This window comes from Pseudomonas laurylsulfativorans (genome assembly GCF_002906155.1).
Lineage (GTDB): Bacteria > Pseudomonadota > Gammaproteobacteria > Pseudomonadales > Pseudomonadaceae > Aquipseudomonas > Aquipseudomonas laurylsulfativorans.
The window spans coordinates 228,382-284,227 of record NZ_MUJK01000006.1; the positions used below are offsets into that span (position 1 = coordinate 228,382).

Below are 55,846 nucleotides of genomic sequence, written 5' to 3' on the forward strand. Positions count from 1 at the left end.
CATTTTCGCCGGTTACCTGGCGCGCAACATGGGCCTGCCGATCAACCAGTTGATCGTCGCCACCAACCGCAACGACATCCTGCACCGCTTCATGAGCGGCAACCAGTACGTCAAGGAAACCCTGCACGCCACGCTGTCGCCGTCCATGGACATCATGGTGTCGTCGAACTTCGAACGCCTGCTGTTCGACCTGCATGGTCGCAACGGCGCGGCAATCGCCGGGTTGATGGATTCGTTCAAGCAGGGCGGCGGTTTCAGCGTCGAGCAAGAGCGCTGGACAGAAGCCCGTAAATTGTTCGACTCGCTGGCCGTGGATGACGCGCAAACCTGCGAAACCATCGCCGAAGTCTACGAGCAGACTGGCGAAGTGTTGGATCCACACACTGCCATCGGCGTGAAAGCTGCGCGCGAATGCCGTCGTAGCCTGGACATTCCAATGGTGATCCTGGGCACCGCGCACCCGGTCAAATTCCCGGACGCCGTGGAAAAAGCCGGTGTAGGAAAAGCTCTCGAACTACCTGCACATCTTTCTGATTTGTTTGAGCGAGACGAACGTTGCACCGTATTGCCAAATGACCTGAAGGCCGTGCAGGCCTTTGTCAGCCAGCATGGCAATCGCGGCAAGCCGCTGTAACCGGTCAGCGCTGTTACATTTTGAAGCCCGTCTCCTGACGGGCTTTTTCATTTCTGCATGCACACTTGTCGTGTTATCGCCGCGAACGGACAGGCGAATGGATCACCAAGGACATGGGAATGCTGTTTACAAGTGTGTTCAAGTCAGTCGCGCGCTGGCTGTTTTTACTCGGCATTGTGGGCGTCGCCGAATGGGGAGCGGCAAGCCCACCATCGTTTCAGGAGCGTGGGAAGTCAGTCGCACGTCCAGCGGTCGTGCTGGATGACCAGGAGTTGCAGTGGATAGCCAGCCATCCACGGGTCGTGGTCACGGCACTGGAATACCCGTTGTACCAGTTCAAGGATGAGCATGGTCAATGGACAGGCCTGAACAGTGACCTGCTCAAGCGCATCAGTGACATGACGGGGTTGCAGTTCGTTTACCAAGAGTCTTTTTCCACCGATCAGATGCTGGCTCATCTGGAAAGCGGCTCTGCGGATTTGAGTACGACCTTGGCGATGAATGACGAACGCAAGGCATTTCTCGATTTCAGCCATGCGTTCGGCGGTGCAGGATGGGTCTTTGTCGGGCAGGCCGGAGCACCGCCGGTGCAGTCGCTGGAGGATCTGGCGAAGCGGGTACTGGTGCTGCCGACCCGGCATGCACTGGAAGCGATGATCCGTCGCAATTATCCGTCCATTGAGTTGCGTTCGGTCAAGACCTACGCCGAAGCCCGCGCATGGGTGGAAAGCGGCGAAGCCTACGCCACTATCGAAAGCGAAATCGGCGCCCAGCTTATTCCGTCGGGCCGGCTACAGATCGGCGCCGTGGTGCCGGGCAAATGGGATGCGGATTATCTTGTGGTGCGCAAAGGCCAGCCGCAGTTGCTGAGCATCCTCAACAAGGCGCTCGAGGCGCTCCCTGCACATGAACTGCGCAACCTACGCTTGAAGTGGTTCGGTGGCGCTACCACGCCACAGGCGCCTGGCTTCTGGCAGCGGTTTGACTCGTGGATCTGCTGGGGCATGCTTGTGCTCAGCCTGTTCGGCCTGTTGTCGCTGCTCTGGAATCGGCGGTTGGCGGTGGTGGTCAGGCAACGGGTCGAGGCGCAAAGGAGCCTGCGCGATCAACTCGCATTCCAGCATGCCCTGATGGATGCCATGCCTGACCCTATGTTTGTCCGGGACCTGCAAGGGCGTTTGATCATGTGCAACAAAAGTTATGAAGATGCCTTGTCGACACGTTTCGACCGGATGCAGGGGCGACAGTTGATCGAAGTCGATGTCATGCCCAGACAAACCGCGGAATTGCTGCATAGCGAGTTTCTGGCGCAGTTGAGTACGCGCAGGACGCGCTTCTTCGAGCGTCAATTGTTGTTCAAGGAAGGCGTCAGGGATATCTACCAGTGGACGGTGCCGTTTTACACGGCGGATGGCCAGCTACGAGGATTGTTGGGCGGCTGGGCCGACATCGCCCGGCGTACCCGACAGACGTGATGGTTGCGTTTTTTCTCTGTCATGTTCGCCGTGCATGCTCACTTGACTGAGCTGCAGGTTCGCCTGCGGTCAGTATCCAGAACTTTCTTCTCGGGCCAGCGGTCATTTATTGTATACATGCCCCAGGCACGTTGTTTTCAGACTATTGAGTGGTGATCGGGATGGAAAGTATCAGTCTGTTGCTCGGTGAGGCGCTGAGCCCGTATCAGGTTACCTTGACCCCGTCAGGCATTCGTGGCGAATGCCGGGTGACCCTGAAGAATGCTGTCGGCGCGACCGTGGTCGAGCGCGAGTTCAATCAGGCCCAGTTGAATGACAAGCGCCTGCTGACGGATGTGGTCGACGGTTTGCATCGCGACGTGCTGATCGCTGAAGGACGCCTTGAGCCTTGTGTGATCGCGGCATTGCGTAACGCGGCGCAGGACAAGCTTCTGGCCAGCCGCAATTGAACGGTTTTTTGTGGGAACCTTCCCGCGCCCAAGTCAGTCTGACTTTGTAACAGCAGGATCAAGCATTGTGCTCCGGTGCTTGTAGCTTGCTGCTACTGGTCTCCAAGCAGGCCACGTTTAACCCCGGGTCGTCTCCCCACTTCTCGGGGTTTCTTTTTGCCCGGGATTTTTCATGGCTGCGCCAGATTGTCGAAAAACGCCTTGGTGTCTTTCAGGTAATCGCTGCGGCTTTCGGGATCCAGCCAGGCGGCGTAGGCCTCATCGAGGCGTTCGCGGGGAAGGGTGCGCAACACCTGATTGATTTCGACGATGGCCTGCCGGCCCTTTGGCGTATCGGTGCACCCGATGTAACCGGACAGGTATTTGCCCGTGCCATGGATCGGATAGAACTGCAGTTCATCCTCGGCGATGCCTTGCAATGAGGCCTGGTAGCGAATTTCCGGGCGGTAGCCCAACAGCAGGCGCAAGCGTCCCAGGCGCTGCATTTGCAGCAGGCTGCCCAAGGCGTCGTTGCCGTAATGAGGAGTCAGTGCATCGACTGGCGCTTGCTTGAGCAGCCCATCGAGGTATTCACCGTAATTGCGCTCGGCAATAACCCCCAGTCTTTCGCGGCCACTGGCGAGCAGCGCAGCCAGGTCCACTTCGCCATCCTTGATAAAGGGTGCCAGCACTTTCTGGTCAACGCGCCGCACGGCCAGGCCATTGCTCATGGCGCGGAAGACCGGAATGGAAAAAGCGATCCATTCTTCCCGTTCCTTGCTCCAGTTCAGCGCAGCGTCGCAGACGAGGGACGGTTCGTGGAGCATTTGCAGTCCACGCGCGCGATTGACCCTCATCACGCTGTGCTGGTACTGCGGCATGCCGGCTATCAATAGTGGGAGCAGTTGATCGATGACGCCCTGGCCTTTTTTCGGTCCATCGAAGATCGTCAGCGGCGGCAGGTCACGCTTGAGCCAGATCAGGTTTTCCTGGGGTTGCGCCAGGGCTGACGGGATTGGTTCAAGGAACAAGAGTAAAATTGCCAGCATGCACAGCAGCCACCCGCCGCGCGACGGGCAGCGTCGGGGCGGGCGCCTCAGCTTAGATAGCTCCGTCTTTGCGCAACTGTGCGATCTGCGACGCGTCATAGCCAAGTTCCTGGAGTACCTGTGCGTTGTGCTCACCCAGTTGTGGCCCGACCCATTCACATTCACCGGGTGTCTCTGAGAGTTTCGGCACAATGCCTGGCATCTTGAAGTCTTTGCCGTCCGGCAGCTTGGCTTGCAGGAACATTTCCCGCGCCAGGTACTGGGGGTCATTGAACATGTCTTCGGCACTGAAGATCCGGCTGGCCGGCACGTCGGCCTGATTGAGTCGCGCCAGCACTGTGTCCAGCGGCAACGAGTTGACCCAGCGATCGATGACGCCATAAATCTCGTCGCGGCGGGCATCGCGGCCATCGTTGCTGGCAAGCTGGGGGTCATTGGCCAGGTCTTCCCGGTCGATGATCAGCATGAAGCGTTTGAAAATCGCATCGCCATTGGCGCCGATCTGCACGTGTTTGCCGTCGGCACTGGTGTGGATCGAGGACGGGGTGATGCCCGGCATGATGTTACCCGTGCGTTCGCGGATGAAGCCGAACACATCGAACTCCGGGACCATGCTTTCCATCATGGCGAAGATGGCTTCATACAGCGCCACGTCCACCACTTGCCCCTGGCCGCCGTTGACCTCGCGATGACGCAGGGCCATCAACGCGCCGATCACGCCCCAGAGCGCGGCAATCGAGTCGCCGATGGAAATGCCGGTGCGCACCGGTGGCCGGTCCTCGAAACCGGTGATGTAGCGCAGCCCCCCCATGGACTCGCCGACCGCGCCAAAGCCGGGCTGATCTTTCATCGGGCCGGTTTGGCCGAATCCCGACAGCCGCACCATGACCAGTTTCGGGTTCAAGGCGTGCAGGACGTCCCAGCCCAGGCCGAGTTTTTCCAGGACGCCGGGACGAAAGTTCTCGATCAGAATGTCTGCTTCGCTCAGCAGCTGTTTCAGAATCGCCTGGCCTTCGGGGTGCTTGAGATTGAGGGTCAGGGATTTTTTGTTGCGCGCCTGGACGAACCACCACAACGAAGTGCCTTCATACAGTTTGCGCCACTTGCGCAACGGGTCGCCGCCGTCCGGGGACTCGACTTTGATCACATCGGCGCCGAACTCGGCGCAAATGCGTGAGGCAAAAGGGCCGGCAATCAAGGTACCCAATTCGATGACTTTCAGACCGGAAAGCGGTTTGGCGGTGAACGGCATGCGGGATCCTGTAGGACAAGGGTTGAGCGGATACAGCGTTTTAACATAGCCGACTGTCAGGCGCTTGAGGTTGATCACCTTCAATTCGTGGATTGCCCGTCGCATCGGTTAGACTTGCCGCCTTTCCTCGTATCAAGAAGCCCGTTCATGGCCCAGCCGTCCACGACCTACAAGTTTGAACTGAACCTCACCGACCTCGACCGCAGCGTCTATGAGAGCGTGAAGCAGACCATTGCCCGTCATCCTTCGGAAACCGAAGAACGCATGACCGTGCGCCTGCTGGCCTACGCCCTCTGGTACAACGAGCAGCTGTCTTTTGGCCGTGGACTGTCGGAAGTGGATGAGCCGGCGTTGTGGGAAAAAAGTCTGGATGACCGTGTCCTGCACTGGATCGAAGTCGGCCAGCCCGATGCCGAGCGCCTGACCTGGTGTTCGCGCCGTACCGAGCGCACCAGCCTTTTGGCCTACGGCAGCCTACGCGTGTGGGAAGGCAAAGTGGTGCCAGCGGTGAAAAACCTGAAGAACGTCAACATCGCTGCCGTGCCTCAGGAAGTCCTGGAAACCCTGGCCAAAGACATGCCCCGCGTCATCAAGTGGGACGTGATGATCAGCGAAGGGACGATCTTCGTTACCGACGACCGTGGTCAACACGAAGTCCAGTTGCAGTGGCTGGCCGGTGAGCGCGGCTGATTTTTTGCCACTGCACTGCGTCACCCGGTTTTATCCTACGTATTGAAGAGAAGCTCCTGTCACCCCATGCGCATCGAACCTCGCCTGTTGCCCGACACCCTGCCATTCCTCGGTGATATTCCGCCACTGCTGACCCGCCTGTACGCGGCGCGGGGCGTGCAATCCGAAGCAGAGCTGGACAAGAGCCTGGCGCGGTTGATTCCGTTCCAGCAGCTCAAGGGCATTGATGCCGCCGTGGACTTATTGGTGACGGCGCTCGAACAGCGCCAGCGCATTCTGATCGTCGGCGACTTCGATGCCGACGGCGCGACGGCCAGCACCGTGGGCACGCTGGGCCTGCGTTTGCTGGGTGCGGCGCATGTCGATTACCTGGTGCCGAACCGTTTTGATTACGGCTACGGTCTGACACCGGAGATCGTCGCGGTCGCGTTGGAGCGTCAGCCTCATTTGCTGATCACCGTGGACAACGGCATCTCCAGCGTCGAAGGCGTGGCGGCGGCGAAAAAGGCCGGGCTCAAGGTGCTGGTAACCGATCACCACTTGCCCGGCGACGAACTGCCCTTGGCTGATGCCATCGTCAACCCGAACCAGCCGGGTTGCGAATTCCCGAGCAAGGCGCTGGCCGGTGTCGGGGTGATTTTCTATGTGCTCATGGCCCTGCGTGCGCGGTTGCGCGAGCTGGGTTGGTACACCAGCAAGCCGCAGCCGAATATCGGCGAATTGCTCGATTTGGTGGCGCTGGGCAGCGTGGCCGACGTGGTGCCGCTGGATGCCAACAACCGGATCCTGGTGCATCAGGGCCTGGAGCGGATCCGCGCCGGACGTGCCCGGCCGGGGATCAAGGCGATCCTCGAAGTGGCCAAGCGTGACCATGCGCGCATCACTTCCACCGACCTGGGCTTCATTGTCGGCCCGCGCCTCAACGCGGCAGGGCGCCTGGATGACATGAGCCTGGGCATCGAATGCCTGCTGACTGAAGACGCAGGTCTGGCCCGTGAAATGGCTGCTCAACTGGACGGCATGAACCAGGATCGCAAGTCCATCGAACAGGGCATGCAGCGCGAAGCGCTGGCGCAGCTCAAGGATTTGCCGGTGGAGTCGATGCCGTTCGGCTTGTGCCTGTTCGATCCCGAGTGGCACCAGGGGGTCATCGGAATCCTCGCGTCGCGGATGAAAGAGCGCTACTTCCGCCCGACCATCGCCTTTGCCGATGCCGGAGATGGATTGCTCAAGGGCTCGGGGCGTTCGGTCCAGGGCTTTCACATCCGCGACGCCCTGAGCGTGGTGGCGGCGCAGCATCCGAATCTGATCACCAAGTACGGCGGCCACGCGATGGCGGCCGGCCTGACGCTGCCGGAAGCGAATTTCCCCTTGTTCGCCGAAGCCTTTGACACTGAAGTGCGCCGACAGATGCGCGAAGAAGACCTGACTGGCCGCCTGTTGTCGGACGGCACCCTGGCGGTGGAAGAGTTTCATCTGGAGCTGGCCCGTGCCCTGCGGCATGCCGGTCCTTGGGGGCAGCACTTCCCGGAGCCGTTGTTTCATGGGGTGTTCCAGTTGGTCGAGCAGCGGGTTGTGGGCGAACGGCACCTTAAAGTCGTGCTCAAAAGTGAATGTGGTTCGGTGAAGCTCGACGGCATCGCCTTCGGGATCGACCGCGACATCTGGCCGAATCCGACCATCAAGTGGGTGGAACTGGCCTACAAGCTCGACCTCAACGAATTTCGTGGCAACGAAACGGTTCAACTGATGATTGCCCACATCGAACCGCGTTGACCCGACACCTATAGGAGCGAGCCCGCTCGCGATGGACGTGAACGATGGCGCTGGGAACCTGATACCCCGCGGTCTCCTGTCGTCCATCGTCGGAACGCCGCCCGGAGCGAGCTCGCTCCTACAAGGGGGCGACATCCCCCGATGTCGACTAGGCTCTAAGCACTGCTTGATTTTGGCCTTGTGACGTCTTGTCGAATTTTTTGCCCGCGGGGGCGGGTGCTGTACCTTTTTCCTGTCACTCGTCGACTATTCAAACAGAACCTGGAGCCTGCCCACTGATTCGAGAGGTGCCCCATGAGTCTGCTGCTTGAACCCTTTACCCTTCGCCAATTGACCCTGCCCAACCGCATCGCGGTATCGCCGATGTGCCAGTATTCCAGTGCCGATGGCCTGGCCAACGACTGGCACCTGGTCCACCTCGGCAGCCGCGCTGTCGGCGGGGCCGGGCTGGTGTTTACCGAAGCCACGGCGGTCACCGCCGACGGGCGTATCACCGCTCAGGACCTCGGTCTGTGGAATGACGAGCAGATCGAACCCCTGCAACGCATTACCCGCTTCATCAACGCCCAGGGCGCCGTTGCTGGCATTCAGCTGGCTCATGCCGGGCGCAAGGCCAGCACCTATCGGCCCTGGCTCGGCAAGCATGGCAGCGTCAAACCTGACGAGGGCGGCTGGCTGCCGGTCGGGCCTTCACCGATTGCGTTTGATCCACAACATACACAACCCAGGCAGCTGGATGACGCTGAGATCGCCAAGGTGATCCAGGCCTTTGTCGATGCGGCAAAACGCTCACTGACGGCCGGTTTCAAGGTGGTCGAGGTGCACGCTGCCCATGGTTACCTGCTGCATCAGTTCCTTTCGCCGTTGAGCAATCAGCGGCGCGATCAATACGGCGGTTCGTTCGAAAATCGCATTCGACTGGTGTTGCAGGTCACCGAAGCGGTGCGTGCGGTGTGGCCTGAAGAGCTGCCGGTGTTTGTCCGGGTCTCGGCCACCGACTGGGTGGAGGACGGCTGGAACCCGGATGAAACCGTGGAGCTCGCGCGCCGCCTCAAAGCCCTGGGGGTGGACCTGATCGACGTCTCGTCGGGGGGGACGGCGGTGAATGCAGAAATTCCTACAGGGCCGGGTTACCAGACGCGCTTTGCCGAACGTGTGCGCAAGGAGTCGGGCATGGCCACCGGCACGGTGGGCATGATCACCGAGCCGGCCCAGGCCGAGCACATCCTGCGCACCTGTCAGGCGGACATCATCTTCCTGGCCCGTGAGTTGTTGCGTGATCCGTACTGGGCGTTGCATGCAGATGACGATCTGGGCGGGCACAAGTCCGTGTGGCCGGCGCAGTACCAGCGGGCGACTCACCGCGAGCAGCCCATTCACGAATCGGATTTGCGCGACTGAAATCCATCCATACGGAAAAGCCCCTGAATCGCGAGATCCAGGGGCTTTTGTTTATGCCAGTGATCGATCAGGCCGCTTCGATCTTGCTGCGGTTCTGTTCGACCTGGTTCAGGTAGTCCTTGAGCTTTTCCTGCTCGGCCACCGTTGTGAACAAGCCAAGCTTGCTGCGGCGCCAGAGGATGTCGTGGGTGCTGGTTGCCCATTCTTCGCTGCACAGATAGTCGACTTCACGGGTGTAGAGACCGCCGCCGATGTGCTCGCCCAGATCGCTGAGGTCCTGTACGCCTTCAAGCATGCGCCAGGTACGGCTGCCATAGCTGGTAGCCCAGCGGCGAGCGATCTCGCTTGGCACCCAGTCGAACTTGTCACGGATACGCGAGCTCAAGGCTTGCGGGGTGGTCATGTCTTCACCGCCCGGCAGCGTGGCGCTGGCGGTCCAGCTTGGCTGGATGTGCTTGAAGTACGGGGCCAGTTGCGCCAGCGCCGACTCGGCCAGTTTGCGATAAGTGGTGAGCTTGCCGCCGAATACCGAGAGCAACGGCGCTTCTTCGCCACCGCCTGACAGCGCCAGGGTGTAATCGCGGGTCACGGCCGACGGGTTGTCGGATTCGTCGTTGCACAGCGGGCGCACGCCAGAATAGCTGTGCAGGATGTCGTCGCGGCTGATCTGCTTTTTGAAGTGGGCATTGACCACGTTCAGCAGGTAATCGGTTTCACCGTCGGTGATCGCAACGGCTGCCGGATCGCCGGTGTACTCCCGGTCGGTGGTGCCGATCAGGGTGAAACGGTTCAGGTACGGAATGGTGAACACGATGCGCTGATCTTCGTTTTGCAGGATGTGCGCGTGTTCGCCTTCGTACAGTTTTGGCACGATCAGGTGGCTGCCCTGGATCAGGCGAATGCCGTAAGGCGACTCCATCTTCAGGTCATCACGAATGAATTTTGCAACCCATGGTCCGGCCGCGTTCACCAACGCCTTGGCGCGGATCGAAAACAGGCTGCCATCGGCGCGCTCCAGGTGCAGGTGCCACAGGCCCTTGGTACGCCGCGCGCTGACACAGCGGGTCTGGGTGTGAACGTGGGCGCCTTTTTCCCGGGCGGCCATGGCGTTCAACACCACCAGGCGCGCGTCGTCGACCCAGCAATCGGAATATTCGAAGCCTTTGGTGATCTCGCTTTTCAGCGCGCTGTCGGGTCCGAACTTCAGGCTCTTCGAACCTTGCAGTTGCTCGCGCTTGCCCAGGTTGTCATAGAGGAACAGACCGGCGCGAATCATCCATGCCGGGCGCAAGTGCGGGCGGTGTGGTAGTACGAAACGCATTTGCTTGACGATGTGCGGAGCCTTGGCCAGCAGCACTTCACGTTCGGCCAGTGCTTCGCGCACCAGGCGGAATTCGTAATGTTCGAGGTAACGCAGGCCGCCGTGGATCAGCTTGCTGCTGGCCGACGAGGTATGGCTGGCCAGGTCATCCTTTTCGCAAAGGAACACCGAGAGGCCGCGACCGGCGGCATCTGCTGCGATCCCCACGCCATTGATCCCGCCACCGATGACGGCAATATCGTAGACCTCGGCGAGAGGGGGCGTAGGCAAGGTAGAAGTGGGCATCGGCACGGCCTCGGAATTCTTTGATGTTCTGTATTTGAATTCGAACATTAATGTTCATTTGCGAAAATACTAGCCCATAAAGACGCGCACAGCCAGTCAGCCTCGATTGAAAATACTCATCGAAGTGCGGTTAAAGGAAAATTTACGAACATTGAAAGGTAGCAGGCTGCTTTTGTGGCGAGGGGACTTGCCCCCGTTCGACGGCGAAGCCGTCGCAGGTTGGGGCTAGGGATGTGCCTGCCTGAACTCGGCTGAATGGTTTTAGGGCCGCTTCGCAGCCCAACGGGGGCAAGCCCCTCTCCACAGGGGAGCGGTGTGCTTAAACGACCTCCAGCCGAACCTTGTGCTGGTTCAACAGCTGCGCCAGCGCCGGGGAAGGCTGCTGATCGGTGACAAGGCAATCGACCAAGCTGATCGGCCCGAGGCGAATCATGGCGTTGCGCCCGAACTTGCTGGAGTCGGCCGCGAGGATCACTTGTCGGGCATTGGCGATGATCGCCTGGGATACCCGCACTTCCTGATAATCGAAATCCAGCAGGCTGCCGTCTTCATCAATGCCGCTGATGCCGACCAGGGCGAAGTCGACCTTGAACTGGTTGATGAAATCGACACTGGCCTGACCCACCACGCCGCCATCGCGCCGCACGTTGCCGCCGGTCAGCAGCACGTCGAAGTCGTCCTTGGCGCTGAGCATCGAAGCCACATGCAGGTTGTTGGTGATGATTTTCAGGTGACTGTGGTTGAGCAGTGCCCGGGCGATGGACTCGGTGGTCGTGCCGATGTTGATGAACAACGAGGCATGATCGGGGATCTGCGCGGCAATGGCTTCGCCGATACGCTGTTTCTCGTCGCGCATCTGATCGGCGCGCATGGCGTAGGCGGTGTTTTCAACGCTGGAGTCGTAAGCCGCGCCGCCGTGGTAGCGACGCAGCAAATTGGCTTCCGCGAGCTGATTGATGTCGCGGCGGATGGTTTGCGGTGTAACAACGAACAACGTGGCCATTTCCTCGATGCTGACATAGCCGCGTTCGCGAACCAGCTCGAGGATTTGCTGCTGACGGGGAGGCAGATTCATGGGGCGTCCTTTGGGCTGCCGTGCAAAATTTGCCCATGATGCCGCAGGAATCTGCTCCCGACCAGTTACATACAGATACGAGCCCGTATCCCGATTTATTCAGCCTCGTCTTCAACCGCCCAATCGCGGGTGCGGCTGACCGCTTTTTTCCAGCCAGCGTAGAGTTTCTCCTTCGCCGTTTCATCCAGCATTGGCTCGAACTTGCGTTCGATCACGGCCTTGCCACGTAACTCCTCCAGGCTGCCCCAGAAGCCACAGGCCAGACCTGCCAGGTATGCCGCGCCGAGTGCCGTGGTTTCGCGCATTTGCGGGCGCTCGACCTGGGTGCCGAGGATGTCGGCCTGGAACTGCATGAGGAAATTGTTGGCCACTGCACCACCATCCACGCGCAGTGCCTTGAGGCGTTCGCCGGAGTCCTGCTGCATGGCGTCGAGCACGTCGCGGGTCTGGTAGGCAATCGACTCCAGTGCCGCACGAATGATGTGATCCACGCGAACGCCACGGGTCAGGCCGAACAATGCGCCACGGGCGTACGGGTCCCAGTAGGGAGCGCCAAGACCGGTGAAGGCCGGTACCAGGTACACGCCATTGCTGTCCTTGACCTTGTTGGCGAAGTACTCGGTGTCGTGGGCGTCGTTGATGATCTTCAGTTCGTCACGCAGCCACTGCACGGTGGAGCCGCCGTTGAACACTGCGCCTTCCAGCGCGTAAGCGACTTCGCCACGTGGGCCGCAGGCGATGGTGGTCAGCATGCCGTGTTGGGATTTCACGGCTTTGTCGCCGGTGTTCATCAGCAGGAAGCAGCCAGTGCCATAGGTGTTTTTCGCCTGGCCTGGCTCGACGCACATCTGGCCGAACAGGGCTGCTTGCTGGTCACCGGCAATGCCACCGATGGCGATGCCGCTTTTGGTGTGACCGTAGATTTCGGACGACGATTTGACCTCCGGGAGCATCTCACGCGGGATATCGAGGACTTCCAGCATCTTCGCGTCCCACTCCAGTGTGTGGATGTTGAAGAGCATGGTGCGCGAGGCGTTGGTGTAGTCGGTGACATGCACCTTGCCGCCGGTAAACTTCCAGATCAGCCAACTGTCGACGGTGCCGAACAACAGTTCACTGTTGCGCGCGCGCTCACGGCTGCCTTCGACGTTGTCGAGGATCCACTTGAGCTTGGTGCCGGAGAAGTACGGATCGGTGACCAGGCCGGTGGTTTCGCTGATGTATTGCTCGTGGCCATCGCGTTTGAGCTGCTGGCAGATCTCGGTGCTGCGTCGGCACTGCCAGACGATTGCGTTGTAGATCGGGCGGCCAGTGTTCTTGTCCCAGACAACCGTGGTTTCGCGCTGGTTGGTGATGCCGATGGCCGCCACCTGGTCGTGGTGCAGGCCGGCTTGTGCCAGGGCCTCGACCATCACGGCGCTTTGGGTGGCGAAGATCTCCATAGGGTCATGTTCGACCCAGCCGGCTTGCGGGTAATGCTGTGCGAACTCCCGTTGGGCGGTGCAGACCACGTTCGCGTCGCGGTCGAAAATGATCGCGCGGGAGCTGGTCGTACCCTGATCGAGGGCAATGATGTAGTTCTTATTCTGTGTGTCGGTCATGTCGATTGCCTTGGACGAAGTAAGGGAGTGAGGTCTGGCGCGTGATCAGAGGGCAGGGGCACGCGCCAACGGTATCAAGAAGTTCTGGGTTTGCCGTCAATGGCCGGTATTTCATCCTTTGTAGCAGTTACGGCGCCGGGCAGATGGCGGGCAATCAGCCCGCGATAGGCTGCGGCGCCGAGGCAGGCACCGACAATCGGTGCAAAAACAGGGATCAGGAAGTACGGAATGTCGCGTCCGCCAGTGAAGGAAATTTCACCCCAGCCAGCGAAGAAAGTCATCAGTTTAGGGCCGAAGTCCCGCGCAGGGTTCATGGCGAAGCCGGTCAGCGGCCCCATCGAACTGCCGATTACCGCAATCAGCAGGCCGATCAGCAGCGGTGCCAGCGGGCCTTTTGGCAGGCCATTGTTGTCGTCGGTCAGGGACATGATCACGCCCATCAGGATGGCCGTAATGATCACCTCGACCAGAAATGCCTGGGCGGTGGTCAGCACAGGGTTCGGGAAGGTTGAGAACACCGAAGCCAATTCAAGGCTGGCTGGAGTGCCGCGCACCATGTGATGCGATTGTTCGAATTCGAAGAATAGATTGCTGTAGAGCGTGTAAACCAACAATGCGCCACAGAAGGCCCCTGCCACTTGGGCAAGTACGTAGAAAGGCAGTTTACGCTTTTCGAAATCCGCAAAAATGCTCAGGGCAATGCTGACGGCAGGGTTCAGGTGCGCCCCGGAAACCCCGGCGGTGAGGTAGATCGCCATGCTGACGCCGACGCCCCAGATAATGCTGATTTCCCACAAGCCAAAACTGGCACCCGCGACTTTGAGCGCGGCAACGCAACCCGTACCAAAAAAGATCAGCAGCGCCGTACCCAGAAACTCGGCCATGCATTGGCTCGAGAGCGACGGTTGTTGTAAAGCAGTTGTCATTGAAACCTCATTTTTTTTGTTGTCTGGCGCTTTTTTCCATCATGGTCGGAGCGCGGTTTTCGCCGAGGCAGGATCCCCATCCTGGTCGCGGTTTACTGCCGGGTGCTGCGGTAGGACGTTTCGTACAGTTTCAGAAACGAAAAAATATAGACAAGAAACACTGCTGTCAAAGGTCGAAAGTGAACCGTCGGTCATAAAGAAACTATTCGTCGCATGAATGAACAAGTCGTTGGGTAGTGGGATGGGCAGGCAATGGCGTTATGGATGCGCTGCCTTGGAGCCTTTTAACGATCAATGTCCTAGAATCCGGCGCAGTATTTTTCTACTGCCGCCCAGTCTGGAGCTGTCATGACCCCCGCATTGGATTTGTTGAAAAAAGTTCGGGCCGAACATCGCGTACACAGTTACGAACATGACCCGAAGGCCGCGTCCTATGGTCTGGAAGCCGCGGAAAAACTCGGGCTCGACCCGGCGCAGGTGTTCAAGACCTTGCTGGCGGCCAGCGAAAAAGGCGAGTTGCTGGTGGCCGTGGTGCCGGTTGTCGGCAGCCTGGACTTGAAAGGACTGGCCCATGCCGCCGGCGTGAAAAAGGTCGAAATGGCCGATCCGGCGGCGGCGCAGCGCTCCACTGGCTATCTGTTGGGCGGGATCAGTCCGCTGGGGCAGAAAAAGCGTTTGCGTACATTCATTGATAATTCAGCCCAGCCCTTCGCCAGCATTTTTGTCAGTGCGGGTCGACGTGGGCTGGAAGTCGAACTGGCACCGGCCGTGCTGGCCGAACACACCCAGGCAAAGTTTGCCGATATCGGCCGTGCTTGAGGAGCCAGCGCAGCGCTGTATGGTGAAAATCAGCCTGCTCTGTCACTGGTGCCGGTTCGGCCAGCGCGGCATGCTCGGCGGTCTGACAAAGGGAGAAGGTTATGCAGCTTGAGTTTCATCAGGTCGACGCGTTCAGCAATCAGCCATTCAGCGGCAACCCGGCGATGGTCTATCGGCTCGATAGCTGGCTCGCCGATGAATTGATGCAGAAGATTGCCGCCGAGCACAACCTCGCCGAAACGGCGTTTGTCGTGCGCGAAGGGCAGGGCTGGCACATCCGCTGGTTTACGCCGACCACCGAGGTGCCATTGTGCGGGCACGCGACGCTGGCCAGCGCCTATGTGTTGTTTGAGATCTATAAAGAGCCCGTCGAACGTTTGGACTTCACCTGCAAGTCCGGCCCGTTGAGCGTGATGCGGGAGGGCGGGCGCCTGTGGCTGGATTTCCCGGCGATCACGGCGTCACCGGTGAATGTGGTTCTGGACGTCGAGCGTGCACTGGGTGTGAAGGTTGTCGAGGTACTGGGTTCGAATGAGCTGTTCGTAGTACTGGAGTCAGAGCAAGCTGTGCTCGACTGCAAACCGGACATGGCTGCCCTGGGGAAATTGCCGTGGTTGGGCGCCATCGTGACGGCGCGGGGCGAGCAGCACGATTTCGTTTCCCGTTACTTCGCTCCGGCCATCGGCATTGATGAAGACCCGGTGACCGGATCGACCCATTGCCTTCTGATTCCGTACTGGTCAAAGCGTTTGGGCAAGTCGAGCCTGGCGGCCTTCCAGCGTTCGGCGCGGGGTGGGGAGTTGTTCTGCCGGTTGGAAGGTGATCGGGTGAAGATTGGCGGGGATGCGACGCTCGTTGCGCGTGGAACGCTAATGCTGGGTTAACGCAAACCCAGTGTAGGAGCGAGCTTGCTCGCGATGGACGACAACGATAACGCGTGCAACCGGAATGAACGCGTTATCCAGACGTTTTTCGCGAGCAAGCTCGCTCCTCCAGGTTTTGTGTGTATCAGTTGGCGGTGCTGTAGCGCCGGACACCTGATTCAACCGCAGGAATCTGCGCCGCCGTGCTGCCTGACGCCTGGAACAGCACCAGGTGTTCAGCCGCGACACGAATACCCACATCCGCCCCGACCTGACGATCGACATGGCTCGGAAAGATCGACTCCAGCTGTGCGCCTGTCGGCAGTTGCAAGCGATACAGGGTCGACGCCCCCAGGAATGTCTTGCCCGCGATTCGCGCCTTCAATGCGCTGTCCGGCGCGTAGACGATATCGTCCGGGCGCAGCAGCACATCCACGGCGCCACCGACCGGCCAGGTGTAGGCCCGGTTGCCGCGCAACTCACCCAACTCGGTTTGCACCGACTCGGGGCTGCTCAATTGACCGCGAATGAAGTAGCCCTGGCCGATGAAGCTGGCCACAAAGGGTGTCAGCGGTTCGTGATACAGGTTGTAGGGCGTATCCCACTGTTCCAGTCGACCTTCCTTGAACACACCAACGTGGTCGCTGACCGCGAAGGCTTCTTCCTGGTCGTGAGTCACCAGAATCGCGCTGGTGCCACGGGCCTTGAGGATGTCGCGTACTTCGTGGCTGAGCTTGCGGCGCAATTCGCCATCGAGGTTGGAGAACGGTTCGTCGAGCAGCAGCAGTTGCGGTTCCGGCGCCAGGGCGCGGGCCAGGGCGACACGTTGTTGCTGACCACCGGAAAGCTCATGAGGGAAGCGCTTGCCGAGGTTCTTCAGGTTAACCAGCTCCAGCAGTTCTTCGGTAACGCGATCCTTTTGCGGATGCTTGCGAATGCCGAAGGCGATGTTGTCGGCCACGCTCAAATGCGGAAAGAGTGCGTAGTCCTGGAACACCATGCCGATGCGACGTTTCTCCGGGGCGAGGGTGAAACCAGCGCTGGAGATGGTCTCGCCAGCCAGCTGGATTTCGCCTTCGTGTACCGGTTCGAAACCGGCAATCGCCCGCAGGGTGGTGGTCTTGCCGCAGCCCGAAGAGCCCAGCAGGCAACCAATGTCGCCGGCGTTCAAATGCAGGTTCAGGTTCTGCACCACGCGCTGGTCTTGATAGCCGCAGGCGAGGTTGCGCAGGTTAAGCAGTAATGGCTGGCTCATGCGTGGTGATACGCCGGTTCGACGAGGAATTCGAGCAGGGCTTTTTGCGCATGAAGACGGTTTTCGGCTTGATCCCAGGCCACCGAGCGTTTGTCGTCGAGCAGGTCGACGCTGATTTCTTCGCCGCGGTGCGCCGGCAGGCAGTGCATGAACAGCACGTCGTCAGCGGCCAGGTCGAGCAGGGCGCGGTTGACCTGGTAGGGTGCGAACAGCTTCAGGCGCTTGGCGGTTTCCTCTTCCTGGCCCATGGAGGTCCAGACGTCGGTGCTCACCAGGTGTGCACCGCGCACGGCATCTTTCGGGTCGCGAACGATGGTGACCCGATCGCCGGCCTTGGCCACGAATTCAGGATTGGGCTCGTAGCCTTCCGGGCAGGCAACGCGCAGCTGGAAGTCGAACTGGATCGCCGCTTCTATATAGCTGTTGCACATGTTGTTGCCGTCGCCGATCCAGGCCACGGTCTTGCCCTGGATGGCGCCGCGGTGTTCGAGGAACGTCTGCATGTCCGCCAGCAACTGGCACGGATGCAGGTCATCGGACAGGCCATTGATTACCGGAACGCGGGAGTTGGCGGCGAATTCGGTCAGGTTGCTGTGGGCAAAGGTACGGATCATCACCGCGTCGAGCATGCTCGACATGACGATGGCGCAGTCGCCGATCGGCTCGCCGCGACCCAATTGGGTGTCACGTGGCGACAGGAAGATCGCCTGGCCGCCGAGCTGGATCATGCCGGCCTCGAAGGAGATCCGGGTGCGGGTCGAGGATTTCTCGAAAATCATCCCCAGGACGCGGTTTTTCAGAGGCTCGAACAGTACGCCGCGGTTACGCAGGTCCTTGAGCTCAACGCCTCGACGGATCACGCTGACCAGCTCTTCGGGCGTGCAATCCATCAGGGAGAGAAAGTGCCTTGCGCTCATCATTGACTACCTTTTTGCTACAAACCGCAGATGCTCAAAGCCTTGTTTAACGGAACAACGGGCGAGACCTGCGGCGTAAGCCGCACGGGGCGACGAAATAGGGGAAGGCGCGATCTTATAATTAAATGTCGCGTCTTACCAATAGGGCTACAGTTTTTAGGGAGTTTCAGAGGTGCTACGGGTTTGCCGAGGTAGCGCTTTGAAGCTGATTCCTTATAGCAGCGGCTCATTTGTACACTGGCCTCTCGGGGCTTGGCAATCAAACGGGGCGGCAATGGTGCGCTGACAGTCGGTTTCTGACCTGTCATTCCAGTTCTTGAGCGGTCTGTCGCCAGCCTGAAATATTTGCGAATGCAAAGTGCAGGGTTATAAATAAATCTTGAGCGACTCAGGAAGCCCCCCCCCGATGGAATCGAAAGAGCAGCTGTTAATGGAGCTACTGGGCCTTACGGCGCGCTCGCTGACTCACCTCACCGCGTCAATGACGACGATGTCCTTCGAGTTGTTGCGCAGCGAAGACGAAGTCACCCGGGCTGCCGGCCGCCACATGATCGACCGCATGGCCACCATCAGCACCGGGCTCGATGAGCACTGGCGCCTGATCGGCGAGTTGACCGGCGTACACGGCCCCCACGGACCGATTGAAACCCTTCAGGAAATCCAGCTGCAGGCGCCACCCAGGTTGCCTCCGAACTGAACTGCGGCGGCCATCGGCTGGCCTGATAACCCTCGATTCACAAGATGAACGTCGCTGGCGTGGTAGCGGCTCTGGCGCCATAGTTTTGTTTCCGCGGCCAACGTTGCCCGCCCATAACAAGACAGAGACTGGCCATGACCAAGACTCTCCATCACCGTGCTTGCCATTTGTGCGAAGCCATCTGTGGCCTGACCATCGAAACCACCGAAGTCGAAGGCGGTAACGTCCAGATCACGTCGATCAAGGGCGACCCCCAGGACACGTTCAGTCGTGGGCACATCTGCCCAAAGGCGGTGGCGCTGCAAGACATCCAGAACGATCCGGATCGCCTGCATCAGCCGATGCAGCGGGTGGGCAATGCATGGCAGCCCATTGAGTGGGAAGCGGCATTCAATCTGGTCGCCGAACGCCTCGCTGCAATTCAGGAGCATCACGGACAAAATGCCGTGGCGGTCTATCAAGGCAACCCGAGCGTGCACAATTACGGGTTGATGACCCACAGCAATTACTTCCTCGGCCTGCTGAAAACCCGCAACCGTTTTTCCGCGACGTCGGTTGATCAGTTACCCCATCACCTGACCAGTCATTTGATGTACGGCCATGGTTTGTTGCTGCCAATCCCGGACATTGATCACACCGATTTCATGCTGATCCTTGGCGGCAACCCGCTGGCTTCGAACGGCAGCATCATGACCGTGCCGGATGTGGAAAAGCGTTTGAAGGCGATACAGGCCCGCGGCGGCAAAGTGGTGGTGGTCGATCCGCGCCGTAGTGAAACCGCGGCCATTGCCGATCAGCATCTGTTCGTGCGCCCGGGCGGTGATGCAGCGCTGTTGTTCGGACTGCTCAATACCTTGTTCGCAGAAGGTCTGACCCGCGACAGCCATCTGCCGGTAGACGGTCTGGAGGAGGTGCGTGAGGTTGTAGCGCCATTCACCGCTGAGGCCATGAGTCCGTTGTGCGCCGTACCGGCCGAGCAGATCCGCCAATTGGCGCGGGACTTCGCCGTGGCACCGAGTGCAGTCTGTTATGGCCGCATGGGCGTCTCGACCCAGGCCTTCGGTACGTTGTGCCACTGGGTGGTGCAGTTGATCAACCTGGTTACCGGTAACCTTGATCGCGTGGGAGGGGCCTTGTGCACCGAACCGGCGGTGGACCTGGTGGCGACGACATCAGGCGGACACTTCAATCTGTGGCAGAGCCGGGTTTCCGGTCGCCCGGAATACGCTGGAGAGCTGCCAGTCTCGGCGCTGGCCGAAGAGATGCTGACTGAAGGCGAAGGGCAAGTCCGGGCGCTGATTACCGTGGCGGGCAATCCGGTGCTGTCCACGCCCAATGGCCGAAAACTCGAACAGGCGCTGGACGGGCTGGAGTTCATGGTCAGTATCGACCTGTACATCAATGAAACCACGCGTTACGCCGACCTGATCCTGCCGTCCACCTCAGCGCTGGAAAACGACCATTACGACACCACGTTCAACCTGTTCGCGGTGCGCAACGTCACTCGTTTCAATCACGCCATCCTCGCCAAACCCAAGGGCGCGTTGCACGATTGGGAAATCTTCGTCGGGCTGGCCAAGGCATTTGCCGCCAGGACCGGCAAAGAGTTGAAGCCCACCATCGCCCCGGCGCAAATGATCGATCGCGGCCTGCGCATGGGGATGTACGGCGACTCTTCAGAGCACAAGCTGTCGCTGGCGACTTTGTTCGATCATCCCCATGGTGTCGATCTTGGTGCGCTCAAGCCTAACCTGACGCCACGCCTGAAAACTGCCAATCAACGCATCCAGGCCGCGCCGGCCGCGATTCTCGCTGACCTGGCGCGCTTTGCAGCCTTGAAGGCACCCGCCGTCGACGAGTTGTTGATGATTGGCCGTCGGCATGTGCGCAGCAACAACTCATGGATGCATAACTATCATCGATTGGTGAAGGGCAAGCCGCGTCATCAGATGCTGATGCATCCGGACGATCTGGCCATTCGCGGGCTGAGCGACGGGCAGCGCGTACGGGTCAGCTCGCGGGTGGGTGTGATTGAAGTCGAAGTGCTTGGCAGTCTGGACATGATGAAAGGCGTGGTCAGCCTGCCACATGGCTGGGGCCACGCGCGGCCTGGCGTGCAAATGTCGATTGCCAGCAGTCAGCCAGGCTCCAGCGCCAATGATCTGACCGACGAATGCCAGATTGACGAGTTGTCGGGAAATGCCGCGCTCAATGGCGTGCCGGTGACCGTGGCAGCTGCTTGAATCAGTCTGACGGAGAGACCGAGCAGGGCGCTCGGCTTTCCGTTACAATGCGCCACCGTGCCGACCCGTGAGTCGGAAAGTTCAGCCGAGGTGCTCCATGGATATCATCGAAACGATTAAAGAGCAGATTGCCAACAACACCATTCTGCTTTACATGAAAGGCTCGCCGAATGCCCCGCAGTGCGGCTTCTCCGCGAAAGCCGCGCAGGCCGTGATGGCTTGTGGCGAAAAGTTTGCGTACGTGGACATCCTGCAGAACCCGGAAATCCGCGCCAACCTGCCAAAATACGCCAACTGGCCAACCTTCCCGCAACTGTGGGTTGCCGGTGAGCTGGTCGGCGGTAGCGACATCATGACTGAAATGTCTGCTGACGGTTCGCTGCAGAGCCTGATCAAGGATGCCGCCGCCAAGGCCGCTGCTCCAAAGACCGAAGCCTGATTTGCTGTGTGTAGGAGCGAGCTCGCGATGGACTAAAAAACGCCGCGGGCTGTCAGGCTTGCCGCGTAATCGTTAACGACCATCGCGAGCAAGCTCGCTCCTACAGCAGGCATAAAAAAGCCCCGCCTCTTTTAAAGAGGGCGGGGCTTTTTATTGCATCGAGATTAATGGCGTAGAACTTACTCGTCGTCGCCCATTTGCGATTGCAGATAGTTCTCGATACCGATTTTGTCGATCAGGCCCAACTGGGTTTCCAGCCAGTCGATATGTTCTTCTTCGGACTCGAGGATATCTTCAAGCAGATCACGGCTACCGAAGTCGCCAACTGTTTCGCAATGCGCGATGGCTACTTTCAGATCGGCATGGCCGATTTTCTCGATACGCAGGTCGCACTCAAGCATTTCCTTGGTGTGCTCGCCGATGTGCAGCTTGCCCAAGTCCTGGACGTTCGGCAGGCCTTCAAGGAACAGAATGCGCTTGATCAGCTTGTCCGCGTGCTTCATCTCGTCGATGGATTCGTGGTACTCGTGCTTGCCGAGTTTGTTCAGGCCCCAATCTTCATACATGCGCGCATGCAGGAAGTATTGATTGATCGCGACCAGTTCATTGGCAAGGATCTTGTTGAGATGCTGGATGACTGTAACGTCGCCTTTCATGATGGGGTCCTGCCCTGTAATAGCTGTCAATAGAACAGAGTTTGAGCCGCGTATTTGCTAGTGTCAAACCTAAGTTATTGAAACTTAAATGAAAATTAATCGGAATAAGAATGTTTGTGTTCCGCGTCTAGAGCATAACTAGTTGATTTTCAGACATAAAAAAACCGGACATATGTCCGGTTCTTTAAAATTCGAGATTCAAGCGGCTGTAAATTCTGCTGGATATGGAATTGCAGCCTGGGCCGTTTGCAGTTTGGTGAGTGTCTCGCGGACCACTTCCTTGGCGAGGCAGGCACATTTACCGCATTGGCTGGCAACGCCGGTGGCCACACGGACTTCCTTGTAGCTGCAGCAACCTTCATAGATCGCATCGCGGATTTGACCGTCGGTGACGCCAGTGCAGAGGCAAACATACATAAGGAAGGACCGTCGCTGATTGTGACTCAATTGCGATGGATCTTAATGTTAACGAGAATGATTGTCAAAGTGGTTTCAGAGCACTTTTCGTCATAAGCGGGGATGGCTGACGAACGGTCTGCCTGGCAAGTCGGTGATACAAAACCGTCGGGGATTTCATCGTACAGGGAAAAAACAGCTAAGCCAGCTCAAACACGCGGTGTATGATGGCCGGTCTTTTGCGACCGGGGATCGTGTCACAGGGCTGTCGCCTCAGGGTGGCAGGCTGATGCGAACCCTGTTTCTCACGCTATTACACCAGGAGATATCCAATGAGCGTACTCGTAGGCAAACAAGCCCCTGACTTCACCGTACCGGCCGTACTCGGCAATGGCGAGATCGTTGACAGCTTCACCCTGTCTTCGGCGATCAAAGGCAAATACGGCCTGGTGTTCTTCTACCCGCTGGACTTCACCTTCGTTTGCCCGTCCGAGCTGATCGCTCTGGACAACCGCATGTCCGAGTTCAAGGCACGCAACGTTGAAGTAGTCGCAGTGTCGATCGACTCGCACTTCACCCACAACGCCTGGCGCAACACCCCGGTCAACAATGGTGGTATCGGCGAAGTTCGCTACACCATGGCTGCCGACATCAAGCAGGAAATCATGAAAGCCTACGACGTTCAGTCCGCGGACGGCGTGGCTTTCCGTGGCGCGTTCCTGATCGACGACAAAGGTGTTGTCCGTTCGCAGATCATCAACGACCTGCCGCTGGGCCGTAACATGGAAGAGCTGCTGCGTCTGGTCGACGCTCTGCAATTCCACGAAGAGCACGGCGAAGTTTGCCCTGCCAACTGGAAGAAAGGCGACAAAGGCATGAACGCTTCGCCAGAAGGCGTTGCGGCTTACCTGACCGAGCATGCTGCCGCTCTGTAAGGCGCGTTGCAGGTACAAAAAAACCGGCCTTCGAGGCCGGTTTTTTTATGCGCGAAAGTAAATCTGCGACTGAAATCCCTGTAGGAGCGAGCCTGCTCGCGATGGACTCAAGAACACCGCGGTGTGTCAGGCCCCCAACGTTATTGTTGACGACCATCGCGAGCAGGCTCGCTCCCACAAAGAGCAAAGAGTCGACAGCCTTCAATCGTCAAAGTCTTCCCAGCCACCCATCTGTTTCCAGCGATTGACGATGCCGCAGAACAGCTCAGCGGTCTTCTCGGTATCGTAGCGGGCCGAGTGGGCCTCACGACCGTCGAAGTCGATGTCTGCTGCCTGGCAGGCCTTGGCCAGCACGGTTTGACCGTAGGCGAGACCTGCGAGCGTCGCGGTGTCGAAACTGGAGAACGGATGGAACGGATTACGCTTCATGTCCAGGCGCGCAACCGCTGCATTCAGGAAGCCTAGGTCGAAGCTGCTGTTATGGCCGACCAGGATCGCCCGTTTGCAGCCATTGGCCTTGAGGGCCTTGCGCACGCCGCGGAAGATATCGTTCAGGGCAGACTCTTCGCTCACGGCCATGCGCAGCGGGTGATCGAGCTTGATCCCGGTGAACTCCAGAGCGGCCGCTTCGATGTTCGCGCCTTCGAATGGCTCGACACGGAAGAAGTAGGTGTGATCCGGGTAGACAAAACCCTTTTCATCCATGGCGATGGTGGTCGCGGCAATTTCCAGCAAGGCGTCGGTGGCCGAGTTGAAGCCACCGGTTTCTACGTCGACGACAACCGGCAGGTAACCACGAAACCGCGCTGCCATTGGATGACGGGAACCGCCTCCGCCACCTTGACCTTCCAGTTCGTCGTCGAAATGGTCTTCACTCACGCGTGTTCCTCCAGCAGGCGCCAGCGCAGTTTTTCACCGGCGCGCAGCGGGATAACGGTCAGCTCGCCGAAGGGCAGGCTGGTAGGGGCGGTCCATTCTTCGCGGACCAGGGTGATGCGATCGGTGTTGGCCGGCAGACCATAGAAGCGAGGGCCGTTGAGGCTGGCGAAGGCCTCAAGCTTGTCCAGCGCATTGCGCTGTTCGAAGGCTTCGGCATACATCTCGATCGCCGCATAAGCGGTGTAGCAACCGGCGCAGCCGCAGGCCGCTTCCTTGGCGTGCTGGGCGTGGGGCGCCGAGTCGGTACCGAGGAAGAACTTTTCGCTGCCGCTGGTGGCGGCGTCGAGCAGGGCTTCCTGGTGGGTGTTGCGCTTGAGGATCGGCAGGCAATAGAAGTGCGGCCGAATCCCGCCCACCAGCATGTGGTTGCGGTTGTAGAGCAGGTGATGCGCAGTGATGGTCGCGCCAACGTTGGCCGAAGCCGAGTTGACGAACTGCACGGCGTCCGCTGTGGTGATGTGTTCGAAGACCACTTTGAGGGTCGGGAAACGTTCGACCACACGGCGCATGTGCTCATCGATGAAGATTTTTTCGCGGTCGAACACGTCGACATCGCCGCGGGTAACTTCACCGTGGATCAACAACGGCATCCCGACTTCGGCCATGGCCTCGAGTGCAGGGAAGATTTTGTCGATGCTGGTGACGCCAGAGTCCGAGTTGGTGGTCGCGCCGGCCGGGTACAGCTTGGCGGCGTGCACGAATCCGCTGGCCTTGGCCTCGCGAATCTCTTCAGGCTGGGTGCGGTCGGTCAGGTACAGAACCATCAGCGGCTCGAACGCGCTGCCGGCCGGGCGGGCAGCGAGAATCCGCTGGCGATAGCCGTCGGCTTCGGCCGCGTTGCGCACCGGTGGAACCAGGTTGGGCATGATGATGGCGCGGCCAAAGGTGCGCGCGACATCCGCGACGGTATTGGTCAACACGGCACCATCGCGAAGATGAATGTGCCAGTCGTCGGGACGCAGCAGGGTCAGGCGGTCGGACATGAGGGGATTCCAGGCGGGTCAAACTGAGGGGAATGCTACCGGAAAAGACTCTTGCAGGCACTCGCTATCAAGTTTTGCGGGAAGCTTCCGATATCCAACAGGTATGCCGTAAGCATGTGTATGCCGGTCTTTTTGTTGTAGAAGCCAGTGGAGCCCCCCGTGCGCCAGCGTTATTTAGCCTTGCTCAGTGTGTTTGCCAGCCTTCCCGCGATGGCGCTCACTTTCCAGACTCGTCTGGAGAGCATTGAGTGGACGGTCGAAGGCGACAAGTTCGAATGCCGCCTGGCGCAGCCGATTACCGACTTCGGTTCGGGCGAGTTCGTGCGCAAGGCCGGTGAGCAGGCAACGTTTCGTCTGAAGGCCTATAACCCGATGATGGGCGGCGGTTCGGCGACCTTGTTGGCCGCCGCGGCACCGTGGCAACCGGGGCGTGACGATATCAACCTGGGCACGGTGAGAGTCGGCAGCGGCAACGTGTTGTTCAACAGTTCACAGGTTCAGGCAGGGCGTCTGATCAGTGGCTTGATGGACGGTCGCAGCCCGGTGGTTCGCCACTCCTCGGGTGATGGTCGGGTGTCGGAAGTGCGATTGCTGCCGGTCAGGTTCACCAAAGCATTTGCCGACTACCAGGGTTGCGTGGCGAAACTGTTGCCACAGAATTTCGAACAGGTGAAGCAATCCGAAATAGGCTTCCCCGGCGGCGGAATCGAACTCGACAGCGCAGCAAAAGCCAAACTGCAGGTGATGCTGGAGTACATGAAGGCCGATCCGACGGTCAATCACATCGAGCTCGACGGTCACTCCGACAATAGCGGCAACCGCCTGACCAACCGCGACCTGTCGCGGCGCCGGGCCCTGGCTGTGATGGAGTTCTTCAAGGCCAACGGCATCCAGGAGTCACAAATCACCGTGCGTTTCCATGGCGAACGTTATCCGGTGGCGCCTAACACCAACAACGTCAACCGCGCGAAGAACCGTCGGGTGGCGGTACGCCTGGACCGCGGAGCGCCCGCGGAACAAGTCGCCCCGCAGGCGACGAAAGCGGCCACTTCGGCAACTTCCTGACTCGGCGGTCATCGTCGCCCTCTCGACATAATCTGTCGCTTCGTCGTCATAAGCTGTCGCGCCACTGTAAATTATTCTGTATGAGCGGTAGACTTCCCGGCTTTCCGTAGAACCCCGTGGAGTGATGGCATGGCGGACGTAAACAAGGTCGTTCTGGCGTATTCCGGCGGCCTGGACACTTCGGTGATCCTCAAGTGGCTGCAGGATACTTATAACTGTGAAGTGGTGACCTTCACCGCTGACCTGGGTCAGGGCGAAGAGGTCGAACCTGCACGCGCCAAGGCTCAGGCCATGGGCGTCAAAGAGATCTACATCGACGACTTGCGCGAAGAGTTCGTGCGCGATTTCGTTTTCCCGATGTTCCGCGCCAACACCGTTTACGAAGGCGAGTACCTGCTGGGTACCTCCATCGCTCGTCCGTTGATCGCCAAGCGCCTGATCGAAATCGCCAACGAAACCGGCGCTGACGCCATTTCCCATGGTGCCACCGGCAAGGGCAACGACCAGGTTCGTTTCGAACTGGGCGCGTACGCCTTGAAGCCTGGTGTGAAAGTGATCGCTCCGTGGCGCGAATGGGACCTGTTGTCCCGTGAAAAGCTGATGGATTACGCCGATAAGCACGCGATCCCGATCGAGCGCCATGGCAAGAAGAAATCCCCGTACTCCATGGATGCCAACCTGCTGCACATCTCCTATGAAGGCGGCGTGCTGGAAGACACCTGGACCGAGCACGAAGAAGACATGTGGCGCTGGACCGTCTCCCCGGAGAACGCTCCCGACAAACCGCAGTACCTGGAACTGACCTACCGCAACGGCGACATCGTCGCACTGGACGGCGTCGAAATGACTCCGGCCACCGTGCTGGCGACCCTGAACCGTATCGGTGGCGAACATGGTATCGGGCGTCTGGACATCGTCGAGAACCGCTACGTGGGCATGAAGTCCCGTGGCTGCTACGAAACTCCTGGCGGCACCATCATGCTGCGCGCCCACCGTGCGATCGAATCGATCACTCTGGACCGCGAAGTGGCTCACCTCAAAGACGAGCTGATGCCCAAGTACGCCAGCCTGATCTACACCGGTTACTGGTGGAGTCCTGAGCGTCTGATGCTGCAACAGATGATCGATGCGTCCCAGGTCAACGTGAACGGCGTTGTGCGCCTGAAGCTGTACAAGGGCAATGTGATCGTCACTGGCCGCAAGTCCGACGACTCACTGTTCGACGCCAACATCGCTACCTTCGAAGAAGATGGCGGCGCGTACAACCAAGCGGATGCAGCGGGCTTCATCAAGCTCAACGCCTTGCGCATGCGCATTGCGGCGAACAAAGGCCGGAAGCTGTTCTGAGACCTTTGAGGTAGTGATGGATGCCTGATCTCGTCCAGGACGAGGTCAGGCACCTGAAAGCGGGGGGTGATGCCTGTTCCTGCGTTGTCGGTTGCTTTGGTTTGCGCTGACGATTTCCTGTTTTTTCTCCTTCCTGCGGTCTGTCTGTTCTAAGTGATGTTGTTTGCCGGTTGTCCGGCTCGATCAATGACCGTCAACCTGTGCGAGCCCGGATTGTAGGCAATGTAAATGGCAGAGCTGCGCTTCCTGGTCTGCTGTGAATGTTTGAGCGCACTGGCTTTTAGTAAAGTCTCCGAAATGGCACAAGTGACAAATACAATCACGTATGCCGTCTTTTCCCGTGGCCTCTGGATTTTTTCCAGCAGCGCTCCAAATTCGATCTCCTGGCTCATCCAGCGTGTATCAACGATGTACAGGTCTTTGACAAGTTCTGGCAACTGAAGTTGATGCTGAACGAAGACAGTGGTGTGCAGACCAATCTCCGTTGGCGGATCCTGTGCGCCGCACGGCGTCCGAGCTGACGGCTGGTCATTCGTTGACGTTTCCAGAGTGGGTGTCTCAGGCGCCTTCCCGGTACTCTTTTTTTCCGACCGCCCAGCGTCATCCATGACCTTCATGAAGTGTTTTCCCTTTTCAAAGTCGGAAGGCGCATACAGTGATTTGTAGTTGAAGTTCAGTGTCGCGAAAAAAAGTAAAAGTAAATAAAACGGAAAGCTGATCAGAAACCAGACATAAATCTCTCTTTCCTCTTGATCCAGGAAAGGTAGAGAAACAGCGGCCGATGTTTCAGAGAGCGCTGCGAATATCGCGATAATTGTCATTGGATTGTAAATTCGTTTTCTATCATGTTCTGTGCTCATATTGAATTATCTTTTTTGAATGGTTTATGAAGTTGGTCTTGTGGTTTTTTTGTGGTGACTTTTGTTATTTGTCGCTCCTCGGCTTTATGGATTTTGTGGTGTTTTAATGATTGCGCAAAAAATAAAATTTGCTGTAAGAGTAATTGGATGCTTGATGTGTGATATTTCTGGTATGAAAGGTTATCGCGTAAATATCAGTTACGTTTTTATGGAAGGGGTAGATGCTTATGTTTGTCAGAGCACGGTCGCTCAGGTTGGTTTGTGGAAAATTTTGGTCGTAAACCGATAGGATCGATTGCCGGAAACTGCGACAGCATGGCGCTGTTACAGTTTTCAACTCATTCCGTTCGATGGATTTTTGTAGGAGTAATCCGTGTTGCTTGTAGGGGATGTCTCTTGGTGCGGGTGGGTGGAAGGGGCGACATGCCATGGGTGAAACGACTAGGCTATTGTGCGGGCTCTAAAAAATTCGAACAGCGAAAATTGGACTTGCCCATGAATAAAGTGCTGATCGTGGATGATCACCCCGTCATTCGTCTTGCGGTACGTATGCTAATGGAACGTCATGGCTACGAAGTTATTGCAGAAACCGATAATGGTGTGGATGCACTGCAACTAGCTCGTGAACTTACACCGGATATTGTCATTCTGGATATCGGGATTCCGAAGCTGGACGGATTGGAAGTCATCGCGCGTTTGTCTTCGACCTTAATGCCAATGAAAGTGCTGATCCTGACTTCGCAGGCGCCGGGGCATTTTTCCATGCGTTGCATGCAATCCGGTGCGGCCGGTTATGTCTGCAAACAACAAGACTTGACGGAGTTGCTCAGTGCGATAAAGGCCGTGTTGTCAGGCTACAGTTACTTTCCTAATCAAGCCTTGCATACCGTGCGTTGCAGTTTAGGGAACGCTAGTGAGGCCGATATGGTTGATCGGTTGTCGGGGCGGGAAATGATGGTCCTGCAACAGTTGGCCAGAGGAAAGACCAATAAAGAGATTGCCGATGGAATGTTTCTCAGCAATAAAACAGTCAGTACTTACAAGACCCGCCTGTTGCTCAAGCTGAATGCAAGGTCTCTGGTCGATTTGATCGAACTGGCACAACGCAATGGTCTGGTGTGATGAGGTGACTGTGCGACAAAGGGGGGGCTACCGGAGTATGGCACTTAAAAAAAAGCCTCCGCTTCGGGAGGCTTTCAGATGTCATAAGTCAAAATCGTAATCGGCCAATTGCTTTTGCAGTCGGCGCTCCTCCAGCAGATTGTCGATGGTGCGGCGTTTGCTCAGATTAGTTTTCGCTACTTCAACCACCGGTTCTGCGTCATCGGTTTCGGCGGTGGTGAAGTCGTCTTCTACGTCCAATTGCTCTTTGCCAGTACTCATTTAGTTACTCCAGGCTAAGAAGGCCTTTGGCGCTCCTTATATCGACAATCTCCCGGCGGGTAAAAAAGATTTTTTCAATCGACAATTCGATAAACCCAATAGCGCCTCAATCGTCGGAGGTTTTGTGCTTGTATTCGCACAGGTCTTCGATCCGGCAGCTTCCGCATCGCGGCTTGCGGGCCAGGCACACATAACGCCCGTGAAGGATCAGCCAGTGGTGAGAGTCGAGCAGGTACTCCCTGGGCACGAATTTCATCAGCTTTTTCTCGACTTCCACCACATTCTTGCCGGGCGCAATGCCAGTCCGGTTGCTGACTCTGAAAATATGCGTGTCGACGGCCATGGTCAGCTGACGAAATGCGGTATTGAGTACCACATTGGCAGTTTTGCGGCCGACACCGGGCAGCGCTTCCAGCTCTTCACGGGTTTGTGGTACTTCGCCAGCGTGGCGCTCGACCAGCAGGCGGCAGGTTTCGATCACGTTTTTCGCTTTGCTGTTGTACAGGCCGATGGTCTTGATGTAATCCGACAGTCCCTCGATACCCAGGGCATGGATCGCTGCCGGGGTATTGGCGACCGGGAACAGCTTGGCTGTGGCCTTGTTGACGCCGACATCGGTCGATTGCGCCGAGAGAATCACGGCAATCAGCAATTCGAATGGTGAGGAATAGGCCAGTTCAGTCTTTGGCTCCGGGTTGTCCTCGTGCAGTCTGCGGAAAATTTCCAGACGTTTTGCGGCATTCATGGGCAGTGCGTTTCCTCAAAGGCAATCAAAGTGTGGGCGTTGGGCGCCAGGCCCGCCTAGCGGCGATCAGCAGTCCGAGCAGAATGAACCCGCCAGGGACCAATGTGGCCAGGCGCAGACCGCCATCGGCCAACAGCACCCAGCCTTGCCAATCAGTTTGCGTTGCGCCGATCAACCACGATAGATGGTTTCCAAGTGTTCCGTTGCCGATGAGTTCGCGCAGCAGGCCCAGTGCAATCATCAGCGTGGCAAACAGGCCATTGAGTCGCAGACGTTGGCGCCAACCGTTCTGAAAGAACCCGGTGTGCTCCAGTACGACGCATTGCAAGGCGATCAAGGCGCCATAGAACCCTAGATGTTGCTGCCATTGGAGCGACCAGGCTTGTGCCATGAGTTCCGCGCAACTGGTGAGCGTGGCGGCCAACAGGATGCTGGCCAGCAAGCGGGCCGCCGGGACCAGTCGGGATCGCAGGACGCCCATGGCCAGGCTGAACAACTGGGTCACCACCATGAACATCAGGCACAGGCCAAGTGCGGCCGTCAGCGAGTGGGTAGCGCCGATCAGTGGCGTCAGCATTAAGGTATTGCGCAGAGTCGATGAGTTATCCATGGGCAGGTTTTCCGAGCAGTTGTCGCCGGTGTTCATCGAAGTAGCGCAAGGCATCGTGGACAGCATTGATCACCGCTCTTGAGGTGATGGTTGCGCCTGCGATCTGATCGAACTGCCCCTGATCTTTTTTCAGCGCCCAGCCGCTGTCACCGGGTTCTGTTCGAGATTTGCCGGAAAAAATCTGCAGCCATGAATTGGGCCAGTCAGCGATTCGCGCTCCCAGTCCTGGTGTTTCCGACTGTTTGAGGGTTTTGACGCCCAGCAACCTGCCATTGGCATCGACAGCGATCAGCAGGTCGATGGCACTGGCGTAGCCAATGGTTTGAACGCGCAGCAACAGCGCGACAGGTAGATCGGCCCGGGTCGCCAGATACCCACCGAGCACAGTGCTGTTGGTCAGGGCGGTTGTTTCGAGCTTGATGGGGTGTTCGAGTGGTTGATTGTCGTAGCTGCCCGGCGCGATCAGGTCCAGCAGATTGCGGCTGTCGATCAGGCGCTGTTCGGCGGCAATGCGCGGCGCGCTGCCGAGTTGCACGAAGTACGTCACGCCAAGGCCAAGTGCGGCCAAAAGCACCAGAAGCGCGATGCTCGATGTCCGGTTCATGGCACCTCCGGCTGTTGTCTGGCCGCCACGAACCGCTCCAGTGCCGGTACGCACAGGTTCATCGACAACACGGCGAAGGCGATGCCGTCCGGATAGCCACCCCAGGTACGAATGAAGTAAGTCAGGAGACCGACGCCGACGCCGAACAGAAGTTTTGCCCTGGGGCTTCTGGCGCCGGATACCGGTTCAGTGATGATGAAGAACGCCCCCAGCATGGTCGCACCGGTCAGCAGGTGAAACAGCGGCGAGCCATGAGAGTCGGAGCCCGAACCGTTCCAGCACAGAAGGCTGATGATGAACAGGCTGGCCAGCATGCCAACCGGGGCATGCCAACTGATTACCCGTCGCTGCAAGAGAAACATTCCGCCCGCCAGGAACGCCAGGTTCATCCACTCCACCCCGCGACCGCCGTAGTGGCCGAATGCCGGGTTGCTGGCAAACAGTTCATCCATGGTCAGGCTTTTATTGATTCGCAGACTGTCCAGTGCTGTGGCCTGCACCCACGCATCCGGTGCTTGGCCGACACCGAACACTTGCTGCAAACCGCTCAGCAAGTCCATGCCATGGGACGATGGCCAATGGGTCATGGATTGCGGAAAGGTCACCAGTACCAGAGCAAAACCGAGCATCGCCGGGTTGAAGGGATTCGAGCCGACGCCTCCATACAAGTGCTTGCCAAAGATCATCGCAAAAGCGGCAGCGCTGAGGGTCAGCCACCATGGGCAGTAAGGCGGCAGCGCCAGGGCCAGCAACGTGGCACTGACTAAAGCGCTGCCGTCACTCAAGGTTGGCCTCAGCGGTCGCTTGCGCCATTGCACGACGGCGGCTTCGATGGCCAGCGTAGCCGTGGTCGCCAGAACCAGGTTGATCAACACACCCCAGCCGTACAGCCAGAACGCCGCGAGCACTCCCGGCAGCGTGGCCAGCAGCACCAGTTTCATTGCCTGCTGCAGGCGATCATCAACTGCTTCAAGGGCCGGCATAGGCGTTCACCTGGCGTTCGGCCTCGCCGAGTGCGCGCTCCAGGGCTTCGATTTGTTCCGCCGGTGCTTCGTTGGCCTGAGCCTTCTTCAGTTCGGCGCGGCGCATGGCCAGCTGGATCTTGGCCCGTTTCAGATCGGCATCATTTGACGACGCCGTTGCCACTGTCGGCGCAGGGGCTGGCGGGGCGGCGCTTTCCAGTTGCGCCAGGTTTTTTTCGGCGGCTTCGAACTGCTGTTGCAGGACGATCAACTGCGACTGCTGTTCGAAGGTCGGCGGATGTCCGAAGGCCTTCAGCGATTTGTGCAGTTGCGCCCGACTCATCGCCACATCGATCTTGGCCTTTTTCAACGCGGCATCGGCATTGGCGGCTTTCTGTGCGCGGACACGCTCGAGCGCGGACTGCACTGGGTCGGCTGTCGCTTGCGCAGGTTGCGCGGCTCGTTGTCGGGCCTGGCGCTCGGTGATTTTCTGTTGTTCCTCACGCAGCAAGCGGGCATTGCGTTGTTCGAAGCGGCGCCGTGCGTGATCGCGTTTGAGGGCGCGGGCCTGCCGCGTCTGCGGTGTCAGGGCCAAGCCCCCAACAACGGGCAGTACCGTATTCGGCAGCAATGGGCGCATCTCGATGCAGTCCACCGGGCACGGTGCCACGCACAGATCGCAACCGGTGCACTCATCAATAATGACCGTATGCATGAGCTTGGCCGCGCCGACGATGGCATCCACCGGGCAGGCCTGGATGCACTTGGTGCAACCAATGCACTCGGCTTCGCGGATGTAGGCGATCTGCGCAGGTGCCGAGCCGCGAGTGATGTCCAGTTCCAGCACCGGCACCTTCAGCAGTTCGGCCAGGGCGGCGATGGTTTCGTTGCCGCCGGGTGGGCACTTGTTGATCGGCTCACCGCTGGCGATGCCTTCGGCGTACGGCTTGCACCCGGGGTGGCCGCACTTGCCACATTGGGTTTGCGGCAAGAGTGCGTCGATGCGTTGAATCAGACTCATGTTTTGATCAGTCCGCTGAATCCGAGAAAAACCACTGCGATCAGGCCGGCACCGATCAGGTCGATCGGTAGACCGCGAAAGGGCAGTGGCACATCGTTGTCGGCCGTGCGTTCACGCAAATCAGTGAACAGGCTCAACACCAGCCAGAAGCCCACCCCTGCACCCAGGCTCAAGGCCGTGGCCTGAAACAAGCCTTTGTCCTCCTGAGTATTGAGCAAGGCCACGCCGAGTACGCCGGCATTGCCCAGTAACAACGGCCAGAGGCCTTTGAAAGGCATTGTTGAAAAGACCCGTGCCAGCAGATTCAGCAACGGGCCAATCAGCAGTACGCTCAATGGCAAAAACACAAACAGGCGCAGCGCCGTCAATTGCAGCGGCACCAGCAGCCAGTGATAGAGCGCGTAGCCGAGCATGCCCACGACCAGCATCAGGCATGTCGTCGCAATGCCCAAGGCATGGACCTGACGGCGCTGGCCGGCCAACAGAGGATCGACGGCCAACGGCCAGTGCAACACGAGGTTGTTGATCAGGGCGGTGCTGACAAGCATAAGAAGTGCTTCGGTCATGATCGTGCCGGCAGACAGTAGTTTTTGTAGGAGCTAGCTTGCTTGCGATGGACCCAAGTGCGCCGCGTTAAACCTGTGGGCACGCATTATCGTTAACCACCATCGCGAGCAAGCTCGCTCCTACAGGAGATGGTCTGAAAAGCTTAGGCATTATCCGGCAAGGCGGGAGGGTGGGCCAGACATGAAAATCCCACAGCCGCGCCAGGTACGACTGTGGGATCGATTTGCCGCAGACCTTACTTGATGCGCTGACCCGGCTTGGCGCCGCTGTCAGGGCTGAGCAAGTAGATTTCTTCTCCGCCAGGGCCGGCCGCCATCACCATGCCTTCGGAGATACCGAACTTCATTTTCCGTGGCTTGAGGTTGGCGATCATCATGGTCAGGCGACCGTCGAGCTTGGACGGGTCCGGGTAAGCGCTCTTGATCCCGGAGAACACGTTGCGTTGCTCGTCACCGATGTCCAGGGTCAGGCGCAACAGCTTGTCGGCGCCGTCCACGTGTTCTGCCTTGACGATCAGCGCAACACGCAGGTCGACGGCGGCAAAGGTGTCGAACTCGATTTCCGGCGACAGCGGATCCTTGGCCAGTTCGCCATTGCCGGCAGGTGCGGCTTCGCCGGTGTCGGTCTGGCTGGCGGTCAGGTCTTCTTTCGAAGCGTCGGTCATGGCTTGTACCTTGACCGGGTCGATACGGGTCATCAACGGCTTGAACTCGTTCAATTGATGATTGCTGAGCAAGGTCGCGTGGTCGTTCCAGGTGAGCGGCGCGACGTTCAGGAACGCCTCGGCATCGGCGGCCAGCAACGGCAGCACAGGCTTGAGGAAGATCACCAACTGGCGGAAAAGGTTGACGCCAGTGGCGCAGATCGCCTGGACTTCGTCCTGTTTGCCTTCCTGTTTGTTCAATGACCACGGTGCCTTGTCGGCGATCCAGGCGTTGGCGCGGTCGGCCAGGCCCATGATCTCGCGCATGGCGCGGGCAAAGTCGCGGGCTTCATAGGCGTCGGCGATGCTTGGCGCGGCGGCCAGGAAGGCGTCGGTCAGTTCCGGCGCGGCGTTGGTGTCGACCATCACGCCGGCGTTGCCTTTGTTGATGAACCCGGCGCAACGGCTGGCGATGTTGACGACCTTGCCCACCAGGTCGGAGTTGACCTTCTGCACGAAGTCTTCGAGGTTCAGGTCGAGGTCATCGACGCCCCGGCCCAGTTTGGCCGCGTAGTAGTAACGCAGGTATTCCGGCGACAGGTGGTCCAGGTAGGTGCGGGCCTTGATGAAAGTGCCGCGGGACTTGGACATCTTCTGGCCGTTGACGGTCAGGTAACCGTGCACGTTGATCCCGGTGGGCTTGCGGTAGCCCGCGCCTTCGAGCATGGCTGGCCAAAACAGGGCGTGGAAGTTGACGATGTCCTTGCCGATGAAGTGATACAGCTCGGCGGTGGAGTCCTTGCCCCAGAACGCGTCGAAGTCCAGCTCCGGCGTGCGGTTACACAGGTTCTTGAAGCTGGCCATGTAGCCGATCGGCGCATCCAGCCAGACGTAGAAGTACTTGCCCGGCTCGTCGGGAATCTCGAAACCGAAATACGGCGCATCGCGGGAGATGTCCCACTGTTGCAGGCCGGCGTCCAGCCATTCGGCGATCTTGTTCGCTACGGCATCCTGCAGGGTGCCGCTGCGGGTCCAGGTCTGCAGCATGGCCTGGAAGTCCGGCAGCTTGAAGAAGAAGTGCTGGGAATCCTTGAGCACCGGGGTGGCGCCGGAGATTGCCGACTTCGGATCCTTCAGGTCGGTTGGCGCGTAGGTTGCGCCGCATTTTTCGCAGTTGTCGCCGTACTGGTCTTCAGTGCCGCATTTCGGGCAGGTGCCCTTGATGAAGCGGTCGGCCAGGAACATTTTCTTTTCCGGGTCGAAATACTGGGTGATCGAGCGTGTGGCGATGTGCCCGGCGTCACGCAGCTTCAGGTAGATCTGGCTCGACAGCTCACGGTTTTCTTCGGCGTGAGTGGAGTGGAAGTTGTCGAAGTCCACCAGGAAGTCGGCAAAGTCGGCGCTGTGTTCAGCCTGGACGTTGGCGATCAGTTGTTCCGGGGTGATGCCTTCCTTTTCCGCACGCAGCATGATCGCCGAACCGTGGGCGTCGTCGGCGCAGACATAGATGCATTGATTGCCGCGGTGCTTCTGGAAGCGCACCCACATATCGGTCTGGATGTATTCCAGCATATGGCCGAGGTGAATCGAACCATTGGCATAGGGCAGGGCGCTGGTGACGAGGATCTTGCGTGGCTCGGACATGGGGCTCGGCTACTTGATGAAACGGAGGTCGGCCACTATAAAGCGCTGGCGCATATTTTTCACCCTGTGAGCCTGTTTCATTGGATGAGTAACGGGTCGATGCAATCTTTTGAGCATCCCGCCGCGCGCTCGGAACAGGTACGATACCCGTCATCTTTTCCAGTCCTGTTTTCGGAGTTGCCCATGAGCGCCGTCAATCGCGCAGCGGTGGAAGCCGTCCTTCGCCAATACACCGACCCTTACCTGAACCAGGACCCGGTCAGCGCCGGGTGCGTGCGCAATATAGAGATCCAGGGCGACCGCGTCAGCGTTCAGCTCGAGCTGGGTTACGCCGCCGGTCTGTTCAAGAGTGGCTGGGCACAGATGCTGGAAATGGCCATTCAGGGGTTGGATGGCGTGACAAGTGCCCGCGTCGAGATCACCAGCGTTATCGCTGCGCACAAGGCCCAGGCACAGATTCCGGGGCTGGCCAACGTCAAGAACGTGGTAGCCGTGGCCTCCGGCAAGGGCGGCGTGGGTAAATCCACCACGGCGGCCAACCTGGCCCTGGCCCTGGCCCGTGAAGGCGCCAAGGTCGGGATTCTTGATGCGGACATCTACGGCCCGAGCCAGGGCATCATGTTCGGCATCCCCGAGCGCACCCGTCCCGAGGTCAAGGACCAGAAGTGGTTCGTTCCGCTCAAATCCCATGGCGTGGAAGTGATGTCCATGGCTTTCCTGACCGACGACAGCACGCCGATGGTCTGGCGTGGTCCGATGGTCTCCGGTGCCTTGCTGCAACTGGTAACGCAAACCGCATGGGGCGACCTGGATTACCTGGTCATCGACATGCCGCCGGGCACCGGTGACATCCAGCTGACCCTGGCGCAGAAAGTGCCAGTGGCCGGTGCAGTCATCGTTACCACCCCGCAAGACCTGGCATTGCTGGACGCGCGCAAGGGCGTGGAAATGTTCCGCAAGGTCAACATTCCGGTGCTGGGCGTGGTGGAAAACATGGCCGTGCACATCTGCTCGAACTGCGGCCATGCCGAGCATCTGTTCGGTGAGGGTGGTGGCGTGAAGTTGGCCAACCAATATGGCGTCGAGTTGCTGGCCTCGTTGCCGCTGTCGATGGTCATCCGCGAGCAGGCCGATGGTGGCAAGCCAACGGTGATCGCCGAGCCTGACAGCCCGATCGCCCTGGTTTACCAGGAACTGGCGCGCCACGTCGGTGCGCGGATCGTATTGCAGGAAGCGTTGACGCCGGCGATGCCGAATATCAGCGTCAGCGACGATTGATTTCGAATAGTTGACACTGCCCCCTGTGGGAGCGAGCTTGCTCGCGATGACGGAATAACATTCAACAGATATGTTGAATGAACCACCGCTATCGCGAGCAAGCTCGCTCCTACAGTTGTTTTGTGGGGGGCTTTAGATCCGCAACCCGCCATCCATCTCCAGAATCCGGCCGGTGTAATAGTCGTTCTCGAAGATGTACGCCGCCGAATGGGCGATCTCTTCCGGCTTGCCCATGCGCTTGAGCGGAATGCCGCTGGTCATTTTCTCCAGCGCTTCAGGTTTCATGCCCAGGGTCATTTCGGTTTCGATGAAGCCCGGCGCAATGCCGGCCACGCGAATGCCATAGCGCGCCAGTTCCTTGGCCCAGGTCACGGTCGCCGCCGCGACACCGGCCTTGGCCGCCGAGTAGTTGGTCTGACCGACGTTGCCGGCGCGGGAAATCGACGAGATATTGATGATAGCGCCGCTGTTGTCCAGCTCGACCATTTTCGCCGCGACTTCGCGGGTGCACAGGAACACGCCGGTCAGATTGACGTCGATCACGGCCTGCCACTGGGCCAGACTCATCTTGGTCATTTCGCCATCCTTGACCTTGAGCAACAGGCCATCGCGCAGGATCCCGGCGTTGTTGATCAAACCGTGGATCGCGCCGAAATCTTCGGCGACCTGGGCCACCATGTGGGTCACTTGCTCTTCATTGGCGACATTGCACAGGTAGGCGCGGGCTTCGACACCCTTGGCCTTGCAGGCCGCGACGGCGTCGTCGAGTTTTTCCTGATTGAGGTCGACCAGTGCGAGCTTCGCGCCCTTGCTGGCGAAATACTCGGCCATGGAGCGACCTAAACCCTGGCAACCGCCAGTGATAATGATTACTTTGTCAGTGAGTTGCATTCGCATGCCCCCGGTAGCAGGTCTGAGTGGTTTCCTTGTAGAGAGCCTCTCGATCTGCGCCTGACATGGCCCGGCTGCACATGAGATCTGCCCCGATGGCGTGCTGGGACTTTCACCAGCAGCTCGTCCGTTTTTTTGACGGATTCTATTTAAGGAGTCATAAATTGAGCGTTGAAGCGGCTAAGCATGCACGAGAATTGCTTCTCAAGGAATACCGTGGGGTGCTCTCGACGCACTCCAAATCGATGCCCGGTTTTCCGTTCGGCTCCGTGGTTCCGTACTGTCTGGACGAGCTGGGCCGACCGCTGATCCTGATCAGCCGCATCGCTCAGCACACGCATAATCTGCAAAAAGACCCGAAGTGCTCGCTCTTTGTCGGCGAGCGTGGCGCCGAAGATGTCCAGGCCGTTGGTCGACTGACATACCTGGCTGAAGCGCATCAGATAGAAGACGAAGCCGCCATCGAGGCCGCCTCCGAGCGTTACTACCGCTACTTCCCGGAGTCGCAGGGTTATCACCAGGCTCATGATTTCGATTTCTGGGTGCTCAAGCCTGTACGCCATCGCTATATCGGCGGTTTTGGCGCGATTCACTGGGTCAACGACCTGACCCTGGCCAACCCGTTCGCCGGCAAGGCCGAGGTGAGTATGGTCGAGCACATGAACGCCGATCATGCCAAAGCCATTGCCCACTACGTGGACCTGGCGGGCCTGCCGAAAACTTCGCCGGCGCAGATGGTCGGTATCGACACCGAAGGCATGCACCTGCGTATCGGTCAAAGCCTGTACTGGTTGCCGTTTCAAGCGCCTTGTAATACCCCGACACAAGTCCGCGAAGCCTTGGTTTCTCTGGCTCACGCCGAACATTGGCCGAAAAATGAAGTGGCCGACGCTTGAATTCACGAAACGGCGACGTCATCTAAGGTGAACTGGCAAGGCATTCTTGCGTTGAGGAACCATTTGATGCGCCCTTTTTTGTTGCTCTTTCTGCTGTTCCCGGTGTTGGAGCTGTTCGTATTCGTCAAGGTGGCAGGGTCTATCGGGTTTTTCCCGGCCTTGCTGCTGATCATTCTCGGCTCGATGTTCGGCGTGTTTGTGCTGCGTATCGCCGGCCTGGCCACGGCCCTGCGTGCCCGTGAAAGCCTGAGCCGCGGCGAACTGCCGGCCCAGACCATGCTCGAGGGCCTGATGCTGGCATTGGCCGGTGGCCTGTTGATTCTCCCGGGTTTTATCAGCGATGTGATTGGCCTGTTCTTGCTGCTACCGTTCAGTCGCCGTCTGCTAGCGGGCAAAATGCGTCAGCGCGCCGAAGAGCAGGCCATGCGTCAGCGAGCGTTCGCCGACGACCTGCAGGCCCGCGGTGGTCCAGCCCCGCGCGAGCCGCTGGGGCGTGAACCGACCGTGATCGAAGGCGAGTTCGAACACCGTGACAGCAAGTAATTCGATTCAGCACACGGCACCTTTGGGTGCCGTGTTCGTTTGCGGAGCCTCGACCTGAAAAAATTTCGACCCCCGCCCTTGTAATAAGCTTATGCGCCCTTATGTAACGGTCACCGCAAGGTTTCTGGCGATCACGCCAGACAGACTTCCGCGGTTCGCTTGACGAACCGCAACCGGCTCCGCCGGCCTTTGTTAAACCCGCCGGGACTACACCGGCCGATGAAAACCACAATTAGGAGAGATCGACAATGAAGCTTCGTCCTCTGCATGACCGCGTCGTCATCCGTCGCAGCGAAGAAGAAAAGAAAACCGCTGGCGGTATCGTCCTGCCAGGTTCGGCTGCTGAAAAAGCCAACAGCGGCGAAATCCTCGCTGTAGGCACCGGCCGCGTATTGGAAAACGGTGAAGTGCGTGCACTGTCCGTGAAAGTGGGCGACAAGGTTGTGTTCGGTCCTTACTCCGGCAGCAACACTGTGAAAGTCGACGGCGAAGACCTGCTGGTAATGAGCGAGAACGAAATCCTCGCTGTTATCGAAGGCTGATACCCCCGTTCATTTTCCGCTACTACAAAGTATTTAAGGAATATCGATCATGGCTGCTAAAGAAGTTCTGTTTGGCGATTCCGCCCGCAAGAAAATGCTCAAAGGCGTCAACGTCCTGGCTGACGCGGTAAAAGCGACCCTGGGCCCGAAAGGCCGTAACGTGATCATCGAGAAGAGCTTCGGCGCTCCGACCATCACCAAGGACGGCGTTTCCGTCGCCAAAGAAATCGAACTGGAAGACCGTTTCGAAAACATGGGCGCGCAACTGGTCAAAGACGTTGCCTCCCGTGCCAACGATGACGCAGGCGACGGCACCACCACCGCTACCGTTCTGGCTCAATCGATCGTCAACGAAGGCCTGAAAGCCGTCGCTGCCGGCATGAACCCGATGGATCTGAAGCGTGGTATCGACAAGGCGACCATCGCCATCGTCAAAGAGCTGAAAAACCTGTCCAAGCCATGCGCTGACACCAAGGCAATCGCTCAGGTAGGTACCATCTCCGCCAACTCCGACAACTCCATCGGCGACATCATTGCCGAAGCCATGGAAAAAGTCGGTAAAGAAGGCGTGATCACCGTTGAAGAAGGCACTGGCCTGGAAAACGAACTGTCGGTTGTAGAAGGCATGCAGTTCGACCGTGGCTACCTGTCCCCGTACTTCGTCAACAAGCCGGAAACCATGGTTGCCGAACTGGACAACCCACTGGTTCTGCTGGTCGACAAAAAGATCTCGAACATCCGCGAAATGCTGCCAGTACTGGAAGCCGTTGCCAAAGCCGGCCGTCCACTGCTGATCGTTTCCGAAGACGTTGAAGGCGAAGCCCTGGCGACTCTGGTCGTGAACAACATGCGTGGCATCGTTAAAGTCGCAGCCGTCAAGGCTCCAGGCTTCGGCGACCGTCGCAAGGCCATGCTGCAGGACATCGCTGTTCTGACTGGCGGTACCGTTATCTCCGAAGAGATCGGCCTGAGCCTGGAAGCCGCTACCCTGGAAAACCTGGGCAGCGCCAAGCGTGTGACCATCTCCAAGGAAAACACCATCATCGTTGACGGTGCTGGCGTAGCAAGCGACATTGAAGCCCGTATCGCTCAGATCCGTGCCCAGGTTGCCGAAACTTCCTCGGACTACGACCGTGAAAAACTGCAAGAGCGTCTGGCCAAGCTGTCCGGCGGCGTAGCAGTGATCAAGGTTGGCGCTGGTTCCGAAGTTGAAATGAAAGAGAAGAAAGCCCGCGTTGAAGACGCCCTGCATGCTACCCGTGCAGCCGTTGAAGAAGGCGTGGTGCCTGGCGGTGGCGTTGCGCTGATCCGTGCTCTGCAAACCCTGAACGATCTGAAAGGCGACAACGCTGATCAGGACGTAGGTATCGCAGTTCTGCGCCGTGCCGTTGAAGCACCGCTGCGTCAGATCGCTGCCAACAGCGGTGACGAGCCAAGCGTTGTGGTCAACGAAGTCAAGAACGGCAAAGGTAACTACGGTTACAACGCTGCGACTGGCGAATACGGCGACATGATCGAAATGGGCATCCTGGACCCAACCAAGGTCACCCGTTCCGCGCTGCAAGCTGCATCGTCGATCGGCGGTCTGATCCTGACCACCGAAGCTGCTGTTGCTGATGCACCGAAGAAAGACGGTGGTGCTGGCGGCGGTATGCCAGATATGGGCGGCATGGGCGGCATGGGCGGCATGATGTAAGCCAGCCTTACCCCTGTACGAAAAAACCCCGCCTGCGAAAGCTGGCGGGGTTTTTTATTGCCTTCAATTTGGGGTTGGCTGGAGATCGCGATGACGTCAGGTCAGGCGCTGACCGGATCCGCTTTGATCGCTCGCTCAGTCTTCATCATCGGTCGATACAGAACGTAGTAGTACGACCCCAGACAAATCAGCCAGCAGAACACCGCCGTCCACACGTTGTGCGAGAAGAAGTGCGCGCCCTGCATCATTCGCCCGATGGAGAACACCGAGCCGAGGGCAAAGGCGAAGACCAACGCTGCGCGAGCCATGCGCGGGCGACGGTCACGCAAGACGAAAAACAGGGCAAACAGGGTGAAGCCGGTGGCCGCATGGCCGCCGGGCCAGCAACGTCCCGGTTTATCGGTATGCGGGCGAGGGCTCAACAGTTCGCTGTAAGTCTCGTGACCACCAAATTGCTCGAGGCTCCACGGGCACTGCACCGCGGTCACCGCTTTCATGGGCGTGACAAAGGAAGTCGCCAGGCCCAGGGACAGCACCAGGCAACCCAGTTCGCGCTTGAACGGCTTGAGTTTGGTCATGAAGAACGAAGCGATATAACCGAGGATGGCAAACACCGAGAAAGCGATGACCACTTGCTTGGCGCGATCGTGCAGGATGTCCTCGAGGAAATAACTGTGGCGTCCGATGAATTCCCCGGCGACCGGGTCGTAAAACAGCCTGGCCAGGTCTATGTCCAGACTGGTCAATTCGAGCAACACCAGAATGATCGCGGCAACGGCAGGGACGCCGAGGCACACCCAGAAATTGAGCGGACGAGGAGCGGGGCGGGAAGGGGTCGAAACCATGCTAGGTCCTTGATCAGTGAAATGTTCTCAAATGCGCAGCCGCGCAGAGTTTGAACCCGTTTCTGTCGCCTGCGTGTGAATCACTGGTGAAAAACTTGTTAAGGCTGTAAACGGTCAATTTCCACGATTTTGCGCTTCACTCAGTCCTAGCCGTGAGCTGAACTTCGCCTTAAGCTGCGCGGGCCACGACGGCCGATACTGTGGACGGAGAGATACCCATGCGAATTCTATTGGTTGAAGACAACCGCGATATCCTGGCCAACCTGGCCGATTACCTGGGGCTCAAAGGCTATACCGTGGATTGCGCGCAGGATGGTTTGTCTGGCCTGCATCTGGCGGCCACCGAGCATTACGATTTGATTGTGCTCGATATCATGTTGCCCGGCATCGATGGCTATACCCTGTGCAAGCGCCTGCGCGAAGATGCCCGCCGCGAGACACCAGTGATCATGCTCACGGCCCGTGATCAACTGGATGACCGTCTGCAAGGCTTCAAGTCCGGTGCCGATGACTATCTGATCAAACCGTTCGCCCTGTCTGAGCTGGCAGCACGTATCGAAGCGGTCATGCGCCGTACCCAGGGGGGCGGGCGGCGGACCTTGCAGGTCGGCGACCTGAGCTATGACCTCGACACCCTGGAAGTCACCCGTGAAGGACGGTTGCTGAAGCTAAACCCCGTCGGCCTGAAGTTGCTGGCGGTGTTGATGCAGAAAAGCCCGCATGTGTTGCGTCGTGAAATTCTTGAAGAGGCCCTATGGGGGGACGACTGTCCGGACAGCGACAGCCTGCGCAGCCATGTCCACCAACTGCGCCAGGTGATCGACAAACCGTTCGCCAAGCCGTTGTTGCAAACCGTGCACGGTGTGGGGTATCGCTTGGCCGAGGGGCGTGATGGAGTTTAAGCAGAGCCTTTCTCAACGCATCATCATTGCCTTTGCGCTGATGAGCGCACTGGTGGCGGGTGCCTTTGCCATGGGCATCGTGGCAACCGTGCACCTGGTGGAGGAAAAACTGATTTCGGCAGGCCTGGGCGGCGATTTGCAGCGCCTGTTGCTGATGGACAATGTCACGGACTGGAGCCATCGACCCGAGCCGGACCAATTGTTCTACTTCAGCAGCGGTCCGGGTGATTTCAGGTTGCCCAAGGATCTGCGGCACCTGGAGCCGGGTTTCCACGAGGTATTCCGTGAAAACCTGTCGTACCACGCCATGGTCGAAATCGTCGACGGCCGACGGTACGTGCTGTTGCAGGATCAGAGCGACTTTGAAGAGCGTGAGCGGGTGCTGTTTGCCGTGGTGCTGGTGGGTTTCGTGCTCAGCCTGGCGCTTGCGGTATTTCTCGGCTGGGTCCTGGCCCGCAAGGTGATGGCGCCGGTGGTGCGCCTGGCCCGCCAGGTACGCCATCGCGATCAACTGCTGGGTTTGGCTCCTCCTTTGGCTCCGGACTATGCCGCTGACGAAGTGGGCGAACTGGCCGTGGCTTTTGACGCCACCCTCGGGCGCTTGCGTCAGGCCCTGACCCGCGAGCGGTTGTTCACCAGCGATGTCAGCCACGAATTGCGTACTCCCCTGATGATATTGGCCAGCTCCTGCGAGCTGTTGCTGGAAAACCCCGGTCTCGATCAGCGCGGCCGCGCCCAGGTCGAGCGCATCGCCCGGGCCTGTGAAGAAATGCGTGAGCTGGTGCAAACCTTCCTGATGCTGGCCCGTGCCCAGCGCGAAGACGCCAGCATGTCGCCACAGCAGTCCCTGAGCCAGGTGGCCGAGGGCCTGCTCGGTCTGTGGCGCGAGCCCATTGAAAGCAAAGGGTTGAAGCTGATCTTCGAGCCGGGCAAACCAGGGGCCAAAGCCTACAATGCGACGCTCTTGCATGCGGTGATGGGGAACTTGCTACGCAATGCCTTGCATTACACCGAACAAGGCTTCATCCGCCTGACCTTGACGGGCACGGGCTTTCTGGTCGAAGACAGTGGTGTGGGCATTCCCGAGGAAAAACGCGAGGCAATGTTCGAACCGTTCGTTCGGGGCACTGAAAAGCGCGGGGAAGGCTTGGGGCTGGGGCTTTCACTGGTACAGCGGATCTGTGAAAACCAGGGCTGGAACGTCAGCCTGACAACCGTGGAGCCTAGTGGCTGTCGTTTTGAGGTGGAGCTGTCCCGAGCTTGATCTATTGAGCCAAGTGTCCGCACACCCTATTAATTCTGTAAAACCCTGTAATACTTCTAGGTTTCCATGACGAAATTTTCACAAATGGATCACCTGAAACCGACACCGCGAAACCTAAGGTAGTTGTTATCAGAAGTTCAGGAGACCTGATGATGGACGGCCCGATCAAACTCGATTTTTCCGAAAAGTACGACGATCAACACGCGCAACGCTATTTGCGCAAACACCAGGATGGTCTCGGCCGTCGATTGTCCCACTGGCGTGACGTGCAACTGGCGCGCAAGGCGCTGGCCCTGGTTGGCGAGCCTGGCCTGGTCCTCGACTTGCCGTGCGGTGCAGGGCGTTTCTGGCCCATGCTGGCGGAAAAGCCCAACCGCGTGATCATCGGCGCCGATAACTCGGAGTCCATGCTGAAGATCGCAACCCAGGCGCAACCTGCCGATGTGGTGAAACGGGTACAACCCTTGCACACTTCTGCATTCGACATCGCCTTGCCGGATAACGCCGTCGACAGCATTTTTTGCATGCGCTTGCTGCACCACATCGGTGAAGCCGAGCATCGCATGGCTATTTTGCGCGAATTCGAGCGTGTTTCCCGTGACAGCGTGATCCTTTCATTGTGGGTGGATGGCAACTTCAAGGCCTGGAAACGCAAGCGTTCGGAGAGATCCCGTGGGCAAGAAGGTTACCAAAACCGGTTTGTGTTACCGGCCGCTACCGTAGAAAAGGAATTTGAGCAGGCGGGTTTCCGCATCCAGGAACAACTGGACTTTTTGCCGCTCTATGCCATGTGGCGAGTTTACGTATTACGCAAGAGGTAACAGGATGGCAGTGCAGTGTGCAGCAGAAACGGAAGTCCCTCCCCAGGACCGCTTTGATTACTTCTGGAATCAGCGCGGTGAATGGGTAGAAGAACCGAACGTCCGTCGCGGTGGGGAAAGCGGTGTTCAACGTGTTATGGGCAGTGATGGTCAACTGCTCTACGTCAAGCGTCAGACCGGGCATATCCATCGCAGCTGGCTGCACCCTTTCGGGCGGCCTACGGTGCTGCGCGAGCAAGCTGCGCTCATCGGTGTGACTGCGCTTGGCGTACGGGTTCCGCAAATCGTTTTCTGCGGCGCACAGCGTGATCCTGTGCACAAATGGCGTGCATTGCTGGTCACCAAGTCGCTGGATGGCTTCGAGGAAATCGAGCACTGGTACGCTGGTGGCGGTCGCGAACGTCATGGTGAAGCCGTGAACGACCGTGTGCTCAAGGACCTGGCTGAAAACCTGGCCCGCATGCACAAGGGCCGCTGGCAGCACAGTTGCATCTACATCAAGCACGTATTCGTTCGCGTGACCGGTGAGGGCGAGTCGGCCAAGGTCGAAGTTGCCCTGATCGATCTGGAGAAATGCCGACAGCGTTTGACCGCCTATCGCGCTGCTGCCCATGACATGAAGCAATTGCGTCGCCACTCGTCGTTCAGCGATGCAGACTGGAAGAAGCTCGTCTACTTTTACGAGACGGCGTTTGGCAGCGCTATCAAGGGTTTATAGCGATGAAACTCGAAATTGCACGAGGTTTGTTTCTGGTAGGAGCCTTGGCAGTTGCATCAATCGCGGTGGCAGCCTGGGAGCAACCGCGCCCCCAGGTTCTCAGTTCGATAAGCGCAGATGAACATTGTCCATTGCCACGCGTTGCCAAGGCATCGGTGGCCACTCAACCCGATCATGATTTGTTGCTATTTATGTTCGGACTTTCTCAGGGATTGAGGCCGCAAAGTTGAACCGATTGAAGCCCAAATGAAAGGCCTCGCATTAGCGAGGCCTTTTTTTTCGGGCTTTCATTGGTTTGGTCACGGTCCCTTGTAGGAGCCGGCTTGCTGGCGATGGTCGTTAACGATAACGCGTATGAACTGGATAAACGCGGCGCACTTGAGCCCATCGCCAGCAAGCCGGCTCCTACAGTTATTGAGTTATGTTTCCCGAGGTTTCTCGGGCTTGGCCAACAGCGTATACACGCAGGGCAACACAAACAGGGTGAACAATGTGCCGATCGACATGCCCGTCGCGATGACCGTACCGATGTCGAACCGGCTGACCGCCCCAGCACCGGTGGCGATGATCAATGGCACCATGCCGAACACCATCGCCGCGGTGGTCATCAAGACCGGACGCAGGCGGATGGCCGCCGCTTCCTCCACCGCTTCCCGTGCCGTCAGCCCCTTGTCCTTGCGTAGCTGGTTGGCGAACTCGACGATCAGGATGCCGTGTTTGCTGATCAATCCAATCAAGGTCACTAGCCCGACCTGGGTGTAGATGTTCATGCTCGACCAACCCAGGAACAGCGGAATCAATGCGCCGCAGATAGAAAGGGGCACGGTGACCAGGATCACCAGTGGGTCGCGGAAGCTTTCGAACTGGGCTGCCAATACCAGGAAAATGATCGCCAGTGCCAGGGCAAAGGTGACCCACAGGGCGCTGCCCTCCTGGACGTACTGCCTCGATGCGCCGGCGTAGTCGAAGGAAAAACCGACGGGCGCCTCTTCCCGGGCGATCTGGCGCACGAGGTCGATGGCTTCACCCATGCTCACCAGCGGCACGCCGGACAGGATGGCCGAGTTGAGTTGCTGGAATTGGTTCAGCTGTCGTGGTCGGGCACGGTCGGTGACGGTGATCAGGGTCGACAGCGCTAGCAATTCGCCCTTGGTGTTTTTCACGTAGTAATTGTTCAGCCAGTCCGGATTGTCACGGAACGGCCGCTCGACCTGGGCAATGACCTTGTAGCTGCGACCTTCAATGGTGAAGCGGTTGATTTCGGCCTCGCCCAGCAAGGTCGCCAGGGTTCCCCCCAGATCCTGCATGGAAACCCCCATCTGCGCGGCCTTGGCGCGGTCGATATCCACCACCACTTCCGGTTTGTCGAAGGCCAGGTCAACGTCGACAAAGGCAAACTTGCCGGACTCCAATGCACGCTTTTTAACCCGGTCGACCACCTGCAATAGCAATTCGTAATCGTTGGCGGAGTTGATGACGAACTGGAACGGCAGGCCTTCGCCGGTGCCCGGTAGGGACGGCAGGTTGAAGCCGAAAATCTGCAACCCGGGGATACTTTCCAGTTTGCTCTGAACCTCGGGCAGGATCGCCATCTGGGTACGGCTGCGCTCGTTCCATGGCTTGAGCAGGAAACCGCCGATGCCCGATTGCACGCCGTTGAAACCGTTGATCTGGAACGACGAGTAGTACTCGGGAAAGGCCTTGAAGATCGAGATGAACTCGTCGGTATAGGTGTTCAGGTAGTCCAGGTTGGTCGGTTGCGGGGCATTGGCCAGCATGAAAATGATGCCCTGGTCCTCATCCGGAGCCAGTTCCGATTTGGTGAACTTGAGGAAGACCGGAATCAGGCACAGCACGATCACAGCGAACACTAACACCACCGGCCGGGTGTTGAGGGTGCCGTGAAGCATGCTTTGGTAGCGGCGCTTGAGGCTTTCGAAAATCATGTCCAGGCGATGGGCCAGGCCACTGGGATTTTCATCGTGGCGCAGAAGAAATGCACACATCATCGGTGACAGGGTCAGGGCGACGATACCGGAAATCACCACCGCGCCGGCCAGGGTCAGGGCGAACTCCTTGAACAGCGCACCGGTCAGGCCGGTCAGGAAACCGATCGGTGCATACACCGCCGCGAGGGTGATGGTCATCGAGACCACCGGCATGGCGATTTCCCGGGCGCCTTCAATGGCGGCGTCCAGCGGGGTCTTGCCCTCTTCGATGTGGCGATGAATGTTTTCCACCACCACGATGGCGTCATCCACCACCAGACCGATGGCCAACACCATCGCCAGCAGGGTGAGCAGGTTGATGGAATACCCCATCATCTGCATGAAGAACATCACGCCGATCATCGACAGCGGAATGGTCACCACCGGGATCACCACCGAACGCAGGGCACCGAGGAACAGGAACACCACCACGATCACGATCAGTACCGCTTCGAACAGGGTTTTCACCACTTCGTCGATCGAGGCCTGGATGAACAGGGTGGCGTCATAGGCGATTTCACCCTTGAGGTTTGGCGGTAGCTGGGCCTCAAGGTCCGGCATGATCTTGCGCACTTCCTTGATCACGTCCAGCGGGTTGGCGCCGGGCGTCGCCTTGATGCCGATGTACACCGAAGGGGTACCGCCGAACGAGCTGATGGTGTCGTAGTTCTCCGCGCCCATTTCCACGCGCGCCACATCGCGCAGCAGCACACGGCTGTCGCCGTCGACCTTGAGCGCAATGGCGCCGAAGGCTTCGGCGGACTTGAGCTCGGTATTGGCGTTGATGCTGGTGACCACGTATTCGCCTTTCAGCTCGCCGGCCGCCGAGAGGAAGTTGTACTGGCGCACCGCGTTGGTCACATCGCTGGCGCTGAGGCCGAAGCCAGCGAGCTTAACCGGGTCCAGCCACAGGCGCATGGCAAAGACCTGGTTGCCGAGGATCTCGGCTTCGGCCATGCCGGGCAAGGTCGCCAGTTTCGGCTGGATCACCCGTGACAGGTAATCGGTGATCTGCGGGTTGTTCAATTCCTTGCTGAAGAAGCTGATGTACATCAGCGCTGATGCATCGGCAGATTCTTTGCTCAGTACCGGGTCTTCGGCGTCTTGGGGCAACTGGTTCTTGACCTCGTTGGCCTTGGCCAGCAGTTCGGTAAACAGGCGGTCGCTGTTGGAGCCCACGCGTGCGTAGATCGAGATCACCGAAAAATTCTGGCGACTGACCGAGGTCATGTAGTCGATGCCCTCGGCGCTAGCCAGGCTTTGCTGCATCGGTTGAGTGATATAGCCCTGGATGGTCTCGGCGTTGGCCCCGGGGTAAGCGGTGGTCACCGTGATCAGGGCGTTTTCCATTTGCGGATACTGGCGCAGCGGCAGCTTGCTCCAGGCCTGGAAGCCCAGCAGCACAATCAGCAGGCTGACGACGGTTGCGAGAACCGGGCGGCGAATGAATGGATCGGTAAAAGCCATGGGGATTCCTTGATCAGTTCGCGCGTGGCGGACTGTTCTGCTCGGCTAGGGTCTTGTCGTCGCTGATGGCGATGTGTGCACCGTTATCCAGTTTGAGCTGGCCGGCGGTCACCACTTTCTCGCCGTTCTGCACGCCCTTAGTGATCATCACTTGCCCATCGCGGCGTTCGCCGGTTTCGACAAAACGCCGTTCGGCGATCAGCACCGGCTGGCCCTTGTCGTCCTTTTCCAGGCTGCCATCTTCGGCCTTCTTTGGTACGGCCACATACACCGAGTTACCGTAGAGCGTGTAGGTAATTGCGCTTTCCGGCACCACGATGCGCGGTTGCGGGTTGGGCAGGAGCACCTGGAGGCTGGCGAACATGCCGGGCAGCAACTTGCCATCGGGGTTGGCCAGGGTGGCGCGGACCTGAACGTTACGGGTGCTGTTTTCGACTTTGGGGTTAATTGCACTGATGGTGCCGGGGAACGTCTGGGTCGGATAGGCAGAAACGATGATCTGAACCGGTTGGCCGATGGCGACTTTCGGTACCGATTGTTCTGGGACGAAGAAGTCGACGTATAGGCTGCTGAGGTCTTGCAAGGTGGCGATCATGGTGCCGCTGGCCACGTAGTCGCCGACATCCACCTGGCGAATGCCGATGGTGCCGCTGAACGGCGCGATGATGCGCTTTTTCTCGAGCGCCGCCTTGAGTTGATTGACCGTGGCCTTGCTCTTTTTCAGAACGGCCGAGAGCCGGTCGAACTCACCCTTGGAAATAGCCTGGCTGCCCACCAGCTGGCTGCCACGGCTGTAATCCACCTGGGCCAGCCCGAGGTCGGCCTGTGCGGTTTCCAGGAGGGCGGTTTCCACGGCGCTGTCCAGTTGCACGATCGGCTGGCCGGCCTTGACCTTCTGCCCTGACTCGAACTGCACGTCGGTGACGGTGCCGGCAATTTCCAGGCTCAGGTCGACACCTTGCAGCGCCTTGAGGGTGCCGACCGTGGGCAGCCGGGATTGCCACGGACGTTCGGTGGCGGTGGCAACAGCGACATTGATGGGCGGTTTGGGTGCGGAGAAGCCTTGAATCATCGTATAGACGGAGAAGGCTTTGTACGCAGCCAGGACCAGCACAATCAGTAACACAACACCCAACATGATCAGCATGCGGCGACGCAGCATATTCCAGTTCCTTGGAGAAAATCAGGCGAGACAGTGGGGCACATTACTCCGACTGGGAAAGGGATTCCAATGGCTGTTTATTGGAACCCCATAACCTGTAGGAGCCGGTTTGCCGGCGATAGTGCCGTTGAATTTACGGTGTTCTTTTAATTGCCATCGCTGGCAAGCCAGCTCCTACCAGGGGATGCGTTTGGCGTAGGAGCTGGGGGACGCTGATTATTTACGCCATCAGATGCAGATGGTTGTCCCAGAGCCCTGCGGGTAGCTCAAGGGGCTTTGCAACAAGATTGGTCTGGCGGCAGTCGTAGTAGCGGCAACGTCCCTGGCCCGAGGTCACGACAAAACCATCGGCGACGGCACCGACCCCGGCGCAATCGGGCAGTGGCGCATCCAGGCGTACTTCACCACTGTCCAGGTCCCAGATGAAAAAACGGTTGCCCCGTGGTGCCGTCAATGCCACCAGGCGCAAGTCATTGTGTACCGCGACGCTGGCGGTGTAGTGCCCCATGGCCTGCAACTGATGCTCGGGCACCGGGAATGCCACGAAAGGCTGGCCGGGACGCTTGATCGCCAGCAGCTCCGATGACTCGTGGGCCGCGCCCATGAATTGCTGGCTGGCAACGATGGTGCCGTCGCCGGCGATGGCCAGATGGCGCACGCTGTTCATCTGCTGGGCGAGGGTTTCCTTGCTCAGCAGGGTGCCGTCGCGTTGCATCAGGACCAGGCTCGGCTCCATGGCATTGAGGTTCATCTCCACCCGGCTTTCGGCTTCGGTGCGAATCCCGCCGTTGGCCACCACCAGGGTTTCGCCATCGGGCATCCACGACACTTGGTGCGGGCCCAGGCCGTGGGTGGAAATCTCACCGCTGTGGACCAGCCGTTCACCTTCGAATTTGTACACGCCGAGCAGGCCGCGACCCGGATCGGTGGTGTCGTTTTCGGTGGCGTACAGCCAGTCGCCGCTGTGGTGAATGACCGCGTGTCCGTAGAAGTGCCGGTTTGGCTGTGACACCACGGTTTGCAGGAGCGCGCCGTCGCGCAGGTCGATCAGGTAGCTCTCGGTACCCGGACGGCGGGCAACGAACAGCGCAATCGGTTGCGTCGGGTGGTTGATGATGTCGTGGCAACGCTGGCCGACCCGGGTGGCGAACACCTGGGTGCCATCGAGCCGATAACCGACAGCGTAATGCTGACCATCGGTATCGTCCCGTGCCGACAGCAACAACGGACTCTTGTCCTTTTGCTTGAACAGCTTCCAGCCGCCCAGCGTCACCGCACCCAGCAACAAACTACCCAAGGTCAGAGCCTGGCGTCGCAGCATGGAACTCGCCCCCATCAGTCGCCGTCGTTGGCGTTGAAGCCCAGTTGGATACCCAACGCCTTGGCCAGATCAGCCTCGTGCAAGCGATGGACAACGTTGAGGCTGTCGTACAGATCGTTGAGTTGCTGGCGGCCGGCGTCGTCACCGAGCATGTCGGTCAGCGAGCGTTGGTTGCCGGCGAACAGTTTCAGCGAGGCGGCATAGGCGGCATCGATCTTGTCGGCCAACGGTTTCTGCTCACTCGGCAACAGGCTGCGCAGGCCTTTGTTATCCACACCTTCCCAGACTGTCTTGGCGGCCGCGAGGCTGGCCTCGAGGCTGGTCAGGGACGACTGGCTACGCCATGCGTCGGCCTGGAACGGTTGCGGCACGCCCTTGCTCTGGCGGCCCATCGGCGTGCCGAGTTTTTTCTTCAGGGTGTCGATGGCGGTGACTTGCACGCGCAGCAGTTCGGCGATCGCTTCGTGGGAGTCCGCGTAGCGCTGGTTCGGGAATTTGCTCATTTGCGCGAGCATGCCGTCAGTGTTGTTCCAGGATTGCAGAATCTCTTCGGCCAATTGCTTCTGGCGTTCGCCGATGGCGACCAGCAGCGGGCAGTATTTGGTCTTCTGCTCAGCGTTGGCCACGTCAGGCTTGCTGTCGAACAGAATGTATTCGTAAGCCGAGAGACCCTGTACCACAACGCTGGACTTGGCCAGGGCGGCGGCATCGATTTGCGGCTGGGCGGTGATCAGTTGCTCGACCTGACGGCCGACCAGGTTTTTCTTGTCCGGCCAGAACTGCACTTGCCACGAACGGTTGCCTTCGGCCAGTGGGCCGATCAGCAGTGGCTGCAGTTCAGCCCAGGCCTTTTGCGCATGCAGAAAATCGGCTCGGGCCGTTTCCAGGGTTTCCTTGCCTTCGCAGTAGGCGAGGGCACTGACCGCCAATTGACGGTCGGCTTCAACCCAGCGGGTGTAGGTCGGCAGGATCACCGACTTGGCGATGGCTGCCGACGTGACCGCTTGCGGGTCCTGAGGCGAGCAGGCGCCCAGGGCGAGTGCGGCAAGGCTGGTGAACAACAGTTTGGGACGGAACATGTCGGGCTCCCGCGAGTGGAATGCGTGTTAAAGGGAATTCAGGAACGCCAGCAGCGCGCTGCGCTGCTCGGCATCGAAAGACAAAACCTGTTGCTGCGCCGCTGTCGCTTCGCCGCCATGCCAGAGCACCGCTTCGAGCAGGTTGCGGGCGCGGCCGTCGTGCAGGAACTGGGTGTGGCCGCTGACCGCCGGTGTCAGGCCGATGCCCCACAATGGCGGGGTACGCCATTGGCGGCCGCTGGCCTGGAATTCGCTACGGTTGTCAGCCAGGCCGTCGCCCATGTCATGCAGCAGCAGATCGCTGTACGGGCGGATCACTTGATTGGCCAGTTCAGGTTCGGCGGCGTTGGCGGCGGTGGTGTATTTCGGTGTGTGGCAGGTTTGGCAGCCGGCCTGATAGAACAGGCTCTTGCCGGCCAGTACTTCAGGCGTGTTGACGTCACGACGGGCCGGGACGGCAAGGTTGCGGCTGTAGAACAGTACCAGGCGCAGGATGTTATCGCTGACTTCCGGCTCGCCATCCGGGCCGATGCCACTGGGCGCCTGTTTGCAGGCAGTTTGCGCGTCCGTGCAGTCATCAAAGGGTCTCAGGCTGGTCGTGAGACCCATATCACCGGAAAACGCGTGAACATTTTGTTGATTGAGGTTTGGTTGTCCGGCTTTCCAGCCAAATCTTCCCAACACTGTCTTTTGCTGGGCGTCGTCCCACACCTGGTTCGGACGCCCGGCAATGCCGTTGTTCGCCTTGGCCTGTGCCTCGGCGTTGGCCAGGATCGCCTCCTCGGGGATCGCTTCGAGCAGGCCTAGGCCAATCATCGGTGGCGCTACACGTGCCGAGAAACGGGTGTCGGGGTGCATCGGGCCGTAACCCAGCTGGGTGATGTTCAGGCTCGGTTTGCGCAGCTCGATTTCGGTGCCGTCCTTGAAGCGAACCGGCACGGCGGTGTAATCGACTCGCACTTTGCCTTCGGGGGCGACACCGGGTACGGCCATGTCCTGGAACTGTCCACCGTAGACGGGCTCCGGCACCACGCCGAGCTGTTCGATGACCTTGGCATACGCCGGGGCGTCGGGAATCGACAGGCGTACCAGCATCGACACGGCGTTCACATCGTCCGGAGTTGGCGGATGGCCACGGCCGTCCTTGATGTGGCAGCCCTGGCAGGCATTGGTATTGAACAGTGGGCCGAGGCCATCGCGTGCGGTCGTCGTCGACGGGGCGATTACCCAGGGGCTGCGGAAGAAGCTGTTGCCGACACTGAAATCCACGCGCCGTGACGGCGGCAGGTTCGCCGAAGGCATGGAAAACGCGTTCTGATCGGTCTTGCGCACCGTCGCACTGCCACCGGAGCGGGCTTCACCAGGTTCGGCCTGGGTGAATTTCGGGGCGTCATCGCAGGCACTCAGGCCCAGGGCCAGAAACAGTGCGGACAAGCGAAGAGGCAGCGGGGGCATCAGACATCCTGCAAGACGAGCAAAACAAGGGCGCAAAGTCTAACAGGGGATAGGAAATTGAATAAGAGGAATTATCGTTTGCTTGATGTGGGGCAGGGTTTTTCACCGGAGACCGAGGCGCTGCGATCGCTGGCAAGCCAGCTCCTACAGGGATCGGTTGTGTACTCGGGTTTTGCGAACATCACCGAACCTGTAGGAGCTGGCAAGCCAGCGATGGGGCCACCAGCATCACCACAAAAGGCAGGCATGAAAAAGGCGACCCGAAGGTCGCCTTTTTCACTCAGCCAGCGTTGATCAGAATTCGTGATCAGCGTTGTCCGGGTTCAGGTCGGCGATACCCAGTTTGCCAGCGGCAGCTTCGATCGAACCGGTCTGCTTGACCAGCGCAGCGATAGCGTCACGGACGATCTGGTTGCCCGCGGTGTTGCCGGCAGCGATCAGTTGGTCGTAGTGCTCACCCTTGTTGGCGTGA

At 59.0% G+C, this 55,846-nt stretch carries 54 protein-coding genes (2 of these 54 running past the window's edge); 25 read left to right on the forward strand and 29 right to left on the reverse strand.

Annotated features, from left to right (window positions below):
• The 3 genes from thrC to B0D71_RS20185 all read left to right on the forward strand — a co-directional run.
• Window positions 1-634: the 3' portion of a threonine synthase gene (gene thrC, locus B0D71_RS20175; protein ID WP_103396315.1), read on the forward strand. Its footprint begins 776 nt before the window's first position; the window shows 634 of its 1,410 coding nt (coding positions 777-1,410); its start codon lies beyond the left edge, outside the window; its stop codon occupies window positions 632-634.
• Window positions 635-753: 119 nt separating this feature from the next.
• Complete coding sequence (locus tag B0D71_RS20180; RefSeq protein ID WP_103396316.1) at window positions 754-2,109, forward strand: transporter substrate-binding domain-containing protein; 1,356 nt, start codon at window positions 754-756, stop codon at window positions 2,107-2,109.
• Between the two features lie 161 nt (window positions 2,110-2,270).
• Entirely contained in the window at window positions 2,271-2,558 is a 288-nt protein-coding gene (locus B0D71_RS20185) for a DUF3509 domain-containing protein (protein WP_103396317.1), read from the forward strand.
• A 170-nt stretch (window positions 2,559-2,728) separates the two neighbouring features.
• Here B0D71_RS20185 and B0D71_RS20190 read toward each other — a convergent pair whose 3' ends face one another.
• Complete coding sequence (locus B0D71_RS20190; RefSeq protein WP_103396318.1) at window positions 2,729-3,685, reverse strand: TIGR02285 family protein; 957 nt, start codon at window positions 3,683-3,685, stop codon at window positions 2,729-2,731.
• Entirely contained in the window at window positions 3,639-4,838 is a 1,200-nt protein-coding gene (locus tag B0D71_RS20195; RefSeq protein ID WP_103396319.1) for a CaiB/BaiF CoA transferase family protein, read from the reverse strand. The genes B0D71_RS20190 and B0D71_RS20195 overlap by 47 nt, the downstream gene beginning before the upstream one ends.
• A gap of 147 nt (window positions 4,839-4,985) precedes the next feature.
• On the opposite strand from B0D71_RS20195, the gene B0D71_RS20200 reads away from it, so the two are divergent.
• From B0D71_RS20200 to B0D71_RS20210, 3 genes are all read left to right on the forward strand, one after another.
• Window positions 4,986-5,528 (forward strand): YaeQ family protein, encoded by a 543-nt coding sequence (locus B0D71_RS20200; RefSeq protein ID WP_007971297.1) that lies wholly within the window; start codon window positions 4,986-4,988, stop codon window positions 5,526-5,528.
• A gap of 66 nt (window positions 5,529-5,594) precedes the next feature.
• Complete coding sequence (gene recJ / locus B0D71_RS20205; protein ID WP_103396320.1) at window positions 5,595-7,304, forward strand: single-stranded-DNA-specific exonuclease RecJ; 1,710 nt, start codon at window positions 5,595-5,597, stop codon at window positions 7,302-7,304.
• Between the two features lie 294 nt (window positions 7,305-7,598).
• A complete protein-coding gene (locus tag B0D71_RS20210) occupies window positions 7,599-8,705 on the forward strand; it encodes an NADH:flavin oxidoreductase/NADH oxidase (RefSeq protein ID WP_103396321.1) in 1,107 nt (368 codons plus the stop codon).
• Window positions 8,706-8,772: 67 nt separating this feature from the next.
• Here the strand turns inward: B0D71_RS20210 and glpD are convergent, their stop codons facing one another.
• The 4 genes from glpD to B0D71_RS20230 form a co-directional block, all read right to left on the reverse strand.
• Window positions 8,773-10,311 carry a glycerol-3-phosphate dehydrogenase gene (glpD, locus tag B0D71_RS20215; RefSeq protein WP_103396398.1) on the reverse strand — a complete coding sequence of 513 codons (1,539 nt, stop codon included), beginning with the start codon at window positions 10,309-10,311 and terminating at the stop codon, window positions 8,773-8,775.
• 319 nt (window positions 10,312-10,630) lie between these two features.
• Window positions 10,631-11,386, reverse strand: coding sequence for a DeoR/GlpR family transcriptional regulator (locus B0D71_RS20220; protein WP_007971301.1), 756 nt, complete (start codon window positions 11,384-11,386; stop codon window positions 10,631-10,633).
• Between the two features lie 95 nt (window positions 11,387-11,481).
• Entirely contained in the window at window positions 11,482-12,987 is a 1,506-nt protein-coding gene (gene glpK, locus B0D71_RS20225) for a glycerol kinase GlpK (RefSeq protein ID WP_103396322.1), read from the reverse strand.
• A 74-nt stretch (window positions 12,988-13,061) separates the two neighbouring features.
• On the reverse strand, window positions 13,062-13,913 hold the full coding sequence (locus B0D71_RS20230; RefSeq protein WP_103396323.1) for an MIP/aquaporin family protein: 852 nt from the start codon (window positions 13,911-13,913) through the stop codon (window positions 13,062-13,064).
• 348 nt (window positions 13,914-14,261) lie between these two features.
• Between B0D71_RS20230 and ybaK the strand changes: the two genes are divergently transcribed.
• Both ybaK and B0D71_RS20240 read left to right on the forward strand, forming a co-directional pair.
• Entirely contained in the window at window positions 14,262-14,732 is a 471-nt protein-coding gene (ybaK, locus tag B0D71_RS20235; RefSeq protein WP_007971306.1) for a Cys-tRNA(Pro) deacylase, read from the forward strand.
• A gap of 101 nt (window positions 14,733-14,833) precedes the next feature.
• Entirely contained in the window at window positions 14,834-15,616 is a 783-nt protein-coding gene (locus B0D71_RS20240) for a PhzF family phenazine biosynthesis protein (protein WP_103396324.1), read from the forward strand.
• Window positions 15,617-15,740: 124 nt separating this feature from the next.
• Here B0D71_RS20240 and B0D71_RS20245 read toward each other — a convergent pair whose 3' ends face one another.
• Window positions 15,741-16,850: an ABC transporter ATP-binding protein gene (locus tag B0D71_RS20245; RefSeq protein WP_007971311.1), complete on the reverse strand. Its 1,110-nt coding sequence runs from the start codon at window positions 16,848-16,850 to the stop codon at window positions 15,741-15,743.
• Window positions 16,847-17,767, reverse strand: coding sequence for an ornithine carbamoyltransferase (gene argF, locus B0D71_RS20250; RefSeq protein WP_103396325.1), 921 nt, complete (start codon window positions 17,765-17,767; stop codon window positions 16,847-16,849). Before argF ends, B0D71_RS20245 begins: the two co-directional genes overlap by 4 nt.
• Window positions 17,768-18,173: 406 nt before the next feature.
• Between argF and B0D71_RS20255 the strand changes: the two genes are divergently transcribed.
• The 3 genes from B0D71_RS20255 to grxD all read left to right on the forward strand — a co-directional run bounded on the left by B0D71_RS20255 (window position 18,174) and on the right by grxD (window position 21,146).
• A complete protein-coding gene (locus tag B0D71_RS20255) occupies window positions 18,174-18,464 on the forward strand; it encodes a hypothetical protein (RefSeq protein ID WP_103396326.1) in 291 nt (96 codons plus the stop codon).
• A 134-nt stretch (window positions 18,465-18,598) separates the two neighbouring features.
• Window positions 18,599-20,707, forward strand: coding sequence for a molybdopterin oxidoreductase family protein (locus B0D71_RS20260; RefSeq protein WP_103396327.1), 2,109 nt, complete (start codon window positions 18,599-18,601; stop codon window positions 20,705-20,707).
• Between the two features lie 97 nt (window positions 20,708-20,804).
• Window positions 20,805-21,146, forward strand: coding sequence for a Grx4 family monothiol glutaredoxin (grxD, locus tag B0D71_RS20265; RefSeq protein WP_103396328.1), 342 nt, complete (start codon window positions 20,805-20,807; stop codon window positions 21,144-21,146).
• Window positions 21,147-21,325: 179 nt separating this feature from the next.
• Here the strand turns inward: grxD and bfr are convergent, their stop codons facing one another.
• Together bfr and B0D71_RS20275 are read right to left on the reverse strand one after the other, a co-directional pair.
• Window positions 21,326-21,802: a bacterioferritin gene (gene bfr / locus B0D71_RS20270; protein ID WP_103396329.1), complete on the reverse strand. Its 477-nt coding sequence runs from the start codon at window positions 21,800-21,802 to the stop codon at window positions 21,326-21,328.
• Window positions 21,803-22,000: 198 nt separating this feature from the next.
• Window positions 22,001-22,219, reverse strand: coding sequence for a bacterioferritin-associated ferredoxin (locus B0D71_RS20275; protein ID WP_007985869.1), 219 nt, complete (start codon window positions 22,217-22,219; stop codon window positions 22,001-22,003).
• Between the two features lie 311 nt (window positions 22,220-22,530).
• Between B0D71_RS20275 and B0D71_RS20280 the strand changes: the two genes are divergently transcribed.
• Window positions 22,531-23,133, forward strand: a complete 603-nt coding sequence (locus B0D71_RS20280; RefSeq protein WP_007971324.1) for a peroxiredoxin — start codon at window positions 22,531-22,533, stop codon at window positions 23,131-23,133.
• Between the two features lie 201 nt (window positions 23,134-23,334).
• Here the strand turns inward: B0D71_RS20280 and rnt are convergent, their stop codons facing one another.
• Window positions 23,335-24,012, reverse strand: a complete 678-nt coding sequence (gene rnt, locus B0D71_RS20285) for a ribonuclease T (protein WP_085724159.1) — start codon at window positions 24,010-24,012, stop codon at window positions 23,335-23,337.
• On the reverse strand, window positions 24,009-25,055 hold the full coding sequence (pyrC, locus tag B0D71_RS20290; protein ID WP_103396330.1) for a dihydroorotase: 1,047 nt from the start codon (window positions 25,053-25,055) through the stop codon (window positions 24,009-24,011). The genes rnt and pyrC overlap by 4 nt, the downstream gene beginning before the upstream one ends.
• Before the next feature lie 159 nt (window positions 25,056-25,214).
• Here pyrC and B0D71_RS20295 point away from each other — a divergent pair, with 159 nt between their 5' ends.
• Together B0D71_RS20295 and B0D71_RS20300 are read left to right on the forward strand one after the other, a co-directional pair.
• Window positions 25,215-26,120, forward strand: a complete 906-nt coding sequence (locus tag B0D71_RS20295; protein ID WP_103396331.1) for a flagellar protein MotY — start codon at window positions 25,215-25,217, stop codon at window positions 26,118-26,120.
• A gap of 129 nt (window positions 26,121-26,249) precedes the next feature.
• Window positions 26,250-27,467: an argininosuccinate synthase gene (locus B0D71_RS20300; RefSeq protein ID WP_007985864.1), complete on the forward strand. Its 1,218-nt coding sequence runs from the start codon at window positions 26,250-26,252 to the stop codon at window positions 27,465-27,467.
• A 149-nt stretch (window positions 27,468-27,616) separates the two neighbouring features.
• On the opposite strand, the gene B0D71_RS20305 is transcribed toward B0D71_RS20300, so the two are convergent.
• Window positions 27,617-28,327 carry a hypothetical protein gene (locus tag B0D71_RS20305; protein ID WP_103396332.1) on the reverse strand — a complete coding sequence of 237 codons (711 nt, stop codon included), beginning with the start codon at window positions 28,325-28,327 and terminating at the stop codon, window positions 27,617-27,619.
• 495 nt (window positions 28,328-28,822) lie between these two features.
• On the opposite strand from B0D71_RS20305, the gene B0D71_RS20310 reads away from it, so the two are divergent.
• Window positions 28,823-29,449 carry a response regulator transcription factor gene (locus B0D71_RS20310; protein WP_103396399.1) on the forward strand — a complete coding sequence of 209 codons (627 nt, stop codon included), beginning with the start codon at window positions 28,823-28,825 and terminating at the stop codon, window positions 29,447-29,449.
• Window positions 29,450-29,530: 81 nt separating this feature from the next.
• Here B0D71_RS20310 and B0D71_RS20315 read toward each other — a convergent pair whose 3' ends face one another.
• The 8 genes from B0D71_RS20315 to metG all read right to left on the reverse strand — a co-directional run bounded on the left by B0D71_RS20315 (window position 29,531) and on the right by metG (window position 36,506).
• On the reverse strand, window positions 29,531-29,710 hold the full coding sequence (locus B0D71_RS20315; protein WP_007972325.1) for a PA3496 family putative envelope integrity protein: 180 nt from the start codon (window positions 29,708-29,710) through the stop codon (window positions 29,531-29,533).
• 106 nt (window positions 29,711-29,816) lie between these two features.
• Window positions 29,817-30,455: an endonuclease III gene (gene nth / locus B0D71_RS20320; protein WP_103396333.1), complete on the reverse strand. Its 639-nt coding sequence runs from the start codon at window positions 30,453-30,455 to the stop codon at window positions 29,817-29,819.
• 25 nt (window positions 30,456-30,480) lie between these two features.
• Window positions 30,481-31,065, reverse strand: coding sequence for an Rnf-Nqr domain containing protein (locus B0D71_RS20325; protein ID WP_103396334.1), 585 nt, complete (start codon window positions 31,063-31,065; stop codon window positions 30,481-30,483).
• Window positions 31,058-31,669, reverse strand: a complete 612-nt coding sequence (locus B0D71_RS20330) for an RnfABCDGE type electron transport complex subunit G (RefSeq protein ID WP_103396335.1) — start codon at window positions 31,667-31,669, stop codon at window positions 31,058-31,060. The genes B0D71_RS20325 and B0D71_RS20330 overlap by 8 nt, the downstream gene beginning before the upstream one ends.
• Window positions 31,666-32,652: an RnfABCDGE type electron transport complex subunit D gene (locus tag B0D71_RS20335; RefSeq protein WP_103396336.1), complete on the reverse strand. Its 987-nt coding sequence runs from the start codon at window positions 32,650-32,652 to the stop codon at window positions 31,666-31,668. Before B0D71_RS20335 ends, B0D71_RS20330 begins: the two co-directional genes overlap by 4 nt.
• The gene (rsxB, locus tag B0D71_RS20340; protein WP_103396337.1) at window positions 32,639-33,652 is read right to left on the reverse strand and encodes an electron transport complex subunit RsxB; all 1,014 of its coding nucleotides are present in this window, start codon (window positions 33,650-33,652) and stop codon (window positions 32,639-32,641) included. Before rsxB ends, B0D71_RS20335 begins: the two co-directional genes overlap by 14 nt.
• Window positions 33,649-34,218 (reverse strand): electron transport complex protein RnfA, encoded by a 570-nt coding sequence (locus tag B0D71_RS20345; RefSeq protein WP_103396338.1) that lies wholly within the window; start codon window positions 34,216-34,218, stop codon window positions 33,649-33,651. The genes rsxB and B0D71_RS20345 overlap by 4 nt, the downstream gene beginning before the upstream one ends.
• 236 nt (window positions 34,219-34,454) lie before the next feature.
• Entirely contained in the window at window positions 34,455-36,506 is a 2,052-nt protein-coding gene (metG, locus tag B0D71_RS20350; protein ID WP_103396339.1) for a methionine--tRNA ligase, read from the reverse strand.
• 183 nt (window positions 36,507-36,689) lie between these two features.
• On the opposite strand from metG, the gene apbC reads away from it, so the two are divergent.
• Window positions 36,690-37,784 carry an iron-sulfur cluster carrier protein ApbC gene (gene apbC / locus B0D71_RS20355; RefSeq protein ID WP_103396340.1) on the forward strand — a complete coding sequence of 365 codons (1,095 nt, stop codon included), beginning with the start codon at window positions 36,690-36,692 and terminating at the stop codon, window positions 37,782-37,784.
• Window positions 37,785-37,916: 132 nt separating this feature from the next.
• Here apbC and B0D71_RS20365 read toward each other — a convergent pair whose 3' ends face one another.
• Window positions 37,917-38,675: an SDR family oxidoreductase gene (locus B0D71_RS20365; RefSeq protein ID WP_103396342.1), complete on the reverse strand. Its 759-nt coding sequence runs from the start codon at window positions 38,673-38,675 to the stop codon at window positions 37,917-37,919.
• Between the two features lie 164 nt (window positions 38,676-38,839).
• Between B0D71_RS20365 and B0D71_RS20370 the strand changes: the two genes are divergently transcribed.
• From B0D71_RS20370 to groL, 4 genes are all read left to right on the forward strand, one after another.
• The gene (locus tag B0D71_RS20370) at window positions 38,840-39,571 is read left to right on the forward strand and encodes a HugZ family pyridoxamine 5'-phosphate oxidase (RefSeq protein ID WP_103396343.1); all 732 of its coding nucleotides are present in this window, start codon (window positions 38,840-38,842) and stop codon (window positions 39,569-39,571) included.
• 66 nt (window positions 39,572-39,637) lie between these two features.
• Complete coding sequence (locus tag B0D71_RS20375) at window positions 39,638-40,114, forward strand: FxsA family protein (RefSeq protein WP_103396344.1); 477 nt, start codon at window positions 39,638-39,640, stop codon at window positions 40,112-40,114.
• A 248-nt stretch (window positions 40,115-40,362) separates the two neighbouring features.
• Window positions 40,363-40,656, forward strand: coding sequence for a co-chaperone GroES (locus tag B0D71_RS20380; RefSeq protein ID WP_007985847.1), 294 nt, complete (start codon window positions 40,363-40,365; stop codon window positions 40,654-40,656).
• Between the two features lie 49 nt (window positions 40,657-40,705).
• Window positions 40,706-42,352: a chaperonin GroEL gene (gene groL / locus B0D71_RS20385; RefSeq protein WP_103396345.1), complete on the forward strand. Its 1,647-nt coding sequence runs from the start codon at window positions 40,706-40,708 to the stop codon at window positions 42,350-42,352.
• 101 nt (window positions 42,353-42,453) lie between these two features.
• Here groL and B0D71_RS20390 read toward each other — a convergent pair whose 3' ends face one another.
• Complete coding sequence (locus B0D71_RS20390; RefSeq protein WP_103396346.1) at window positions 42,454-43,197, reverse strand: phosphatase PAP2 family protein; 744 nt, start codon at window positions 43,195-43,197, stop codon at window positions 42,454-42,456.
• Window positions 43,198-43,415: 218 nt separating this feature from the next.
• On the opposite strand from B0D71_RS20390, the gene colR reads away from it, so the two are divergent.
• From colR to B0D71_RS20415, 5 genes are all read left to right on the forward strand, one after another.
• Window positions 43,416-44,099: a two-component system response regulator ColR gene (colR, locus tag B0D71_RS20395; RefSeq protein ID WP_007985839.1), complete on the forward strand. Its 684-nt coding sequence runs from the start codon at window positions 43,416-43,418 to the stop codon at window positions 44,097-44,099.
• The gene (locus B0D71_RS20400) at window positions 44,089-45,363 is read left to right on the forward strand and encodes a sensor histidine kinase (RefSeq protein ID WP_103396347.1); all 1,275 of its coding nucleotides are present in this window, start codon (window positions 44,089-44,091) and stop codon (window positions 45,361-45,363) included. The genes colR and B0D71_RS20400 overlap by 11 nt, the downstream gene beginning before the upstream one ends.
• 152 nt (window positions 45,364-45,515) lie before the next feature.
• Window positions 45,516-46,184: a class I SAM-dependent methyltransferase gene (locus B0D71_RS20405; RefSeq protein ID WP_103396400.1), complete on the forward strand. Its 669-nt coding sequence runs from the start codon at window positions 45,516-45,518 to the stop codon at window positions 46,182-46,184.
• A gap of 4 nt (window positions 46,185-46,188) precedes the next feature.
• The gene (locus B0D71_RS20410; RefSeq protein ID WP_103396348.1) at window positions 46,189-46,902 is read left to right on the forward strand and encodes a lipopolysaccharide kinase InaA family protein; all 714 of its coding nucleotides are present in this window, start codon (window positions 46,189-46,191) and stop codon (window positions 46,900-46,902) included.
• A 2-nt stretch (window positions 46,903-46,904) separates the two neighbouring features.
• Window positions 46,905-47,132 carry a hypothetical protein gene (locus tag B0D71_RS20415; protein WP_103396349.1) on the forward strand — a complete coding sequence of 76 codons (228 nt, stop codon included), beginning with the start codon at window positions 46,905-46,907 and terminating at the stop codon, window positions 47,130-47,132.
• Between the two features lie 189 nt (window positions 47,133-47,321).
• Here the strand turns inward: B0D71_RS20415 and B0D71_RS20420 are convergent, their stop codons facing one another.
• From B0D71_RS20420 to B0D71_RS20445, 6 genes are all read right to left on the reverse strand, one after another.
• A complete protein-coding gene (locus B0D71_RS20420) occupies window positions 47,322-50,357 on the reverse strand; it encodes a multidrug efflux RND transporter permease subunit (RefSeq protein ID WP_103396350.1) in 3,036 nt (1,011 codons plus the stop codon).
• Between the two features lie 13 nt (window positions 50,358-50,370).
• Complete coding sequence (locus tag B0D71_RS20425; RefSeq protein WP_103396351.1) at window positions 50,371-51,519, reverse strand: efflux RND transporter periplasmic adaptor subunit; 1,149 nt, start codon at window positions 51,517-51,519, stop codon at window positions 50,371-50,373.
• A gap of 220 nt (window positions 51,520-51,739) precedes the next feature.
• The gene (locus B0D71_RS20430; RefSeq protein WP_103396401.1) at window positions 51,740-52,840 is read right to left on the reverse strand and encodes a DUF1513 domain-containing protein; all 1,101 of its coding nucleotides are present in this window, start codon (window positions 52,838-52,840) and stop codon (window positions 51,740-51,742) included.
• A 14-nt stretch (window positions 52,841-52,854) separates the two neighbouring features.
• Window positions 52,855-53,919, reverse strand: coding sequence for an imelysin family protein (locus tag B0D71_RS20435; RefSeq protein ID WP_103396352.1), 1,065 nt, complete (start codon window positions 53,917-53,919; stop codon window positions 52,855-52,857).
• A gap of 27 nt (window positions 53,920-53,946) precedes the next feature.
• A complete protein-coding gene (locus tag B0D71_RS20440; RefSeq protein ID WP_103396353.1) occupies window positions 53,947-55,374 on the reverse strand; it encodes a di-heme oxidoreductase family protein in 1,428 nt (475 codons plus the stop codon).
• Between the two features lie 294 nt (window positions 55,375-55,668).
• Window positions 55,669-55,846, reverse strand: the final stretch of a protein-coding gene (locus B0D71_RS20445) for an imelysin family protein (RefSeq protein ID WP_103396354.1). Its footprint extends 1,178 nt past the window's final position; only the last 178 of its 1,356 coding nucleotides appear in the window; the start codon falls outside the window, past its right edge; its stop codon occupies window positions 55,669-55,671.

Excerpts from the sequence above, each read along its gene's own strand:
- B0D71_RS20180 (WP_103396316.1), top strand. The coding sequence starts at position 754 with ATGCTGTTTACAAGTGTGTTCAAGTCAGTCGCGCGCTGGCTGTTTTTA.
- B0D71_RS20185 (WP_103396317.1), top strand. The coding sequence starts at position 2,271 with ATGGAAAGTATCAGTCTGTTGCTCGGTGAGGCGCTGAGCCCGTATCAG.
- B0D71_RS20190 (WP_103396318.1), bottom strand. The coding sequence starts at position 3,685 with ATGACGCGTCGCAGATCGCACAGTTGCGCAAAGACGGAGCTATCTAAG.
- B0D71_RS20195 (WP_103396319.1), bottom strand. The coding sequence starts at position 4,838 with ATGCCGTTCACCGCCAAACCGCTTTCCGGTCTGAAAGTCATCGAATTG.
- B0D71_RS20200 (WP_007971297.1), top strand. The coding sequence starts at position 4,986 with ATGGCCCAGCCGTCCACGACCTACAAGTTTGAACTGAACCTCACCGAC.
- recJ (WP_103396320.1), top strand. The coding sequence starts at position 5,595 with ATGCGCATCGAACCTCGCCTGTTGCCCGACACCCTGCCATTCCTCGGT.
- B0D71_RS20210 (WP_103396321.1), top strand. The coding sequence starts at position 7,599 with ATGAGTCTGCTGCTTGAACCCTTTACCCTTCGCCAATTGACCCTGCCC.
- glpD (WP_103396398.1), bottom strand. The coding sequence starts at position 10,311 with ATGCCCACTTCTACCTTGCCTACGCCCCCTCTCGCCGAGGTCTACGAT.
- B0D71_RS20220 (WP_007971301.1), bottom strand. The coding sequence starts at position 11,386 with ATGAATCTGCCTCCCCGTCAGCAGCAAATCCTCGAGCTGGTTCGCGAA.
- glpK (WP_103396322.1), bottom strand. The coding sequence starts at position 12,987 with ATGACCGACACACAGAATAAGAACTACATCATTGCCCTCGATCAGGGT.
- B0D71_RS20230 (WP_103396323.1), bottom strand. The coding sequence starts at position 13,913 with ATGACAACTGCTTTACAACAACCGTCGCTCTCGAGCCAATGCATGGCC.
- ybaK (WP_007971306.1), top strand. The coding sequence starts at position 14,262 with ATGACCCCCGCATTGGATTTGTTGAAAAAAGTTCGGGCCGAACATCGC.
- B0D71_RS20240 (WP_103396324.1), top strand. The coding sequence starts at position 14,834 with ATGCAGCTTGAGTTTCATCAGGTCGACGCGTTCAGCAATCAGCCATTC.
- B0D71_RS20245 (WP_007971311.1), bottom strand. The coding sequence starts at position 16,850 with ATGAGCCAGCCATTACTGCTTAACCTGCGCAACCTCGCCTGCGGCTAT.
- argF (WP_103396325.1), bottom strand. The coding sequence starts at position 17,767 with ATGAGCGCAAGGCACTTTCTCTCCCTGATGGATTGCACGCCCGAAGAG.
- B0D71_RS20255 (WP_103396326.1), top strand. The coding sequence starts at position 18,174 with ATGGAATCGAAAGAGCAGCTGTTAATGGAGCTACTGGGCCTTACGGCG.
- B0D71_RS20260 (WP_103396327.1), top strand. The coding sequence starts at position 18,599 with ATGACCAAGACTCTCCATCACCGTGCTTGCCATTTGTGCGAAGCCATC.
- grxD (WP_103396328.1), top strand. The coding sequence starts at position 20,805 with ATGGATATCATCGAAACGATTAAAGAGCAGATTGCCAACAACACCATT.
- bfr (WP_103396329.1), bottom strand. The coding sequence starts at position 21,802 with ATGAAAGGCGACGTTACAGTCATCCAGCATCTCAACAAGATCCTTGCC.
- B0D71_RS20275 (WP_007985869.1), bottom strand. The coding sequence starts at position 22,219 with ATGTATGTTTGCCTCTGCACTGGCGTCACCGACGGTCAAATCCGCGAT.
- B0D71_RS20280 (WP_007971324.1), top strand. The coding sequence starts at position 22,531 with ATGAGCGTACTCGTAGGCAAACAAGCCCCTGACTTCACCGTACCGGCC.
- pyrC (WP_103396330.1), bottom strand. The coding sequence starts at position 25,055 with ATGTCCGACCGCCTGACCCTGCTGCGTCCCGACGACTGGCACATTCAT.
- B0D71_RS20300 (WP_007985864.1), top strand. The coding sequence starts at position 26,250 with ATGGCGGACGTAAACAAGGTCGTTCTGGCGTATTCCGGCGGCCTGGAC.
- B0D71_RS20305 (WP_103396332.1), bottom strand. The coding sequence starts at position 28,327 with ATGAGCACAGAACATGATAGAAAACGAATTTACAATCCAATGACAATT.
- B0D71_RS20310 (WP_103396399.1), top strand. The coding sequence starts at position 28,823 with ATGAATAAAGTGCTGATCGTGGATGATCACCCCGTCATTCGTCTTGCG.
- B0D71_RS20315 (WP_007972325.1), bottom strand. The coding sequence starts at position 29,710 with ATGAGTACTGGCAAAGAGCAATTGGACGTAGAAGACGACTTCACCACC.
- nth (WP_103396333.1), bottom strand. The coding sequence starts at position 30,455 with ATGAATGCCGCAAAACGTCTGGAAATTTTCCGCAGACTGCACGAGGAC.
- B0D71_RS20325 (WP_103396334.1), bottom strand. The coding sequence starts at position 31,065 with ATGGATAACTCATCGACTCTGCGCAATACCTTAATGCTGACGCCACTG.
- B0D71_RS20330 (WP_103396335.1), bottom strand. The coding sequence starts at position 31,669 with ATGAACCGGACATCGAGCATCGCGCTTCTGGTGCTTTTGGCCGCACTT.
- B0D71_RS20335 (WP_103396336.1), bottom strand. The coding sequence starts at position 32,652 with ATGCCGGCCCTTGAAGCAGTTGATGATCGCCTGCAGCAGGCAATGAAA.
- rsxB (WP_103396337.1), bottom strand. The coding sequence starts at position 33,652 with ATGAGTCTGATTCAACGCATCGACGCACTCTTGCCGCAAACCCAATGT.
- B0D71_RS20345 (WP_103396338.1), bottom strand. The coding sequence starts at position 34,218 with ATGACCGAAGCACTTCTTATGCTTGTCAGCACCGCCCTGATCAACAAC.
- metG (WP_103396339.1), bottom strand. The coding sequence starts at position 36,506 with ATGTCCGAGCCACGCAAGATCCTCGTCACCAGCGCCCTGCCCTATGCC.
- apbC (WP_103396340.1), top strand. The coding sequence starts at position 36,690 with ATGAGCGCCGTCAATCGCGCAGCGGTGGAAGCCGTCCTTCGCCAATAC.
- B0D71_RS20365 (WP_103396342.1), bottom strand. The coding sequence starts at position 38,675 with ATGCAACTCACTGACAAAGTAATCATTATCACTGGCGGTTGCCAGGGT.
- B0D71_RS20375 (WP_103396344.1), top strand. The coding sequence starts at position 39,638 with ATGCGCCCTTTTTTGTTGCTCTTTCTGCTGTTCCCGGTGTTGGAGCTG.
- B0D71_RS20380 (WP_007985847.1), top strand. The coding sequence starts at position 40,363 with ATGAAGCTTCGTCCTCTGCATGACCGCGTCGTCATCCGTCGCAGCGAA.
- groL (WP_103396345.1), top strand. The coding sequence starts at position 40,706 with ATGGCTGCTAAAGAAGTTCTGTTTGGCGATTCCGCCCGCAAGAAAATG.
- B0D71_RS20390 (WP_103396346.1), bottom strand. The coding sequence starts at position 43,197 with ATGGTTTCGACCCCTTCCCGCCCCGCTCCTCGTCCGCTCAATTTCTGG.
- colR (WP_007985839.1), top strand. The coding sequence starts at position 43,416 with ATGCGAATTCTATTGGTTGAAGACAACCGCGATATCCTGGCCAACCTG.
- B0D71_RS20400 (WP_103396347.1), top strand. The coding sequence starts at position 44,089 with ATGGAGTTTAAGCAGAGCCTTTCTCAACGCATCATCATTGCCTTTGCG.
- B0D71_RS20405 (WP_103396400.1), top strand. The coding sequence starts at position 45,516 with ATGGACGGCCCGATCAAACTCGATTTTTCCGAAAAGTACGACGATCAA.
- B0D71_RS20410 (WP_103396348.1), top strand. The coding sequence starts at position 46,189 with ATGGCAGTGCAGTGTGCAGCAGAAACGGAAGTCCCTCCCCAGGACCGC.
- B0D71_RS20415 (WP_103396349.1), top strand. The coding sequence starts at position 46,905 with ATGAAACTCGAAATTGCACGAGGTTTGTTTCTGGTAGGAGCCTTGGCA.
- B0D71_RS20420 (WP_103396350.1), bottom strand. The coding sequence starts at position 50,357 with ATGGCTTTTACCGATCCATTCATTCGCCGCCCGGTTCTCGCAACCGTC.
- B0D71_RS20425 (WP_103396351.1), bottom strand. The coding sequence starts at position 51,519 with ATGCTGCGTCGCCGCATGCTGATCATGTTGGGTGTTGTGTTACTGATT.
- B0D71_RS20430 (WP_103396401.1), bottom strand. The coding sequence starts at position 52,840 with ATGCTGCGACGCCAGGCTCTGACCTTGGGTAGTTTGTTGCTGGGTGCG.
- B0D71_RS20435 (WP_103396352.1), bottom strand. The coding sequence starts at position 53,919 with ATGTTCCGTCCCAAACTGTTGTTCACCAGCCTTGCCGCACTCGCCCTG.
- B0D71_RS20440 (WP_103396353.1), bottom strand. The coding sequence starts at position 55,374 with ATGCCCCCGCTGCCTCTTCGCTTGTCCGCACTGTTTCTGGCCCTGGGC.